Source organism: Bacillus songklensis, from assembly GCF_042649685.1.
Lineage (GTDB): Bacteria > Bacillota > Bacilli > Bacillales > Bacillaceae_H > Bacillus_BA > Bacillus_BA songklensis.
Window position 1 is genome coordinate 1 of the sequence record NZ_JBHRZT010000032.1, and the last position, 57,671, is coordinate 57,671.

41 protein-coding genes and 14 pseudogenes (1 of these 55 running past the window's edge) are annotated in these 57,671 nt (G+C 40.4%); 40 read left to right on the forward strand and 15 right to left on the reverse strand.

The annotated features are described in order from the left end of the window. Nucleotides 1–473: 473 nt before the first annotated feature. The 3 genes and pseudogenes from ACFOU2_RS07970 to ACFOU2_RS07980 all read left to right on the forward strand — a co-directional run. Nucleotides 474–698, forward strand: a pseudogene (locus ACFOU2_RS07970) (flavodoxin family protein); the annotation flags it as partial. A gap of 142 nt (nucleotides 699–840) precedes the next feature. Continuing rightward, entirely contained in the window at nucleotides 841–2,106 is a 1,266-nt protein-coding gene (gene egtB / locus ACFOU2_RS07975; protein ID WP_377913976.1) for an ergothioneine biosynthesis protein EgtB, read from the forward strand. Between the two features lie 421 nt (nucleotides 2,107–2,527). Next, entirely contained in the window at nucleotides 2,528–2,791 is a 264-nt protein-coding gene (locus tag ACFOU2_RS07980; RefSeq protein ID WP_377913978.1) for a hypothetical protein, read from the forward strand. A gap of 146 nt (nucleotides 2,792–2,937) precedes the next feature. On the opposite strand, the gene purF is transcribed toward ACFOU2_RS07980, so the two are convergent. Continuing rightward, nucleotides 2,938–4,317: an amidophosphoribosyltransferase gene (gene purF, locus ACFOU2_RS07985; RefSeq protein WP_377913980.1), complete on the reverse strand. Its 1,380-nt coding sequence runs from the start codon at nucleotides 4,315–4,317 to the stop codon at nucleotides 2,938–2,940. Between the two features lie 219 nt (nucleotides 4,318–4,536). Between purF and ACFOU2_RS07990 the strand changes: the two are divergent. The 10 genes and pseudogenes from ACFOU2_RS07990 to ACFOU2_RS08035 all read left to right on the forward strand — a co-directional run. After that, nucleotides 4,537–5,081 (forward strand): annotated as a pseudogene (locus ACFOU2_RS07990) (ATP-grasp domain-containing protein); the annotation flags it as partial. 332 nt (nucleotides 5,082–5,413) lie between these two features. Next, nucleotides 5,414–6,133, forward strand: a complete 720-nt coding sequence (gene purC / locus ACFOU2_RS07995; RefSeq protein WP_377913982.1) for a phosphoribosylaminoimidazolesuccinocarboxamide synthase — start codon at nucleotides 5,414–5,416, stop codon at nucleotides 6,131–6,133. Beyond that, nucleotides 6,126–6,392 (forward strand): phosphoribosylformylglycinamidine synthase subunit PurS, encoded by a 267-nt coding sequence (gene purS / locus ACFOU2_RS08000; protein ID WP_377913984.1) that lies wholly within the window; start codon nucleotides 6,126–6,128, stop codon nucleotides 6,390–6,392. The genes purC and purS overlap by 8 nt, the downstream gene beginning before the upstream one ends. A 1-nt stretch (nucleotide 6,393) precedes the next feature. Further along, a pseudogene (locus ACFOU2_RS08005) lies at nucleotides 6,394–6,573 on the forward strand (phosphoribosylformylglycinamidine synthase subunit PurQ); the annotation flags it as partial. Next, nucleotides 6,555–7,220, forward strand: a pseudogene (gene purM, locus ACFOU2_RS08010) (phosphoribosylformylglycinamidine cyclo-ligase); the annotation flags it as partial. The pseudogenes ACFOU2_RS08005 and purM, both read left to right, overlap by 19 nt. Then, nucleotides 7,217–7,795, forward strand: a complete 579-nt coding sequence (purN, locus tag ACFOU2_RS08015; RefSeq protein WP_377913986.1) for a phosphoribosylglycinamide formyltransferase — start codon at nucleotides 7,217–7,219, stop codon at nucleotides 7,793–7,795. The pseudogene purM and the gene purN, both read left to right, overlap by 4 nt. Beyond that, the gene (gene purH, locus ACFOU2_RS08020; RefSeq protein WP_377913988.1) at nucleotides 7,792–9,324 is read left to right on the forward strand and encodes a bifunctional phosphoribosylaminoimidazolecarboxamide formyltransferase/IMP cyclohydrolase; all 1,533 of its coding nucleotides are present in this window, start codon (nucleotides 7,792–7,794) and stop codon (nucleotides 9,322–9,324) included. The genes purN and purH overlap by 4 nt, the downstream gene beginning before the upstream one ends. Before the next feature lie 15 nt (nucleotides 9,325–9,339). After that, a complete protein-coding gene (purD, locus tag ACFOU2_RS08025) occupies nucleotides 9,340–10,602 on the forward strand; it encodes a phosphoribosylamine--glycine ligase (protein ID WP_377913990.1) in 1,263 nt (420 codons plus the stop codon). Between the two features lie 89 nt (nucleotides 10,603–10,691). Next, complete coding sequence (locus ACFOU2_RS08030) at nucleotides 10,692–12,197, forward strand: DHA2 family efflux MFS transporter permease subunit (RefSeq protein ID WP_377913993.1); 1,506 nt, start codon at nucleotides 10,692–10,694, stop codon at nucleotides 12,195–12,197. A gap of 547 nt (nucleotides 12,198–12,744) precedes the next feature. Continuing rightward, nucleotides 12,745–13,764: a LacI family DNA-binding transcriptional regulator gene (locus ACFOU2_RS08035; RefSeq protein ID WP_377913995.1), complete on the forward strand. Its 1,020-nt coding sequence runs from the start codon at nucleotides 12,745–12,747 to the stop codon at nucleotides 13,762–13,764. Between the two features lie 184 nt (nucleotides 13,765–13,948). On the opposite strand, the gene ACFOU2_RS25680 is transcribed toward ACFOU2_RS08035, so the two are convergent. Continuing rightward, nucleotides 13,949–14,299, reverse strand: coding sequence for an alpha-glucosidase C-terminal domain-containing protein (locus tag ACFOU2_RS25680; RefSeq protein WP_449237046.1), 351 nt, complete (start codon nucleotides 14,297–14,299; stop codon nucleotides 13,949–13,951). A gap of 3 nt (nucleotides 14,300–14,302) precedes the next feature. Then, a pseudogene (locus ACFOU2_RS25685) lies at nucleotides 14,303–14,866 on the reverse strand (alpha-amylase family glycosyl hydrolase); the annotation flags it as partial. Between the two features lie 728 nt (nucleotides 14,867–15,594). Between ACFOU2_RS25685 and ACFOU2_RS08050 the strand changes: the two are divergent. Next, nucleotides 15,595–16,785 (forward strand): MFS transporter, encoded by a 1,191-nt coding sequence (locus ACFOU2_RS08050; RefSeq protein WP_377913997.1) that lies wholly within the window; start codon nucleotides 15,595–15,597, stop codon nucleotides 16,783–16,785. Nucleotides 16,786–17,044: 259 nt separating this feature from the next. Here the strand turns inward: ACFOU2_RS08050 and ACFOU2_RS08055 are convergent, their stop codons facing one another. Next, nucleotides 17,045–17,557 carry a hypothetical protein gene (locus tag ACFOU2_RS08055; protein ID WP_377913999.1) on the reverse strand — a complete coding sequence of 171 codons (513 nt, stop codon included), beginning with the start codon at nucleotides 17,555–17,557 and terminating at the stop codon, nucleotides 17,045–17,047. A 963-nt stretch (nucleotides 17,558–18,520) separates the two neighbouring features. On the opposite strand from ACFOU2_RS08055, the gene ACFOU2_RS08060 reads away from it, so the two are divergent. The 8 genes and pseudogenes from ACFOU2_RS08060 to ACFOU2_RS08095 all read left to right on the forward strand — a co-directional run. Further along, nucleotides 18,521–21,067, forward strand: coding sequence for a glycoside hydrolase family 31 protein (locus ACFOU2_RS08060; protein ID WP_377914001.1), 2,547 nt, complete (start codon nucleotides 18,521–18,523; stop codon nucleotides 21,065–21,067). A 96-nt stretch (nucleotides 21,068–21,163) separates the two neighbouring features. Further along, nucleotides 21,164–22,981: a glycoside hydrolase family 66 protein gene (locus ACFOU2_RS08065; protein WP_377914003.1), complete on the forward strand. Its 1,818-nt coding sequence runs from the start codon at nucleotides 21,164–21,166 to the stop codon at nucleotides 22,979–22,981. Nucleotides 22,982–23,302: 321 nt separating this feature from the next. Further along, a pseudogene (locus ACFOU2_RS08070) lies at nucleotides 23,303–23,934 on the forward strand (VanW family protein). Between the two features lie 93 nt (nucleotides 23,935–24,027). Beyond that, complete coding sequence (locus ACFOU2_RS08075; RefSeq protein ID WP_377914005.1) at nucleotides 24,028–24,903, forward strand: peptidylprolyl isomerase; 876 nt, start codon at nucleotides 24,028–24,030, stop codon at nucleotides 24,901–24,903. Nucleotides 24,904–25,568: 665 nt separating this feature from the next. Beyond that, nucleotides 25,569–25,790: a transposase gene (locus ACFOU2_RS08080; RefSeq protein WP_377914007.1), complete on the forward strand. Its 222-nt coding sequence runs from the start codon at nucleotides 25,569–25,571 to the stop codon at nucleotides 25,788–25,790. Nucleotides 25,791–25,802: 12 nt separating this feature from the next. Then, nucleotides 25,803–26,447, forward strand: a complete 645-nt coding sequence (locus ACFOU2_RS08085) for a hypothetical protein (RefSeq protein WP_377914009.1) — start codon at nucleotides 25,803–25,805, stop codon at nucleotides 26,445–26,447. Nucleotides 26,448–26,719: 272 nt separating this feature from the next. After that, nucleotides 26,720–27,193 carry a hypothetical protein gene (locus ACFOU2_RS08090; RefSeq protein WP_377914011.1) on the forward strand — a complete coding sequence of 158 codons (474 nt, stop codon included), beginning with the start codon at nucleotides 26,720–26,722 and terminating at the stop codon, nucleotides 27,191–27,193. A 27-nt stretch (nucleotides 27,194–27,220) separates the two neighbouring features. Beyond that, nucleotides 27,221–27,418, forward strand: a pseudogene (locus ACFOU2_RS08095) (sensor histidine kinase KdpD); the annotation flags it as partial. Nucleotides 27,419–27,586: 168 nt separating this feature from the next. Here ACFOU2_RS08095 and corA read toward each other — a convergent pair. The 6 genes and pseudogenes from corA to ACFOU2_RS08125 all read right to left on the reverse strand — a co-directional run bounded on the left by corA (nucleotide 27,587) and on the right by ACFOU2_RS08125 (nucleotide 35,334). After that, nucleotides 27,587–28,546 carry a magnesium/cobalt transporter CorA gene (gene corA, locus ACFOU2_RS08100; RefSeq protein ID WP_377914013.1) on the reverse strand — a complete coding sequence of 320 codons (960 nt, stop codon included), beginning with the start codon at nucleotides 28,544–28,546 and terminating at the stop codon, nucleotides 27,587–27,589. Between the two features lie 1,072 nt (nucleotides 28,547–29,618). Next, nucleotides 29,619–30,143, reverse strand: a pseudogene (locus ACFOU2_RS08105) (type 1 glutamine amidotransferase domain-containing protein); the annotation flags it as partial. 144 nt (nucleotides 30,144–30,287) lie between these two features. Continuing rightward, nucleotides 30,288–32,096: a S9 family peptidase gene (locus tag ACFOU2_RS08110; RefSeq protein WP_377914015.1), complete on the reverse strand. Its 1,809-nt coding sequence runs from the start codon at nucleotides 32,094–32,096 to the stop codon at nucleotides 30,288–30,290. A gap of 466 nt (nucleotides 32,097–32,562) precedes the next feature. Beyond that, nucleotides 32,563–33,462, reverse strand: a complete 900-nt coding sequence (locus tag ACFOU2_RS08115) for a DUF6492 family protein (RefSeq protein ID WP_377914017.1) — start codon at nucleotides 33,460–33,462, stop codon at nucleotides 32,563–32,565. A 313-nt stretch (nucleotides 33,463–33,775) separates the two neighbouring features. Then, entirely contained in the window at nucleotides 33,776–34,087 is a 312-nt protein-coding gene (locus ACFOU2_RS08120) for a hypothetical protein (protein WP_377914019.1), read from the reverse strand. A 41-nt stretch (nucleotides 34,088–34,128) separates the two neighbouring features. Continuing rightward, on the reverse strand, nucleotides 34,129–35,334 hold the full coding sequence (locus ACFOU2_RS08125; RefSeq protein WP_377914278.1) for a nitrate/nitrite transporter: 1,206 nt from the start codon (nucleotides 35,332–35,334) through the stop codon (nucleotides 34,129–34,131). 412 nt (nucleotides 35,335–35,746) lie between these two features. Between ACFOU2_RS08125 and nirB (ACFOU2_RS08130) the strand changes: the two genes are divergently transcribed. Continuing rightward, nucleotides 35,747–38,107 carry a nitrite reductase large subunit NirB gene (nirB, locus tag ACFOU2_RS08130; RefSeq protein WP_377914021.1) on the forward strand — a complete coding sequence of 787 codons (2,361 nt, stop codon included), beginning with the start codon at nucleotides 35,747–35,749 and terminating at the stop codon, nucleotides 38,105–38,107. Between the two features lie 94 nt (nucleotides 38,108–38,201). Continuing rightward, nucleotides 38,202–40,343 (forward strand): assimilatory nitrate reductase catalytic subunit NasC, encoded by a 2,142-nt coding sequence (gene nasC, locus ACFOU2_RS08135; RefSeq protein ID WP_377914023.1) that lies wholly within the window; start codon nucleotides 38,202–38,204, stop codon nucleotides 40,341–40,343. Nucleotides 40,344–40,401: 58 nt separating this feature from the next. Here nasC and ACFOU2_RS08140 read toward each other — a convergent pair. Both ACFOU2_RS08140 and ACFOU2_RS08145 read right to left on the reverse strand, forming a co-directional pair. Further along, nucleotides 40,402–40,488: pseudogene (locus ACFOU2_RS08140) on the reverse strand (hypothetical protein); the annotation flags it as partial. Between the two features lie 98 nt (nucleotides 40,489–40,586). Next, nucleotides 40,587–40,676, reverse strand: a pseudogene (locus ACFOU2_RS08145) (DUF3311 domain-containing protein); the annotation flags it as partial. A gap of 306 nt (nucleotides 40,677–40,982) precedes the next feature. On the opposite strand from ACFOU2_RS08145, the gene nirB (ACFOU2_RS08150) reads away from it, so the two are divergent. The 10 genes and pseudogenes from nirB (ACFOU2_RS08150) to ACFOU2_RS08195 all read left to right on the forward strand — a co-directional run. Next, a complete protein-coding gene (nirB, locus tag ACFOU2_RS08150; RefSeq protein ID WP_377914025.1) occupies nucleotides 40,983–43,397 on the forward strand; it encodes a nitrite reductase large subunit NirB in 2,415 nt (804 codons plus the stop codon). A 42-nt stretch (nucleotides 43,398–43,439) separates the two neighbouring features. Beyond that, nucleotides 43,440–43,766, forward strand: coding sequence for a nitrite reductase small subunit NirD (nirD, locus tag ACFOU2_RS08155; RefSeq protein WP_377914027.1), 327 nt, complete (start codon nucleotides 43,440–43,442; stop codon nucleotides 43,764–43,766). A 208-nt stretch (nucleotides 43,767–43,974) separates the two neighbouring features. Beyond that, a pseudogene (gene cobA, locus ACFOU2_RS08160) lies at nucleotides 43,975–44,598 on the forward strand (uroporphyrinogen-III C-methyltransferase); the annotation flags it as partial. Nucleotides 44,599–44,746: 148 nt separating this feature from the next. Beyond that, a complete protein-coding gene (locus tag ACFOU2_RS08165; protein WP_377914029.1) occupies nucleotides 44,747–45,739 on the forward strand; it encodes a PAS domain S-box protein in 993 nt (330 codons plus the stop codon). Beyond that, nucleotides 45,717–46,364 carry a sensor histidine kinase gene (locus ACFOU2_RS08170; protein ID WP_377914031.1) on the forward strand — a complete coding sequence of 216 codons (648 nt, stop codon included), beginning with the start codon at nucleotides 45,717–45,719 and terminating at the stop codon, nucleotides 46,362–46,364. The genes ACFOU2_RS08165 and ACFOU2_RS08170 overlap by 23 nt, the downstream gene beginning before the upstream one ends. A 65-nt stretch (nucleotides 46,365–46,429) precedes the next feature. After that, nucleotides 46,430–46,534, forward strand: a pseudogene (locus ACFOU2_RS08175) (DNA-binding response regulator); the annotation flags it as partial. A gap of 15 nt (nucleotides 46,535–46,549) precedes the next feature. Next, nucleotides 46,550–47,002, forward strand: coding sequence for a GAF domain-containing protein (locus ACFOU2_RS08180; RefSeq protein WP_377914033.1), 453 nt, complete (start codon nucleotides 46,550–46,552; stop codon nucleotides 47,000–47,002). A gap of 15 nt (nucleotides 47,003–47,017) precedes the next feature. Then, a complete protein-coding gene (locus tag ACFOU2_RS08185; protein ID WP_377914035.1) occupies nucleotides 47,018–48,370 on the forward strand; it encodes a sensor histidine kinase in 1,353 nt (450 codons plus the stop codon). 85 nt (nucleotides 48,371–48,455) lie between these two features. Beyond that, nucleotides 48,456–48,641: pseudogene (locus ACFOU2_RS08190) on the forward strand (universal stress protein); the annotation flags it as partial. 43 nt (nucleotides 48,642–48,684) lie between these two features. Further along, nucleotides 48,685–49,029 (forward strand): annotated as a pseudogene (locus tag ACFOU2_RS08195) (hydroxylamine reductase); the annotation flags it as partial. Nucleotides 49,030–49,394: 365 nt separating this feature from the next. On the opposite strand, the gene ACFOU2_RS08200 reads toward ACFOU2_RS08195, so the two are convergent. After that, complete coding sequence (locus ACFOU2_RS08200) at nucleotides 49,395–49,661, reverse strand: GlsB/YeaQ/YmgE family stress response membrane protein (protein WP_377914037.1); 267 nt, start codon at nucleotides 49,659–49,661, stop codon at nucleotides 49,395–49,397. Between the two features lie 145 nt (nucleotides 49,662–49,806). On the opposite strand from ACFOU2_RS08200, the gene ACFOU2_RS08205 reads away from it, so the two are divergent. Continuing rightward, the gene (locus tag ACFOU2_RS08205; RefSeq protein ID WP_377914039.1) at nucleotides 49,807–49,986 is read left to right on the forward strand and encodes a gamma-type small acid-soluble spore protein; all 180 of its coding nucleotides are present in this window, start codon (nucleotides 49,807–49,809) and stop codon (nucleotides 49,984–49,986) included. Between the two features lie 325 nt (nucleotides 49,987–50,311). Here ACFOU2_RS08205 and ACFOU2_RS08210 read toward each other — a convergent pair whose 3' ends face one another. Beyond that, nucleotides 50,312–50,539 carry an aspartyl-phosphate phosphatase Spo0E family protein gene (locus tag ACFOU2_RS08210; protein ID WP_377914041.1) on the reverse strand — a complete coding sequence of 76 codons (228 nt, stop codon included), beginning with the start codon at nucleotides 50,537–50,539 and terminating at the stop codon, nucleotides 50,312–50,314. 293 nt (nucleotides 50,540–50,832) lie between these two features. Here ACFOU2_RS08210 and ACFOU2_RS08215 point away from each other — a divergent pair, with 293 nt between their 5' ends. The 3 genes from ACFOU2_RS08215 (at nucleotide 50,833) to pdxR (ending at nucleotide 53,206) form a co-directional block, all read left to right on the forward strand. After that, nucleotides 50,833–51,060, forward strand: coding sequence for a small, acid-soluble spore protein, alpha/beta type (locus ACFOU2_RS08215; protein WP_377914043.1), 228 nt, complete (start codon nucleotides 50,833–50,835; stop codon nucleotides 51,058–51,060). Nucleotides 51,061–51,478: 418 nt separating this feature from the next. After that, nucleotides 51,479–51,673: a hypothetical protein gene (locus ACFOU2_RS08220; RefSeq protein WP_377914045.1), complete on the forward strand. Its 195-nt coding sequence runs from the start codon at nucleotides 51,479–51,481 to the stop codon at nucleotides 51,671–51,673. A gap of 84 nt (nucleotides 51,674–51,757) precedes the next feature. Continuing rightward, a complete protein-coding gene (gene pdxR, locus ACFOU2_RS08225) occupies nucleotides 51,758–53,206 on the forward strand; it encodes a MocR-like pyridoxine biosynthesis transcription factor PdxR (RefSeq protein WP_377914047.1) in 1,449 nt (482 codons plus the stop codon). 151 nt (nucleotides 53,207–53,357) lie between these two features. On the opposite strand, the gene ACFOU2_RS08230 is transcribed toward pdxR, so the two are convergent. Then, nucleotides 53,358–54,233: a LysR family transcriptional regulator gene (locus tag ACFOU2_RS08230; protein WP_377914049.1), complete on the reverse strand. Its 876-nt coding sequence runs from the start codon at nucleotides 54,231–54,233 to the stop codon at nucleotides 53,358–53,360. 178 nt (nucleotides 54,234–54,411) lie between these two features. Between ACFOU2_RS08230 and ACFOU2_RS08235 the strand changes: the two genes are divergently transcribed. Next, entirely contained in the window at nucleotides 54,412–56,184 is a 1,773-nt protein-coding gene (locus tag ACFOU2_RS08235; RefSeq protein ID WP_377914051.1) for a thiamine pyrophosphate-requiring protein, read from the forward strand. Between the two features lie 83 nt (nucleotides 56,185–56,267). Beyond that, nucleotides 56,268–57,671 carry the 5' portion of an aldehyde dehydrogenase family protein gene (locus ACFOU2_RS08240; protein ID WP_377914280.1) on the forward strand. The gene runs 63 nt beyond the window's last position, so the window shows 1,404 of its 1,467 coding nt (coding positions 1–1,404); it begins with the start codon at nucleotides 56,268–56,270; its stop codon lies off the right edge, out of view.

The following is a 57,671-nucleotide window of genomic DNA, read 5'->3' on the forward strand; positions in this document are numbered from 1 at the left end:
GGCACCAATTAAGATAACGTCTGTTTTTTTCTGTCTGTCGCTCATTTTCCCCATCCTTATCCCCTAAGTTTGCAGAAAGGATGTAGGCGCTCCTGCTTAGATGCCACAAAAAGCCAGGCGCGACCTAGGAACACACCTTTTCTGTCTCAATTATAACTATATCATAGTCTATTATAATTATTTATAGATTAAAATATCTACTATTATCTGATAATTATAAACTATTTAAAGCTTGTAAAAAAGTGAGAAGTCCGTCCACAAGGCCCTAGGAACACACAAAAGCCAGGACCAAAACTTTAGCTTCTTGCAAGGGTTAAGGCTTTGGTTCGCCGTTACCAGTGAACCGACACCCTCTAATTTTCGCAATGAAAACTTCCCTACACTGGAAATTTTTTATTTTTATCAATATCAACAGTAGACTCTAATATAGCCATTTCGTAAAATTAAAATAGCCGATATTTTAGTGATTGGTACTGCTCAATGGTTTATCCCATATAGGATTCACCATTCTTCCGAATGTTGACCCGTATTAGGTGGGAGAAGCGGGACCAGGACCATCCTTTATTGAGGCGGAAGGAAATAAAAATGAGTTCACGATGCAGCATGCGCGTATTATGGCCTGTAATCTCATTCATTTTGCGCGCTTTTTGAAAGAGCATCCCGTTCTTGCAGAAGGCAATGTGGTAAAGAGTGACTAACAACTAAGTCTTGATGTTGGACAATCCTATAAAAAAACTTTTGTCAGCTTATAAGATTTATAACATGTTTTCCGTTGACCATGATTAAAATTGATAAAAAAGGTTTTAAATTTACTGAAATGCTAAGGAGAGGGAGAAATGTATGGCTAATAATAGTGTGAAAGATAGAATATCATCTCATTATAAGGCAATACGAGCATTCACTGAAGAGATTGTCCGACCATTAGAAATAGAGGATTTTATCATTCAAGCCACTGCGGATGTAAGCCCTCCAAAGTGGCATATGGCTCACACGACTTGGTTTTTTGAACGATTTATATTGAAAGAATTTAAAACAGATTACACAGAATTTAACCCCCATTTTGATTACCTTTTTAACTCTTATTATGAGACCATCGGACCTTTTCACCCTCGTCATAAAAGAGGTGTATTAACCAGACCGACTGTTGAAGAAGTGCATACATATCGAAAATATATTGATGAAAACATTTTTGAGTTGCTGGAGTATGTCGATGATAAAACGTTAAAAGAGATCAACGGCTTATTAGAAATAGGTTTACAGCACGAGCAACAGCATCAAGAATTACTTCTAACGGATATTAAATACAATTTTTCTCAAAATCCATTAACTCCTGTGTATGCAGCCTCTAAAGAAACTCCACAAGAAAATACTCCTTCGCTTTTTAAAGAATTTCAAGGAGGTTTAGTAGAAATTGGTCATCATGGCGAAGGTTTTTCCTTCGATAACGAGTGTCCTAGACATAAAGTTTGGCTAGAGCCATATAAGTTGGCTACCAGATCCGTAACGAATGGTGAATTTTTGGCCTTTATGGAAGATGGAGGTTATGAAGAACCGAAATATTGGCTATCGGACGGATGGGCAGCTGTAAAGAAATTTGGTTGGAACTCACCGCTATATTGGAGAAAGAAAAAGAAAGAATGGACTCAATTCACTCTCTCGGGAGAAAAATTGTTGAATCTTGATGAGCCTGTCTGTCATGTGAGTTTTTATGAAGCAGATGCCTATGCAAGATGGGCAGGAAAAAGGCTTCCAACAGAGCAAGAGTGGGAGCATGCAGCAGAGGGAATCATTCCAAAAGGTAATTTTGCTGAAAATCATTACTTACATCCGGTGTCTACTGTATTAGAGGAATCTGGACCGCTTTTTAAAATGTATGGAGATGTTTGGGAATGGACAAGAAGTTCCTATTCACCATACCCGGGCAGCAAACCGTTAGAAGGTGCACTGGGAGAATATAACGCTAAATTCATGTGTAATCAAGTGGTGCTAAGAGGAGGCTCATGTGCTACCCCTTCTTCCCATATTCGTGCTACGTACCGCAATTTCTTCCAGCCGGAAAAACGTTGGCAGTTCAGTGGAATACGTTTAGCGGAGGATTGGTCATGAAAACAACAAAAGCTAACATGAAAAGCAGTGGTTTTTTTAATGATTGTTTTAAAAAAGCTTTTTTTTAGTAGATAAAATAGACAAAGTCATCTTATGCTGGTTGAATAAATTTTATATCAAAATGTTGAGGGGCGGACTCAAAAGCCTTCAGGGAATGGCAATTATCTATTTTTCTGCGATGAACCGTCACTGAAATCCTGGATTTTTCATGACGGTTCATCGCAGGAGGGTATCATACTTTGGGACACCCTCTTCTATTTTATGAGGCGGTTTAATGTAAGAACGAAATGTGCAGAAACTCTTATGGAAATCAGTTAACGGTTTCAATCTTTTTAAAAATGATGGATATTATTGGTATAAAAATGAAATATTTCCACCACGTTAATGATAAAAGCAGAAAAATAAAAACGAGGTGTGAATGATGGATTTTGTTCTTCGACAGTTAACGAAACAAATTAATGATTTGAAACAAGCGCGCGATGATCTGGATGATTTAATCGATGATACATATGAACAAGTGGATCAAAGGTTAGTTCAAGATTTGGATGACCCGGCAGTTGAAGAATTAATAGATCGAATTCGGGAATGGAACTATAAACGGGATGAACTGGATGATTTGCTCGACAGGTTATACGAAAAGCTGGATCAATATGACGATCTTTATCCGGGAGCAAGCAGTATGTAAACCGTTTATCTTTATACAAGAAATAGAAAGACATAAAATGAGTGTCATAACTTCTCTCTGTTTTATCATATGCAGAGTCAGACGAACGATTTTTATGCTGAAAGTCTAACAGGGCGCGATCAATAGGAACGCGCCTTGTTAGTTACTCACTTCAGGTACAGGTTGGTCCGATAAGCCCCGCTGAAACAGGCTATACATCGATTGCTGGTTTCTGCAAGATTCACATCTACCGCTTCTAACAATCCTTCGGTGCTCAAAAAGGCCAATGTATCCGCTCCGATAGCCTCTCCCATTGCTCGTTCATGTTCGAGCCTGTTGGCAAATAACTCTTCTTTTGTCGGCATATCAATCCCATAAAAACAAGGATTTCGAACCATCGGTGAACTAATGCGTACATGGACTTCTTTGGCGCCAGCCTGCCGAATCAATTGGACAATTCGCTTGCTCGTTGTTCCCCTTACAATCGAATCATCGACAAGCACGACCCTTTTTCCTTCGAGAATTTCTTGAACGGTGCTCAATTTGAGGCGAACGGCCAATTCGCGCAGTTCTTGGGTAGGTTCAATGAATGAGCGGCCCACATATGGATTTTTGATCAGCCCCATCTCATAAGGGATTCCTGATTGTTGGGCGAAGCCAATAGCGGCCGGGACGCTCGATTCGGGAACGGCAACCACCACATCCGCTTGTGTCGGATGTTCCTTGGCCAAAATTTGGCCTAATTCTTTTCGAATCGATAAGACGCATCTTCCTTGAATGACACTATCAGGCCGGGCAAAATAAACAAATTCAAAAGAACAAAGGGATAGCTCACTCTTTGGAGCGAATCGTCCCGTTTGAATCCCATTTTCGTCAACAAGAAGCCATTCTCCCGGTTCTACATCCCGCCAAAACTTCGCATCAACCGCATTCAAGGCGCATGTTTCTGAAGCAGCGACGACAGCTTCACCGATTTTCCCAAGGGTGAGGGGACGTAAACCATGACGGTCCAGGGCAATCAGCATCTGTTTTCCCGTCATGATAAGTAAAGCGAACGAACCATCGATTTGCGTAAGAATATCAGGCGCGGCCTGTTCAAAACGGTTTTTGCTGGAACGGGCGATAAGGTGGGCGATGATCTCTGTATCGGTTGTTGTTTGGAATATGCTTCCCTGCTGCTGTAACACATTTCGTTCTATTCTTGCATTTACCAGATTGCCGTTATGGGCGACAGCCAAGTCTCCCCCACTATATTTAAAAACGAGGGGCTGTGCATTTTGCAATAAACTTTCACCGGAAGTTGAATATCGAACATGGCCAATTGCCATATTTCCGCACAGTCCATCGAGAATGTCACGTGAAAATACTTGGGTCACTAATCCCATTCCGCGGTGATGCTTAAATGTTTTACCATCGCTCACCACGATTCCTGCACTCTCCTGACCGCGATGCTGAAGAGCGTGAAGTACGTAGTATGTTAAATCGGCTGCTTTGGGGTGATTGAAAACTCCAAATACCCCGCATTTTTCCTTCATTTCTGAAGACATTCTTGTCCCCTCCCGTTTATACCATTTTCCCTATTTTCTGTTGAAGGATCATTTCTATCCTGGTATAACTTGCTGTGTACATAAATTCGTTGACGGTGTCGACATCCAAAAATTTTTCTGTTTTTGGAACTAAAAAATTGGGATGCAGGGTAATCTAAAACCATTAAACTACCTGGAAATCCATGGTCATTGTGACAGTTTTAAAGGAGGAGAACTCCCGTGAAAGTAATTAAACCAGGCTCAACCATCGGCATCTTAGGAGGAGGGCAGCTGGGAAGGATGATGGCGTTAGCTGGACGGAATATGGGGTACCGATTCATTACATTGGATCCAGGACCGGACTCCCCGTGTGGACAAGTCGCCGATCGCCAAATCATTGCTTCCTTTTCCAATCTGGAAGCAGCCAGGGAATTGGCCGGCTCCTCTGATGTCATCACTTAAGAATTTGAAAATGTAGATGCCGATGTAGCGTCCATTTTAGAAAGGACTTCCTTTGTTCCCCAGGGAAGCGGGCGGAATCCATCGCATTGAAGATTGCTGATGCCCTACATGCAGTCGGAGTAATTGCCATAGAGATGTTCCTCACGAATGACGGTCAAATTTTGGTTAATGAACTAGCTCCAAGACCTCATAACTCTGGACACTATACCATGGATGCATGCGTGACTTCTCAATTTGAACAGCATATTCGTGCAATATGTGGAATTCCGTTAGGAGATACTTCACTTTTGGCGTCTGTAGTAATGGTCAATGTTTTAGGTAAGCTTCGAAGGAGACAACATGATTGGCGTTCAGAAATGTCGGAACGCTTTATTTGATAGTAGCCGTATTTATGAAATTGAACAAGAACCGGGATATGACGTGATCATATTCACTCGTACTGCTTTCAAAACACTTCACATGGAAAAGAACCGGGTGCATGTTCGATGAACTCCTGCAGGCGTTATGTATATACACTATCTTTTTCCACATTATGAAGAGTGTTAAACAAAGATAATCCTGGCGATTGTTCCTGCTATCATGGGCATCTATAACACGTGGAGTGATTCTTATATGATTGGGTCCGGGATAAACGTAAGCCAAGGAGAGAAAAATAATGGAGAAGTTAGCACAGCTTTACGAAGGTAAAGCTAAAAAAGTGTACAAAACATCAGAACCTGGAATGGTTTGGATCGAATATAAGGATGATGCCACGGCCTTTAATGGAGAAAAAAAAGGACAGATCGCCGGAAAAGGAATGTTGAACAACGAGATTAGTGCCATTTTTCTCAGTTTATTGAAGGAAAAAGGGGTGGACAATCATTTCATTAAAAAAATCTCTTCGAGGGAACAAATCGTGCGACAAGTCGATATCATTCCGATTGAAGTGGTTGTTCGAAACATAGCGGCAGGTTCACTCGCCAAAAGGTTAGGGTGGGAAGAAGGAACGGAGCTTCCACAGGCGATAGTAGAATTCTATTACAAAAATGATGAGTTAGGTGACCCCTTCATCAACAATGATCACGTTGCAATTCTTGGACTTGCGACAGAATCGGAATTAGCGGACATTCATAAACAAGCTCTTCGAATCAATGAAATCTTGAAAGAATATCTTATGACCAGAAATCTGATCTTGGTTGATTTCAAATTGGAGTTCGGTCAAACACCAGAGGGTCAAATCATCTTAGCCGATGAAATTTCTCCGGATACTTGTCGGTTCTGGGATGCACATACAAAGGAAAAATTGGATAAAGATCGGTTCAGACGAGATTTAGGAAATGTAGAAGAAGCCTATCAGGAAATCTTACGCAGACTTGGGGGGAAAGTGGATGTTTAAAGCAACCGTATATGTGACATTAAGAGAAAGCGTTCTTGATCCGCAAGGAAGTGCCGTTCATGAATCGCTGCATGCTCTTGGATTTGACGAGGTTGGAGAAGTTCGAATAGGCAAATATATGGAACTTGAAATCAATGCTGATGATCAACCGAAGGCTGAAGAACGTGTCAAAGACATGTGCGAGAAACTGTTAGCCAACACGGTGATTGAAGACTATAGGTTTGATCTGAACAAGTATGAACGGAAGGGAGAGGAATAAGTTGAACTTTGCCGTTCTTGTATTTCCTGGTTCAAATTGTGATGTAGATATGTATAAAGCCGTTGTAGATACGATAGGGCAGCCTGTTGAGTATGTATGGCATCAAGAGTCTGATTTATCAAAATATAATGTCATCCTTGTTCCCGGAGGTTTTTCTTATGGGGATTATTTGCGGCCGGGTGTGCGCTAATTGGCGGGAAAACCGCCGAGATGCCGGGTATGTATCAAGACGGAGAATATGATATCGCCGGATTTACCGTAGGCATGGTGGACCGGAAGCATCTCATTGATGGCTCTGAGGTGAAAGAAGGCCACGTATTAATCGGATTAGCTTCCAGCGGTGTACATAGCAACGGGTTTTCCCTCGTTCGCAAAATTCTATTGGAGGACGCAAAACTCTCATTAGACAGCTATGTGGATGAATTAGGGGCTCAATTGGGCGAAGTGTTACTTGAACCAACCAAAATTTATGTCAAATCCGTCCTATCTATCCTAAAGGAGTTTACCGTCCATGGGCTGGTTCATGTCACAGGCGGGGGGTTCCATGATAATATTCCACGTGTTATTCCGGAAGGCCTGCAGGCCGAAGTGGAGGCTGGATCTTGGAACGTTCCCAAAATTTTCTCTTACATCCAACAAGTGGGGAATATTTCCGATTATGATATGTTCCGTACGTTTAACATGGGAATTGGCATGATTTTAGTTGTCAATCCAGAGGATTCTCGGGCGATTGTAGAACGCCTTCAAACGTTGGGTGAAGATGCCTGTGTGATCGGAACGGTGCAGAAAGGAACCGAAGGTGTCTTTATTAAGAGGGGGGAAGCATGAATATCGCCGTTTTTGCTTCTGGAACAGGTTCTAATTTTGCCGCGATTCTTCAGGCCATAAAAGCAGAGCAAATCAAGAATGTGGAAGTGGTTTTATTAGTCAGTGATTACCCTGAAGCTTTGGCGGTCCAAAAAGCGAAGGATGAACATATCCCGGTTTTTGCCTTTAAGGCAAAGGATTATCCTGACAAACAAGCTTATGAAAAAAGGATTCTTGAAAAATTAAAAGAAAGACGAGTGGATGTTATCGTATTGGCGGGGTATATGAGACTGATTGGCGATGTTTTGCTGCAGGCTTACGGCGGAAAAATCATCAATGTCCATCCTTCTTTGTTACCTGCCTTTAAAGGAAAAGATGCGATTGGCCAGGCTCTTGACTATGGGGTCAAAGTGACTGGCGTCACGGTTCATTTTGTTGATGAAGGAATGGATACCGGTCCGATTATTGCCCAACGGGTTGTCAAAATAGATAAGGATGAGACAAGAGAAACATTGATGAAAAAAATTCAGGAGCAGGAGCACAGGTTATTACCACAGGTGATACAGAGCCTGGCGAATAAGGAGACGGTTCAATGAAAAGAGCACTGATCAGCGTTTCAGATAAAACAGGGATTCTAGAATTGGCAAAAGAATTGACAGCGCTTGGTGTTGAAATTATATCGACAGGTGGTACGGCAAAATTACTCGCTGAGAATGGTGTCAACGTAACAGGAATTTCAGAGGTGACAGGTTTTCCGGAAATTTTAGATGGACGGGTGAAAACTCTTCATCCTAATATCCATAGTGGTCTTTTAGCGATCCGGGATAAGGAAGAACATCGAAAGCAAATGGAAGAATTGGGAATTCAGCCAATCGATTTAGTCGTGGTGAACTTATATCCATTTAGAGAAACAATCGCGAAGCCGGATGTCACGTATGAAGATGCCATTGAAAATATTGATATCGGCGGACCCACCATGCTGCGGTCTGCAGCCAAAAACCATGCCTTTGTTACCGTTGTGGTCGATGCCGAGGATTATCCTGTAATCTTGAATGAGATGAAAAATGGGGGCGTCACCCTGGAAACGAAGAGACGCTTAGCTGCGAAAGTGTTCCGTCACACGGCCGCTTATGATGCCCTGATCTCTGATTATTTAACCAAACAAACAGGCGAAGAATGGCCGGATCAATATACCGTTACATTTGAAAAGGCCCAAGACTTACGATATGGAGAAAATCCCCATCAAAGAGCAGCTTTCTATCGTCTGCCATTGGCTAAATCCGGAACACTGGCTACAGCCGAACAATTACACGGGAAAGAATTATCCTACAACAATATCAATGATGCAGATGCGGCCTTGCAATTGATAAAAGAATTCGATCAACCGGCTGTGGTTGCCGTAAAGCATACGAACCCATGCGGGGTAGGTAATGGGCAAACGATCTTCGATGCCTACCAAAAGGCTTATGAATCCGATCCGGTATCAATTTTTGGCGGTATTATCGCGGCAAATCGTAAAATTGATAAAGCAACGGCAGACAAGATGAAAGAAATATTCCTTGAAATCATTATGGCACCTGATTTTGATGAAGATGCGTTGGAAGTGTTAACCCAAAAGAAAAATCTTCGCTTACTTAAATTAGGCGAGTTAAAAATCGAGGCGGAACCGGAACTTCGACTTTCTTCTATTGCAGGGGGCGTTTTAGTTCAAGAAGAAGACGTAAAGCAAATTAGTTCAGCGGACCTTCGTGTCGTAACAGAAAGGCAGCCTACAAAAGAAGAAGTGGAACAGCTGATTTTTGCCTGGAAAGTAGTTAAACATGTAAAGTCGAATGCCATTGTTTTGACTAAAGACTTTCAAGCGATCGGGGTAGGGGCTGGTCAAATGAATCGGGTAGGGGCTGCCAAAATCGCCATCGAGCAAGCGGGAGACAAAGCAAAAGGGTCTTCCCTTGCTTCCGATGCGTTCTTCCCAATGTCGGATACGGTCGAGGAAGCAGCAAAAGCAGGCATCACGGCCATCATTCAGCCGGGTGGGTCCATTCGAGACGAGGAATCCATCCAAGCAGCAAATAAATATGGAATTGCTATGGTGTTTACAGGGATAAGACATTTTAAACACTAGGGAGGGAAGAGAAAAATGAAGGTGTTAGTTGTTGGTGGAGGCGGTCGCGAGCATGCCATTGTCTGGAAACTGTCTCAAAGTCCTAAGATCGATCGTATTTATTGCGCTCCTGGCAATCCGGGTATAGCAGAATTAGCGGAATGCGTATCTATTTCGATTTCAGATATCGAGAAATTAGCTGAGTTTGCAAAAAAAGAACAAATTGAACTTACGTTTGTAGGACCAGAAGAGCCTCTCTTACATGGCATTGTGAATCACTTTAAACAGCAAGGATTGACTATATTCGGTCCTACCAGGGAAGCGGCGCTGATTGAGGGCAGTAAAGCGTTCGCCAAGGAATTAATGATGAAATATCGTATCCCTACCGCTAAATATGCTTCTTTTACCAACTATGAGGAAGCGCTGGCCTATGTTCGTACGACAGGAGCACCAATCGTCATTAAAGCGGATGGTTTGGCCGCGGGAAAAGGTGTTGTTGTGGCTCAAACCGTAACAGAAGCTGAAGAAGCGCTTAAGACCATGATGGAAGAGGCAGCCTTTGGTTCGGCAGGGGCAAGGGTGGTCGTGGAGGAATTTTTGGAAGGGGAAGAGATGACCTTGCTCGCTTTTGTGGATGGAACTACCGTGAAGCCGATGGTTCCCGCCCAGGATCATAAGCCGGTATATAATGGCGACCAGGGGCCTAACACGGGTGGAATGGGAACCTATGCACCATTGCCTCAGGTTAATCCTTCCATGGTAGAGCGGATTGTTCGCGAAATTGTCGAGCCAACGGCAAAAGCCATGGTAGAAGAAGGCCGGTCTTTTGAAGGGATTCTCTATACCGGTTTGATGCTGACCAGGGAAGGTCCGAAGGTGATTGAATATAATGCTCGTTTTGGCGATCCGGAAACCCAAGTCGTTCTTCCCCTGTTGGAAACAGATCTGCTCGATATTTTTATCGCCGGTCTTTCAAAGGGATTAGAAAATATGGAGGTGAAATGGAAAGACAAGTCTGCCGTTTGTGTCGTTATGTCTTCCGCTGGTTACCCTGGGCCCTACGATAAAGGAAACGTGATTCAAGGGTTGGATCAAATATCTTATCCCACTATTGTATTCCATGCCGGAACAACAAAAAAAGATGGCGAGCTCATCTCCTATGGCGGTCGTGTCCTAGGTATCACTTCCATTGGTGATACGCTGCAAGAAGCGAGGGATTTAGCCTACGGGGCGATAGAGAAGATATCGTTTGAAGGTGCTCATTACAGAACGGACATCGGCTCCAAAGCTTTGCGTTAGAATGGATGGATCCATCAACACTTGATCAATTAGTACATGAGAATGGAGATTTTATTAAATGTAAAAAATATAGAGAGGTACGTTATTAAATGAATACTCAAAAAACATCCGACAGTCCGGTTCGTACGCGTCCTATTTTCGGTGTAATGCTTGCCGGAGCCTTGGTCGCATTTCTAAATCAAACGCTGATAAATATTGCATTGCCCCAAATGATGAAGCATTTTCATATTGAGGCTGCAACCGCAAACTGGTTAACGACCATTTTTATGCTGGTCAACGGGATCGTCATTCCGATTACCGCTTTCTTGATGGACCGATTCACGACAAGACAGTTGTATCTTACTTCAATGGGACTTTTCGCTGCAGGAACCTTAATTTGCGGGATAGCTCCGAACTTCTCGGTTATCTTGATTGGTCGAGTTGTGCAAGCTGCAGGAGCCGGGGTTCTGTTCCCTTTGATTACGAATGTCATTTTTACGTTATTTCCACCCGAACGCCGCGGTTTTGCCATGGGTATTTTCGGTGTTGCCATGAACTTTGCCCCGGCTGTAGGGCCAACGTTATCAGGATGGGTTGTCCAACACTATTCCTGGCGGGTGCTGTTCTTTATCATTTTCCCAATTGCTCTTATTGACTTTTTAGCAGCGATTTTTCTGGTCAAAAATGTGACGGAAACGGGCCGTCCAAAGCTCGATGTGATTGGTGTAATGTTGTCTACCATTGGATTTGGCGGAATTCTATACGGTTTTGCTACAGCAGGAACGAAAGGTTGGGATAGTGCTGAAGTCATCACTATGTTTATCATTGGCGGCATCAGTCTAATTTTATTTGTATGGCGTCAATTGGTTGTTGAACATCCAATATTGGAGTTTCGTATTTTTCGCTACCCGATCTTTACCTTAACCACTATAATCAACATCATTGTGACAATGGCCATGTTCTCAGGAATGATCTTGATGCCTATTTATATGCAGAATGTTCGTGGATTCTCACCGTTACAATCGGGATTAATGCTTTTGCCAGGCGGTATTGTAATGGGGATCATGTCCCCTATTACCGGAAGAATATTTGATAAATTCGGAGCCAAATGGCTTGTCATTATCGGTTTGGCTATAACGATCGTGACTACATTTGCGCTCACACGTCTAGAAATTGATACAACTTTCAGATATGTGGTAGTGGCGTATACACTTCGAATGTTTGGAATGTCATTAGTGATGATGCCGATCTTTACGGCAGGGTTAAACGAATTGGCACTTAGTTTAAACAAGTATGGAACAGCCATGGTAAACACATTAAGAATGATCGCAGGTGCTGTTGGGATGGCATTTTTTGTATCAATCATGACAAATAGGGGAGCGAAGCACGTAAAAGAAATCTTGATGCAACATCATATTCTTCCAACAGATAAGACACATATGCCAATGGCGGTAAATCAAGGAGCTGTAATGGGGATCAATGATGCGTTCATGGTAGCTACATGGTTAACGGTAGGCGCGTTTATGTTGTCGTTCTTCATTCGGCGGACTTCACCAAAAGAGGACACGATAACAAATCGTATTAAAAAATCTAATAAAGAGCCGGCGCTGCAGTAAAATAATGTAAATACATGGTAGGTATCATGCTCTTATAGATGACACATGGAATGCCGCATTTGGATAGTATTCGGCACATTTGGAGCGTGTAATAAAACTAATATTAATTTAAAACAATCAATCTCACCTCTACCTTGACAGGGGAGAGGTCGCTGGTTCGAACCCAGTCGGAATCATACTAGCAAAAAAACGCAATATGACGGCGTTTATAAACTAATATCTAACATAGCTCTTTGTGAAGTGTTGAGATAGTTTTAGCTGAAGTGTTGCGTTTTTTCCCGTTTCACGGCTTCTTTTGTACACGTTATCAATACGTGATGAAAGGGGCTTTTTTCGTGTGGCTTTAAAAGGTTTTATTAGAGGTTCATTGCAATTATCTTGAATTCTTTGCACCTGAACCTTACATCTTAGTAGATGTGCCAATTCATTAGGGGCTAATAGGAACGGCAACAGAGCAGAAAAGAAATTAACAACCTTAAAAATTGAATTTTAGCATTTTCAAAGGATGTAGTGTATCATGTAAGTAGAAGATTTGGAGTGAATGATCATGTCAGTAACAATAAAAGATGTCGCGAAACTCGCAAATGTAGCACCTTCAACAGTATCAAGGGTAATTGCAAACAGCCCGCGTATTAGCGAACGGACGAAAAAACGGGTAAGAGAGGCAATGGAGTATCTGGGATATCATCCGAATTTTAATGCCAGAAGCCTTGCAAACAAAAACACTCAGGCAATTGGTCTTGTGATGCCGAGTTCGGCCGATAAAGCATTTCAAAACCCGTTCTTCCCTGAAGTCATTAGAGGAATCAGCACAAAGGCACATGAAAAGAATTTTGCTATTTATATGTCAACAGGGCAGACCGAACAAGAAATCTATGACGGTGTCGTCGCAATGATTCATGGAAGACGTGTTGACGGTATCCTGCTTCTCTATTCGCGGGTTGGTGACAGGATTATATCCTTGCTGCAAGAGAAGAAGTTTCCGTTTTCAGTGATCGGCAAGCCGTCCAAGGGCGCGGAGCAGATTACTCATGTGGATAACGACAATTTCAAAGCTGGGATGGAAGCGACTGATTATCTCATCCAACTTGGCCATGAACGCATCGCCTTTGTCGGCGGAAGTTTAGACCTTGTTGTTACCATTGATCGGATGCTCGGTTATAAGAAGGCATTAGGAGATGCGGATATTCTATACCGGGATGATTACATCGTCCAAGAAGAATTTCTGAAGGAAGGCGGAAGAGAAGCAATCATGGGTCTCATGTCATTGCAAACTCCACCGACAGCACTTATAGTAACGGATGATTTAATGTCCTTCGGCATCATGGGCAGCATCGACGAAATGGGCCTTTCCGTCCCTGAGGATATTTCAATCGTCAGCTTTAACAATTTGATGCTGGGCGAATTTGCTAAACCGCCATTGACTTCAATAGATATCGATATTTTTAAACTCGGTTATCAAGCGGCTGGGTGTCTATTGGATCAAATTGAAAATTCGGACCAAGAGGCAAAACGGGTAATTGTCCCGCATAAATTGATTAAGCGGCAGACATGTCAACGTCTGTGAATTGCTTGAATCAAGACTAATTAAGAAACTAAAGCTTTTGGAGATGTTGACAAAATGGGGTGAGAGTAAAACTCTCACCCCGTTTTGTTGTAACTACCTATTTTCTATATAAGTTGAATGATTCTGGTGCAGAAAGCATTTGATAGAGATGTAGAGCCTACAAGGCCTGCGCTATTCCAGATTATCATGTAATAGTATCAGTATGTCCAAAATTTAGAGATTGATTGCAATTATCTTGAAGTTTTTGCACCAGAACAGAATAGAAAATCCCTCTGTTGAAAGGAGCAACAAAGGGACTTTCTACTATTACAGAACTTTGAGCGGGAATTGTTAATGTTATTTGCTTGTGAGCTTTCTTTATTTTTACTTTATTTGTTTCGTAAAGAACTTTCTTTACATCTACATCTTCAAGACTCACGCTTACAGGCTGTTCTGATAAGTTATGGAGAACAATATTTGATTGGTTCTCATAACTGCGCTCAAAAGCCAAAATATGTTCGTTATTTGTTTCGATAGGCTTGATGTCACCTTTCATTAAGACATCATTGGTTTGGCGAAGATGAGAAAGATTGCGGTAATGATTCAGTAAGGAATTTCGCTCTTCATTTTGTTCTTCAACGGATCCCCCGGCTTCATCGTATTTAGATTCAATCCAGGTTGTTTGCTCAGCTGTCTTGTGCGGTGCCCAGACAAGCGGTTCACGGATATGTTCATCAGGCTTGTCGCCTTTCATGCCGATTTCTTCTCCGTAATAAATGAACGGGTTACCGGCCAATGTCATCAAGATGGAGGCTGCAAGCTTTGCCTTTGCTGTATCTCCTTCGAATTCTGACATAATGCGTGTGTCATCATGATTGCGTAAAAATGCCGCATCCAGTGCACCCCGGCCTGAAATTTGCTCATAATACTCATTCATTTCGCTCTGAGCTCCTGCAATGTCAAGATTTTCACCGTGCAAGACCGATTCAACAATCTTTTCTGAGAGATCAAAGTTAAATAAGGAGTTCATTCCTTTATAGTAAGGAGCAACTGTTTCTTTCTCATCCCATACCTCTCCTACAAGATAAGCACTTGGGTTAACTTCACGGACCGCTTTTTCAAAATCTACCCACCATCTCTATTATGCTAACGTTTGCGCAACTAAACGACAATACGAATAAATACCCATTTGAAAAACGGGACTTTTTCGACCCTCATAAAGAAAGACCTTTATATCAAGGACTGAAGGGTAGAGAACAGTTTCATTTTATATTTGCCATAAAAAATTAATATTAAATTTTTACAATTTTTAAAATCGCAACTCTAAAATCCGGAAACAGTTAAATAAACTAAAACAGGCGGCCATATATATTAGCAGTTCCTTCTTATTGCGGCTGTACAATAACACTGTTTTAGCTGTTTTTGAACTTTAACAATCCCTCTTATTAACTGTTTGCTCATATTTTATAGAATGACCATTTGTAAAATATGACGAAAAAAGATAGAATAAAGCTTAGTATTTTATAAGAATTTGTGTAACCGTTTGTATCTATATAGATCGATTTAGAAAATTCGACCTGACCAAAGAACGGCCATGCCAAATTTTCTAGACCTAAGCGGCTGGCACCCCCCTTGCGGGGTTGGCGCCAACCGCATAGGTGAACCCTTGAGGGTGAATTCAAGTTGTCTGGATTACCGATTGTGATGCCTCTTGATTGAATGAAGATGTGTCGAGTTATTAAGTGGAATATATATATAAAGTCTGTCTTCACTGCTGAAAATGAAATTCGCTTTTTAGAATAATATAATCTTGTCTATTATTCGTTTACTTAATAAAGGGAGTGGAAAAAAATGAACAAGCAAAAAATGCAAGTAATATTTCTTTTGTTTGTCACCATGTTTGTACTAGGTGGCCTTGCTAACACAAAAGGGATTATTCTTGAGCAAGTAAAGGGAGACATCGGACTAAGCTTAAGCCAAATTGGTCTCGTCCTGTTTGTTTTCCAATGGGGTTTTGTTATTGCGAGTATGGTAACGGGATACCTAACCGATAAAAAAGGGCTTCGTTTTATGATGCTGGTAGGTGCCGTGAGCATGACAGCCGGTTTGCTTTTGACTGGTTTTGCAGGAAGTGCTTTATTCTTTTTAGGTTTTTATTCAATTGTTGGCCTTGGCATTGGCTCTATGACGGTTTCCATTAATGCCATCATTCCTGCTTTATATAAGGAAAGTGCCGGATCGATGTTTAATATTGCCAACGGCATTTTTGGCCTTGGAATGATTTTTATGCCAATCATTATGAATATGATGTTTGACCACAGTTTAACATGGCGTTACTTCTATATTGGACTGGCTGTGATTATTGCATTGACAATGGTGGTTATTGTTTTCTCTAGTTTGCCAAAACCTCCAGCGGAAGAATTGAACATTAAGGATTTTTTAGGAACGATTAAAAATAAAGAGTTTTTACTTATTGTTTTATTCTTGATGTTTTATGTGTCAACGGAAAACGCATTTATGAATTTCTTCCCAATTTATTATACATCTTTGGATATTGCTAATATGTCGTTAGAAGAAAAGCGTGAAATTGCAGCTTATGTGATTGCAAGTTTTTCTGTATTGTTTACAATTGGCCGTTTTGCAGGGGGATTTATAAATTATAGGTTAGGAGAGAAAAAGACGCTTGTGCTCTTTTCTATTCTTTCTGTTATCGCGCTAATTGCCAGTAAACTACTTGCAGCTCAATGGGTATACTTATTTATGTCTGTAGGATTGGCATTTTCTGTTTTGTTTCCAACGGCTACGGCTATTGGTACCAAAACGACAGACAAAGGTGGTTCTGCCTTGGGTTTTGTATATGTAGCAGCTGGTATTGGGGGAGCAATGGCAGGCTGGCTTGTTGGAATTCTTTCTGATATTTTAGGGCCTTCTGTTGGCTTCAATATCCCAATTATATTTGTTGTCATTATGCTCATTATTGCATTATTGATTAAAGGGGAAAAGCCGAAGGAAAAGGGATCGGATATAGGAGAGGTTGCGTAAAAGGCTCGGGTTTTCGAGTCTTTTTATTTCGCCTTTTATTCAAGGATGATATCGGCTTATGGAGTACTTATATTCCACCGTAAAACGAACAGGGGAGACAACTGTTCCGCGAAGGAGGGGAGGAAATTACAGCCAAAGCATATACAAATATGAATATTACCCGCTTTGGTGCAAACTTTTAGACTATGAAGCAAGTAATCTGTATCAATAATCTTATCAGCCGGGTGTCCGCTTTCCGTCAATTCTTCAATTTCAGGTCCTAAATAAAGATCTGTCTGCCAGTATCCATCCGGCAAATCAACCTCAATCGTATACGTACCTGGGCCATAAACCTTTGTGACATTATCGTAGCTAGTCTGACCCTCATATGGTTTGCCGTCTTCTTGAGGTACTGTTCCTTCAGGATGACATAGCTTGTAAAACTAATCTCGACCGGCTCCATGCCTTCAGGAACCTTAAACGTAGCTGTTTCATTGTTAATGCTGGAATTAAAAAATTGATCGAGCGGACGCTGAGGGTCAACATGTTCGTTCAATTCGATATTTTCTTTTACCGTGATGGACTCGCTCCACAACTCTCCCGTTCCCGGGTGGTTAGGACGCTGATAGGCTTTAAACATATAATTGCCAGCCAGAAGTCGATCTGGTGCATAAATCAGTTCCCGCGTTTCGCCAGTTGTTAACGCGTTAACAATTCCAGTGGAAACAACCTCACCATCTTTTGGATTGCCTTTTGCCGACCCAAAAACCTCATACGTCACTTCCCCCTTCATGGCTCTAGAATCCTCACCATTTTTTATCGTCGCAAAAATGCCATCGGAATTTACATTTTCTGTGATAAATGATAATGAGCTTCTATCCCATGCTGATGGCTCTTGTGCTCCGGGTTGTTTTTGTCCCTTTTGGAGATTAGCTTTTTCAGTTTGCTCATGCTTTGTTGATCAGCCAATGTTGTATGTGCAGGTTGCACAAATTGAATTGCCAGCAATGATGCAGTTATGATACCTGTAGAAATTTTGTTTCCCTTTTTCAGATTGCTCCCTCATTTCTATGATTTTAAGCAGATTGTAAGGATAATTTTCATGTTCATCATTCTATAATGGCAGTGGATAGAGCGCATTCTTAAGAATGAATGCCGCACTCCTTAATGCAGAGAGTGGAACCATTTGTTAACCAACTCCTCCATTTTTTGCGCAAACGTTTGCTCTAACCTACTTATGGATAAATTTAAAAGATTTTTTCATCGGAGTCAATTGTACAAAAAGAAGACAGGTTATCATTTGAAATGAGTTAAATCCTTTCAAAACATGGGATGTAATCGTTTTATTGAATGAAAAAGGAAAATAAAAAAACCAACTATTCTACTACTCAAAAATCAAAGGATCATCTTTTTTTAATTCACCTTCTTAGTATTCGTATTCAAAAGAAAAAAGGCTCTATGTTCTTTTGAATGTTTTTGTGCTGGAATCTATTTTTATGTTACAAAAACAGTTAAAAAGTCAGGATTTTTTAACTAGATAAGAATATAATATGCAATAAACTAGATAGAACGTTTCATTTTTACGTCTCGGTTGAAAGTGCTTTCGATAAAAAAGAAAGCGCTTTCATCTTTGTCCTATCAATGTCGATAGGTATTATTCCTTACCTTCTCCACTCCAGGAAATCTCGTTGACAGAGTATTTTCTCGTTCGGTATAGTTGCCCTGTGTTTATCAAAATTTTATACGAGGTGAAAACATGAACTTATCGAAAAAGTCATTACGAGTTTTAGCGAGTCTTTCACTTGCAGCCACTGTCGGTTTGACTACAACAGCTCCTAATGTTCTGGCAGCTGTTACTCAACCCGAGGCAGACACTCCTTTAGTGAAAGAAAATCTTCAAAAGCTTTCTGTTCAAGGATTTGAGGAGCTTCCAAATGGTGTCAAGTTAGACTTAGGAACAAATGAAGCCTATATCCGTCTATTTGACAAAGATCTAGTAAAAGTTTCGATAGTAAAAAAAGGTGAGAAAGAATTTGAATCAAGAGGAATTGCCAAAAAAGCGTCCGAATGGAAAACTCCGGCCTTTAGTGCAAACGTTAGCGCAGATACATACACGTTAAAAACAGATGAAATCACGGTTGAAATTAAAATGAAACCATTTGGTGTACGCTTCCTTGACAAGCAAGGAAATGTCATCAATGAGGATTATGTAAATCAAGATCAAACATCCGGCTATGAGAACGGAAAACCTTATGTATTCAAGAAAACAGATAAAAATGAAGCTTTCTACGGCTTCGGTGAGCAAGCTGGATTGGAGTTCAACAAACGCGGTGACAGCATCGGTATGTGGAATACAGATGCGTACTCCTATACGAAAGATACAAAATATGTATATACAACAATCCCATTCTTTATCGGTTTAAAAGATCAAAAAGCATATGGTATTTTCTTTGATAACACACACCGTTCATATTATGAAATGGCCAGCGAATCTGATGATTACTACTATTTCTATGCAAACGGCGGCAAGTTAACTTATTACTTTGCATATGGTCCTGAAATCAGCGATGTTGTTGACCGCTATACGGATTTAACAGGTAAAATGGAGGCTCCTCCAGAGTGGTCATTAGGTTTACACCAAAGTAAATGGGAATACACAGCAGATGAAATCGTAAATGTGGCTAAAACATACCGTGAAAAACAAATTCCATTAGACACAATGCATTTCGACATCGACTATATGGATGGCTACCGTGTATTTACATGGAACGAAAAATACAAAGACGCATTAAAACAATTAAAATCAATGCCTGGATTCCATGCGATTGCGATTAACGATCCGGCTGTGAAAAAAGATGAAAACTATCGCATGTATCAAGAAGGTACTAAGAATGACTACTGGGCGAAAAACGCAGACGGCACTCCGTTCATTGGTCCGGTATGGCCTGGGGATTCTGCTTTCCCAGACTTCTCTAAACAAGAAGTTCGCGATTGGTGGGCTAAAAACCATGATACGTTACTCAATGAAGGTATTGACGGTATCTGGAATGATATGAATGAACCTGCTGTATTTATCGACACCGACACCATGCATCATACAATGCCTTTAGATGCCTACTTCGGATCGGATGATAACAAAATCATGCATACTGAGTACCATAACTTATACGGCCATGATGAGGCAGATGCGACTCACCAAGCATTTAAAGAGCACAAACCTGGCACTCGTCCGTTTGTATTAACGCGTGACATGTATGCAGGTACACAGCGCTGGGCTGCATTATGGACAGGCGACACTGTATCGAACTGGGAACACTTGCAAATGTCACTACCTATGATCTCAAATGCGGGACTATCAGGTGTATCATTCGTTGGTACAGATATTGGCGGCTTTGCTAAGCGACCAGATGCAGAACTATTTGCTCGCTGGATTGAAGTAGGCGCATTCTATCCATTCTCTCGTATCCATTATGATAGCGATGCAAAATCTGAAATCAAGCAAGGGCAAGAACCCTGGGCATTCGGTCCAGAAGTTGAAAAAATCAGCAAGAAGTATATTGAAATGCGTTATCAATTACTTCCTTACTTATACAATGAGTTCAAGGAAGCAACAGACAGCGGTAAACCGGTCCAACAACCGCTTGTATATCAATTCCAAGATGATGAAAAAACGTATGACATCAACGACCAATACATGTTCGGTGATTCTATGATGCTTGCTCCGGTTGTAAAACAAGGTCAAACTTCACGTCAAGTTTACTTACCAAAAGATGTGAATTGGACAGATTACTGGACTGGCAAAGAATATACAGGTGGACAAACTCTTACTGTAGACGCACCGCTTGGTCACTTACCAATTTTCGTGAAAAAGGAATCAATTATTCCAACTCGTGAAGTACAACAATATACAAATGAAAAACCATTAACAAACCTTGTCTTAGATACGTATCTGGACGAAAAAGCTTCATATACATTCTATGAAGATGACGGTGCAACAGAAGATTACAAAAAAGGTGAATACAACTTAACGAAGTTCGATGTAACACGTAAACCAAACGCTATTACATTCAATCAAAAACAACAAATTCGCAGCTACCAAGATTCTAAGTTGCAGCAATATACGTTGAAATTAAATAACGTAGAAAAACCATCTAAAGTTCAAGCTGGTAACAACAAGTATCAAGGGGTTGGTTCACTGGCAGAAACTCAAGGTAAAACAAATACATTCTTCTACGACGCAAACACAAAAGTGCTTTATGTAAGCATTCCGGCAGATGAGAAGAAAGAAGTTCGAATTCGTTAAGTTAGACATGAAACAGTATAAAGAAGGGACTAGCATTGTTGCTAGTTCCTTCTTTTCAAATAAGCAAGTTGTTTCTCAGTAAGGAGTGAGATTTTTGTGTTATACAACAAGAAAATTCTATTATTATTGCTTTCTCTTTTGTTGTTGTTGATGACAGTAGTTATTGCAGAACGCTTCTCTCCTTCTTCCAAAGAGGAAACAACAGAAGAAGAGACAAAGGCTCCTCTCAAGCAGAAAAAAATTATTCAACATATAGAAACCGATAAAGCTTCCTATAAACCCGGTGAAATGGTCTATTTCACAACTCAATTACCAGATTCATATTCAACGGGAACCTTAAAAATCACATACTATCATTTAAATGATGTCATTTCTCAGCAAAAGTTGAAGATAACAAAAAATGAGGTACATTGGACATGGCAGCCACCAAAAGAAGATTTCAAAGGATATTTAGTTCGTGTACAGTTTGAATCTGAAACCGAACAAGACCGTCAAACCATTGCAGTAGACGTTTCAAGCGATTGGTCCAAATTCCCGCGATATGGATTTTTATCAAAGTTTCATGATATGTCCAACGAAGACATGGAGTCTGTTATTTCTGGGCTGAATCGTTATCACATTAATGGATTGCAATTTTATGATTGGCATTATAAACATCATCAACCTATTAAATTAGAAAACAATGAGCCTGCAGCCCATTGGGAGGACATTTCCAATCGCCCTACCTCGCTGCAGACGATTAAAACATATATCGATTTAGCCCACGAACGAAACATGAAAACGATGGCGTATAACCTCTTATACGGCGCTATTGCGGAAGCTGAAAAAGATGGCGTCAAAACAGAATGGCGTTTATTCAAAGATCGGCAGAAAAATGCTCACGACTACCATCCTTTACCTGATGAGTGGAAAAGTGACGTGTTTCTAGTCAATCCGGCTCATGCTGAATGGCAAACATATTTAATTAATCAACAAAAAAAAGTGTACGAGTCTCTTCCTTTTGACGGCTGGCATATTGATCAACTTGGTCCACGAGGAAATGTGTATGACTATAATGGGAATCCAGTAGCATTGGACGAGTCCTTCCAATCGTTTATAGCAAATGCAAAAACAAAGATGCCGGATAAACGTTTAGTCATGAATGCCGTAAACCAATATGGACAAAAACAACTTGGTGAATCTCCTGTTGATTTCTTATATACGGAAGTATGGGATTCATACAAATATTATAGCGATTTAAAACGTATCATTGATGAGAACAATCAATACTCAAAAGGAAAATATAACACGGTCTTAGCCGCTTATATGAATTATGAGTTTTCCAATCAGCCGGGAACATTTAACACACCTGGTGTTTTACTAGCGAACAGCGTGATCTTCGCTTCTGGGGGCGCTCACTTAGAGCTGGGTGAACACATGCTGTCAAAAGAATATTTTCCACATGAAAATTTAAAGATGAATAAATCTTTGCAAAGCAGGCTCTTACATTATTATGATTTTCTTGTCGCTTATGAAAACTTGCTTCGCGATAACCTACAAGAGGTGCCGATTACTGTTCGTTCGTCTGATTGGGTGCACTTCTCTTCTCAACCAGAGCAAGGAAAAATATGGAGTTTCGCGAAACAAAAAGCGAATAAAAAAGTCATTCACTTTATTAACTTCTTCGATGCCACAACGCTAGAGTGGCGTGATACAAACGCAAATCAAACAGAGCCTCAAGACCGTAAGCAGTTAACCGTTCAGCTTGAAGAGGATCGACCCATTAAAAAAGTTTGGGTGGCTTCGCCAGACAAGCATAACGGTGTTCCGATATCTCTTAACTTTAAACAGGAAAATAATAATGTCACCTTCACACTCCCTAGTCTTAAATACTGGGATATGGTCGTGATCGAGTATGAACAATTAATTAAATAGAAAAGGATTAAAGAATAGATGAAGAATGTGTGGGCAGTTGTAGGACTTAGTTTATTGTTAGTGGGATGTGGAAATGACAAAGTGAATGTGGATAAAGTTAAAGGAACGCAAATATCAAAAGAACAATCAGCAAAAGAGCAGGAAGAGGAAAAAGAAGAAATAAAGGTAGAGGATTTAGTTTATAAAATAAAGGATTCAAGAACAGACCAAGTAATAAAAGAATATCAGCCTCTACATTTTAAGAATAAAGAAGTGTATGAAAAAGAAATCAAACAGTTAGCTAGAGAAATGGCTAAGGAAATTGATATACCCGTGCAAAATATGAAGATAGATGCAAATGGAAACGTAATAGACGGGACAAAAAGAATTGTTTTAAAAGAAGAAGAGTTAGTGGAAAATTCAAAAAATTTAAAGACGGATCAGCTAGATGTAAATGCCCCAATCTATGAAACGGCACCAAATGTAACACCAGAAAGTGTAAAAGGAATCAATGAAGTTGTAATTGCTTCTTATTCAACGACATTTAACAAAAAATATACGGGAAGAAGCCGAAACATAGAGTTATCTGTTCAAGCGATAAATAATGTAGTACTGGGTTCCGGAGATTACTTTTCATATAACCAAACAGTAGGTCCTAGGACTGCTGAAAGAGGGCTCCTGAAATTGTAAATAGAGAGTTAATAATGGGAATAGGAGGAGGAATTTGCCAAACTTCTTCGACATTGTTTAATGCTGTGGACAAAATAGGTGTAACGATTGTTGCAAAAGTATCCCATTCGAAAGAAGTAGGATATGTCCCAAAAGGAAGAGACGCAACGGTGTCTTGGGGTGGGTCAGATTTTAAATTTATGAATAACAAGGGATATCCAATTATTATAAAAGCATACGAGGAAAAGAATCGAGGATTATTAAGGGTAGAAGTAAGGACGGCACAAAGGTATTTGCAATATTAAGGTCTGTTCAACTTTTGAAACGGAAAATTTCAAACTGAAATCATAGTGTTAGACATTGTCAAAAATTATTGAATACAGTGGGAGTGTTTTTGAATGAAAAAATGGTTAGTTTCCCTTGGAATGGCAGCTGGAGTTCTTTCTCTTTCTGCTTGTAATTCGGGTTCGGGTGCCAATTCAGATAGAATTGTTCAATCCAAAGCAGGTGAAATTACCAAGGAAGAGTTTTACAACGAATTAAAAACTCAGGCTGGTGACAAAGTTTTAAAACAAATGGTTGATACGATGCTTCTTGAAAAAGAATATAAAGTGACGGATAAAGAGATTGATGCGAAAATCAAGGATTATGAGAAGCAGTTCGGTGGTAAAGATGGCTTAAAGCAGGCTCTTGAGCAAAAAGGAATTAAAGATGAAAAAGTATTTAAAAAGCTTGTTAAACAAGAGCTGTTGGCTGAAAAAGCTGCAACAGACGGAGTTAAAGTTTCCGAAGAAGACGTGAAAAAAGAATTCGAGGATAAGTATAAAGTAGAAATTAAAGCGAGTCACATTCTTGTTAAGGACGAAAAAACGGCGAAAGAAGTGAAGTCAAGGCTTGATAAGGGTGAGGACTTTACTAAACTCGCTAAAGAATATTCAATCGACCCTGGTTCGAAAGTCAAAGGCGGCGACCTTGGGTACTTTATAAAAGGGAACATGGTTCCTGAATTCGATAACGTTGTATTTTCACTTGAAGTCAATAAAGTCAGTGACCCTGTGAAAACACAATACGGTTATCACATTATTAAAGTAACAGATAAGAAAACAAACAAGTTCGAAGACAAGAAAGATGGAATTGAAAAAGAACTGAAATTTAAAAAAGCCAAGCCAATTAACGAAGTGATTTCCAAGCTTCAAAAAGAAGCTGACATTAACATCAAAGATAAAGAGTTAGAAGATGCATTAAAAAATTCGCAAAACACTGGAATGGAATAAAATAAAAACCGTGCTCTGGCAGTGAACTCACCCCCGAATATTGGATAGGGAAAAAATCCACTATTCGGGAGGTTCTGCCATTCGCTAGGTTTCTAAATCTGAGAAACTAATAAAGCAGATAATGTATTCCCCTTTTTTTGATGTGTTTCTTCTATTATATATGTCGATTTTTGCAATGTTTCTTCATATGTTTAGAAATGGCCTATAAAAAAGGTAGAGTAAATTTATTTTTTTGCAATTTTATTTTTCTATCCAGGAGGATTTTTTTAAGATTGGTTTAGCCGTTTCATTGAGTGTGTTGCTTTTCCTTACCGGATTTGTTATTTCTGAATCTAACAAACGAGGGGAATGGAGGTTATCTTTCGTTAGTAAAGACGAAAATTTCCAATGTGGTTATTTTTAATATGCGAGCATTTTTCTAGTAGTTGATGTACCTCTTTATCTTTCCAGAACTGCTTAAAGCCAAGAATAGATGCTTTTGCTATCATAATTTTATCTAAATTAAATATGCAGACTTATGTCATAAGTAATCATATTTTGTAACGTTATGATATCTTTTGCAGAAACTATTTTTATTTTGTCTCCTCTTGTTCATAATGTTTATCAAATATTGAACTACTAAATATACTAATGACTGGAAAATTTCTGTGAGGGAGAAAAAAACAATGGTAATAGTAGTAGAGGCAGTAGATCAACAGGGAGATTTACAAAATTACATTCAGCGTGTCACAAAACTCATCGCTAAAGGAAAATCTACGCGTTTTTCTTGGTATAAAGGGTATAAACTTCACCTTTGTATGAGCACAGAGGGAGTGGTCTTGTCTTATGCATTCGTCTCTGCCAACCGATACGACAGCATCATTGCCCCGACCGTGTTATTGGCGTAGAAGGAGCTAGATTTGGATATCGCGTTTGTTCTCGGAGATGCAGCCTATGACAGTAAAGATGTGCGCAAAGCTGCAGGACGATTAGGCTCCTACATGATTACGCCCATTAACAAACGGAACGAGGCGAGAAAAGACGTGTACGCCCGTGTGATGCCAGCTTTTCTAGAAACAGCATTAGGAGACCTGCTTTTTGATCAGCGCAACAAGGTGGAGCGCCTTTTTCATATTCTGAAAGATAAAGGATTGGAGAACCCACGGATGTTTGGAATGTCATTAGTGATGATGCCAATCTTTACTGCAGGGTTAAACGAATTGGCACTTAGTTTAAACAAGTATGGAACAGCCATGGTAAACACATTAAGAATGATCGCAGGTGCTGTTGGGATGGCATTTTTTGTATCAATCATGACAAATAGGGGAGCGAAGCACGTAAAAGAAATCTTGATGCAACATCATATTCTTCCAACAGATAAGACACATATGCCAATGGCGGTAAATCAAGGAGCTGTAATGGGGATCAATGATGCGTTCATGGTAGCTACATGGTTAACGGTAGGCGCGTTTATGTTGTCGTTCTTCATTCGGCGGACTTCACCAAAAGAGGATACGATAACAAATCGTGTGAAAAAATCCAGCAAAGAACCGGTGCTGCAGTAAAGTAATGTAAATACATGGTAAATGCCATGATCTTATCATCACTACTTCGATATGTACCATTAGCCCATTTCATTCATATAATGCCAAAAGGGGATTTGAGCTAAGAAAAAATCATTTGCCTATAGATACTCGACAACGATTATTGATACCACCTTAGAGAAGCGCCCGGAAATGATCATTCATCTGTACCACGCCACCCTGCCGCGAAATCCGAAGCTCCTGCCAAATATAAGGGAGATTAACACATCCAATTAAACAGGGAGAGGATGTCTATGAAATTCACGGTACAGTATATACCACTGAGCAAGATCAAACCTGATTTACCGTCGAAAATGACGGAGCATATTAAGAAACTTCAAAGTTTGCTGTGGGACTGCATGTATATTTTGGTTGTCAAAAAAAATAGGAAAGACGGCAGCTTTACCATCGTGAGCGGACTCGAGCGATTCGAGTACCTTCGAAAACATACAAAAAATATATACGCACCTTGTATTGTCGATGACAGCACTTCCTCCGGAATTAAATCGTGGATTCAGCGTTTACGCAACAAGCAGCCTCTGGATGATTTTCCAATGATGCCGACAAGCTGGTCCATCGTTCGTTCCTTTTTAAAGCAAGAGCCCCGTTTTAGCAATTTATCCCGATCCCAACAAATAAAAGTGCTGCTTCTAGGGGTGCGATACAGGAAAACGGTGATTTTATCCATGAAAACGATGGTTAATCAAATTCTGAGAAATCATGATTAATTCGTTCCTGCAAGAGCGGTCATGTAATTACTGGAAAGACAACACAATAGGAAACCAGCAAAGGTCATCATTGAAATGGCAAAAAAGTATTATATTACTCAGATTTTATTAGGGCAATCGGCACGAACAAGATGGGAAGAGATACGTAGAGGCTCGATTGTAAATGCCATTATGAGAGAAACCTCAAATATTGATATCCATATTGTTGCAGACAGCAGAAAATAAAAGGGGTTCTAATCATCATGAAAGTAAAATTGAATGAAGTTCCATTAAGAGCGATTGTTAAATAATTAATGAGCTCACCCAAGCAGGTTAGAGATGAGTTCTTTGAGTTCGGGCAGACTTCACCTGTTGGTGAACCTGCCCTTTTCTGACTAATAGGTGATTCCTTTACTATTTGTAAATATTAAACCAGCCTTTACGCTTAAACCACCGAAGCATGCCTATAGCAACCGCAGCCATCAACCCTAATATTACGAAATAGCCATATCTCCATTGAAGTTCCGGCATATGTTCAAAGTTCATGCCATATACTCCCGAAATAAAGGTCAATGGAATAAAAATGGATGAAATAATGGTTAAAGTCGTCATAATAGCATTCATACGATTAGAGTTAAGGGAGAGATAATTGTCCCGCATATCTGATGTCATATCTCGATTAGATTCCACGATTTCGGTGAGTTTAAGCAGATGATCGTATACATCTGTAAAATAAGATTTTTGATCTTTGACAATGTTTAAACGTTCCGAATTTAATATCCGATAAAGTAAATCACGCATGGGGATAATAGTCCGCCTCAATTTCAGTAATTCTCCTCGAATAGTAAACACTTCGCCTATTAATGTTCTAATGGATTGATGATGTTCATTACTTGCAATTTGGTTCAGCCCATCTTCAATTTGATACAAACTAGGGAAGTATTCATCCACTAACGTATCTATTAGCATATAAGCAACATGTTTGGGTCCCTTGTCCCACAGAGGTTCATTAGAGATTAACTGTTGCCAAACGGTTTCAACACCTTTTAAGTGCTTAAAATGAAATGTAACAATATAATTTTCTCCTACAAACAAATCGAGTTCCTCAGAATCTAACGTTTTCTGATTCAAAGCATGAAGAACAAAAAAACTATATCCTTCATAGTAATCAAGCTTAGAACGCTGTAAGAAATGAAAGCAGTCTTCAATAGCCAGGGGATGAAAATGAAAATACTGTTCCAACATCGTGGCTTCCTGTTCAGTGGGAGCATCAAAATCGACCCAATACCAGTCAATGTTTGAATCGGATAATTGTTCAAGAGGCACATTATGTAATCGTTTTAATTCTTTTGTAATAGCTAAAGTTCGGATCATCCTTATCCTTCCTTACGAACCATAGGGGGTGATTAACTATAGGATGTCAAAATTTAACGATGCTATACTCATATTGAACACATAGAACAACATTTTAACTAATGATTAAACAGAAAAATGGCAAGTAATGTAATGATGATTAAGTCGTGTTGATGGATAACCTTATTTAACTTAAAGAGGATGACTCAAAAGGGATAAAAAGACATCCCTTTTGAGTCATCCTCCCGAAAGGCCCCGTCATGAAAATCCAGCAAAATCAGAGGATTCCGTGACGGGTCCTTTCAGTAACAATCAACTTTTGTCATTGATTGGAGACTTATGGGACAGCCTCTTCCGTTTGAATGCTTTTTATGCATGTTCTAATGTTATGCCTAGTTTTTGGGCTGCATAACGTGTTGTACTGGCTTCCATTTTTACTGCTCCTTTCATTTCTCTTCTATAATCTTAGATTGCTCTTGTTGTACGAAAGATATTTAAAAATAAAGCTCTCTAAGAATATTGAGTTGATTTCGAAGAGCTGGGAAACCTGTGGTAAAGGTTCTTCGTTATCTATCTTTTCCTTTCATGAATATATTGGTGTTAGCGGAAAGGGAATTACTATGAAAGTTAAAAAGCAGGAGAGGCTGCTGTTTTCAGGAAACAGAACATGATCTAATGAATTGCAAAATGAAAAATATTGTCTCGGAAATGAATGTTTAAAACAAAAAAGTGTATAGGTGCCATCTTGCTGAATGTTTTGATGAATTGAGGGAACGATTTATAATAAACTGTTTGTTTATTTGAGATGAATCTTCTATAAATTAAGAAGAGAACTCTGCATCCCTAACCCGACAGCTAACTTTATTGACAACGGAAAACTCCCGTGGCATTTATAAAAATGATGGGAGTTTTCATGGGACTGACTCAATAAGTGCAAACATAATGGCACACAATCTTCTCCTATGGTGAGTAAATATAAAAAATACATCATGATTATCCTTTGAACGCTGTGAAAAAGTGAAAAATATCGTACAAGCTGTTAAAAGCTTTGTCCACATTCTTGTATACATTAAAGCCCGTTTAGCTTGGAGTTTTAGGCAGGATGTTCAATCGCATCGATCAGCTTTTCTGCCGTGCTTTTGCTGGACTGAGGGTTTTGTCCGGTTACTAAGTTTCCATCACGTACCGAAAAGTCTGCCCATTTCTCTCCGGAAACGAAATCCGCTCCTCTTAAACGCAGTGTTGATTCAAGCAAAAACGGCATATGCTCGTCCAATTTCATTTCGCTTTCTTCTTCATCTGTAAAAGCTGTTACTTTTTTGCCTTTCACGAGCGGGGTTCCATCTTTGTAAGTAACATTGACGAGCCCGGCCGGTCCATGACAAACCGCGCCAATTACCTTGCCATCTTCAGCAAACTGCTGCAATACGTGCAGTAATATTTCATTATCCGGAAAATCAAACATCGTCCCATGGCCTCCCGGAAGGAAAATCGCATCAAATCCTGTTGCATCATCCTTGCTGAGTTTAGCCGTATTTTTCAGTTCTTCTTCCGCAGTGACCCACGCGGGATTTTTTTCATCAATACTGTTCGGGTCAAGAGGAACTTCTCCTCCTTGCTACATGATTTACGCATAAGGCTTCGCCCATTTCCCTTACGGGCCCTTGCCGAAGCCTTATACGAGAACCTTTGTTAACTCATTCAAGATGAGAGAACAGAAAGGCGCGAATAGAAGAAAGCCCGGTGACAGAGGTTAAAAAATTTAAGTGGGACTTATATATTTATATTGCTTTCCAATAATTTGTTCAAGAAAATCAGACACCGCGGTATATGCACTAATTTTATTTTTGAGTTTTACGAACGAATGGCCTTCATCTTCGAAGCGAATATACGTAATTGGATGATCTCGTTCCTTTAATTTATTCACAATTTGCTCGGATTCTTCAATGGAAACACGCGAATCGTTCGCTCCATGGAGAACCATCAGCGGGGAGGTGATTCTATTCGCATGATTCAAAGGATCAACTCTATCAAAAAATTCTCCGTCTCTTTCAATTGTTCCATATTCAATCTCCCTATGCTTCCTGCGCCAGGGGCTTGTTGTTTTGAGGAAGGTTCTAAAGCTTGAAAATCCAGCGATATCAATGGCGGCAGACCAATAATTTGGATAGTGGCTAATGGCAGCAAGAACCATAAACCCCCCGTAGCTGCCTCCCATAATCGCTATCTTTTCAGGATCTATATTCCTATTTTCCTTTAGCCATTCAACTAAATAGACCAGATCCTTCACGGGGTCCAGTCTTTTCCGGACATCATCAAGATGGGTGTACGTTTTTCCATAACCAGTACTGCCTCGAACATTTGGTGTACACACCGCATAGCCGAGATTTAGGAAATATTGCAGGACCGGGTGGTAAACAGCACGAATTTGGCTCTCTGGTCCACCGTGAATATAAACGATAACAGGAAGTTTCCCGGAAGTATGTTTCGGCTTATAGTAAAAGGCGGGAACTTGAAGGTTGTCAAAAGATCGAAAGGATATAAGATCCGGCTCAATTAATGTATGCTCCAGAACCGGTGAGCGGGAAAAGTATGTAAGCCGTTCTGCTTGAATGGTCTTAAGATCAAGCTCCCATATATCAGGCGGATGTGCCGGGCCATTCAATACATAGGCTAGTTTTTGATTATCGGGCGAAAATTTGAGGTCCGATATTACTCCCATGGGTGTTTCCCACGTATAAAGGTAACTTCGATTCAAATCTAAAAATCCCCCCCTGGAAATTCCCCCTTCGTTTATCGTAAAAGCTAACTTATTTTTATCCTTATTCATTGCCAGCCCTTCAAAATCCCACTCTCCCAGCTCCAGCCTTGTGAAATTTCTTGTAGATAAATGAATAAGAGCGAGTCCAAAGAATTCCCGGTCTTTATTTGATAATAAATAAATATGATCTCCATCCTTATTAAAATGGGCATCTTTAAAGCTTGCTTCCCCTGTATGTTCTGTTACCCAGTTCAGGTCTCCTGTTGAAAGATAAAGTACACCCAAATCATTATCAAGGGGGGAATTGGTCCTTTGAACCAATAGTGATTTCCCACCAGGGGACCATTTAACAGCCGAAAATATCCCATCCTGGGAATATACGAGGCGAACATCCAATGTCTCCAAATTTTGAATGTAGATATCAAAAAAGGCTGGATTACGGCGATTGCTGGACCAGGCAATCCATTTTCCATCAGGAGAGCTTCCGCCGTACCGATGAATATGTTCTGGAGAGTTTGTCAGTGCAATCAGTTCACCATCCTTCTTTAGTAAGTACAATTGCTGCTTTTCATTTCCAGCAACATCCATCCCAATAATCAGATTGGGTGTGCCGTTTACATATTTAATAAAGGTTATTCCTTCCTTTATAAAGGAAGTTTGGGCAGGCCGCCCTTCACCTTCATTAAGTTCCCATACCTGTGGTAAACCAGTATAATCGGCAATAAAGCTTAGCCTATGACCAATTGGAGCGTAAACTGGATTTTTTACAGTATGAACATGCAAATAAGGCTCTATGCTAATTGCATCCATAAAAATGCCACCCCATTCATTTAAGAGATCTAAAAGCGTTCTCGACAAAAAAGAGAACGAAAAGAGGGAATCAAAATGAAGGTTTAATGAATAAATTGGAGAATATTTTGTTTTTATGTGCAAGGATGAAAAAGAAGGAATCATTCCCTACATGCCATTATATTTAGATAGATTTAGTATCATGCTCTTGGAGTTCGTATAGTTTTACGGACACATCTTAGTTAAGTCCTTACAATGCAGTCCAAGGAAGGATGGATCCGCATGGAACGTAAAAATCCATAGATAATCATTTCTCCATCCTATCTAGAGATGATGGACCATATTGTAATGGAATGATTGGAAGAAATGAAAGAGGCCGCTTCCATTTGAGAAACTATGCTGTGAATGATTAATAGGACAATGTTTTTAAAGAATAAAGCATAGAGAGAGACCGAACCCCTGACCTCTATGCCGCCGGAGATAGAGATTATTGCGGATAGGGTCGATATTCGTCTAATAATATACTTGAGTTTTTTCTACTATGACTATGGAAAGACATTGTTTTATATTTTTTTGATAGTTCGTCCAAGTCAAACTTGTCTATATCATCTATTTCCCACTGTTTCATATATGAGTTTTTCCCATCAGCCAGGATAATAGAATGAGGAAAATCTTTTAATAAAAAATTCCCATAAGTTTCAAATTCAGAGAAACTAAAAATATCTGTCTTATCAATATGATCTAGGATTACTTGATACCATGGTTTATTGAACCTCTTCTCTATTTTTTCCTTTAATAACCTTACTTTAGGTGAATGAAAAAGCATGTGATGAGAGATTAAAGACACTGGAGCAACAGCTTTATGTCCAAGCAGTAATTTTAATAATTTAAATATTGGTCGATGAGTCCCTTTTACATCTGGGCAATACAAAACTTCTTTATTATCAAAAATAAAAACATGAGGTTGCAAGAAAACGGTATCTGAGTCCAGCACTAAATAATAATTGTTTGAACATAAATGATCTCCGCTTAGTTTAATAAATTGCTGAAAAAGCCAACCAGACCTATTTTTGGGTTCATCATAAGTGATACCTTCCCATTTCCAGCCAGGAGGGACAGTGTAATCGATATCATGCTTTGTTATAGGAAGGATTGTATCTTCATCGATAAATTTACAGGAGTGATGTAAACAAAATTCTCTTATCAATTTATTATTGGGAGATACAATGTATATTTCATCTATTGGATGAAGAATTTTACTTCGAGCAGAATTAACAACATAAGGAAGGACATCTAAGTCCTTTTCTAATACAGGAATAACTAGATCAAGAGGCGTAGGATTAAACTCAAATAAAGAGTGGTCCAATTGATATAATTCAGGTGCCATTTTTACACTTCCTTTACCGATTATTACTACTTATATTAATCATCAAGGAAAGAACTGGAACGGTATTTGACTATTATATGCCCCCTATATTCATACTTTGTAGTAGTTGGAGCCGATGTTTTTGGTGTAATGAAGCTAACCGACAAAACCTGTTCGATAAAACGGTGCAAGCAGACCATTTCCAGCACTCCAATCATCCTGGATTTTAGTAGAATTGTTTTGGCTCCGTCAGTGAAAACATAGTGCCCCTCGGCATCTATTAATGATAGGCCCATTTGCGGGTTATTGGTGGAGCGATGCATCTTATTTTCAATTAAGTAGGTAAGCTTTCTAATTCAATAACAGGGGAATCACTGAAAATGACGGCATGCTCAAGGACGTTTTGCAGCTCCCTTATGTTGCCCGGCCAGGTGTACTCCAAAAAGTAGGATCGGATACCTTCCGCGAGTGAAAGCGAATTCTTCCCGTACTTTTTGGCAAATTGCTTTAAAAAATAATCAGTAATCAGCGGAATATCTTCCTTTCGTTCACGGAGGGGGGGAATGTTAACCGTAACAACGTTAATCCTAAAAAACAGGTCCTCTCGAAAAAGCCCTTGTTGAAGATCAAAAACGAGTGTTTTCATGTTGGAGAAACATGAAAACACTCGTTTTTGTAGAGCATTCGTCAGACTTTAATGGAGGCTTCCTTTGATGACCACGTTTTCCGCCATGAAATTTGTGCAATCATCAACACAAAAAGCGCCGCAATTCCGATCACTGCATAAACGATAAAGCCTGTTGCATATGTTCCGGTAATTTGCTTAAGTGTTCCCAGTATATTTGGTACAAAAAATCCGCCAACTCCCCCGGCAGCTCCGACAATACCGGTAATCATCCCGATTTCTTGTTGGAATCGCCGTGGAACTAATTGAAACACAGCTCCATTTCCCATGCCAAGGCAAAGCATTCCGATAAATAATAAGGTTGTGACAATTGTTAAAGATGGAAGTTGGCTCACGCCAAACATGCTTAGTGCTACCCCGATAAACAAAAAGGTGAGTAAGCGAACGCCGCCGATTTTATCAGCTATGAATCCGCCAACTGGACGGAAAAAGCTTCCTGCTGCCACACATAGTGTAACAAAATCACCTGCCGTTACTTTTGATAAATCATATTGATCGACAAAAAAGATGCTTAAAAAACTTGATAAACCAACAAATCCGCCGAACGTTACACTATAAAGCAAACAGAAATACCATGTATCCTTTAGCTTAAATACATTGAAATATTCAATGATTGGTTTTGCTGGAGGCTGTGAAGGTGCATCTTTCGCAATAAGGACATAAATGATAAAAACCAACAAAAGAGGAATAAGAGCCAGTCCCATCACACCATGCCAGCCAATATTCTCTGCAAGACGCGGACCAAATAACGTAGCAAGCAAGGTTCCGCTGTTACCCGCACCTGCAATCCCCATCGCTAATCCTTGTAAATGCGGCGGATACCAACGACTCGCCATCGGTATGGCTGCCGCAAAACTTGCACCTGCTACACCGAGAAGAATCCCGATGAAGTAAAGTTCTGTTAATGTCTGTCCAAATAACCATCCCCATGCAAGCGGGACCATTGTGACTGTCATACCGCCGATTGCTGTTTTTCGAGGCCCAATCCGGTCAGTTAAGACACCAAGGATAAGACGGAAGAATGAACCGCTGAGAATAGGAACAGCAACAATGAACCCCTTTTGAGCGGGTGAAAGGCCGAAATCTTTTGTAATATATACCCCAAGAGCCCCCAATAAGACCCAGATCATAAAACTAACATCGAAGTACAAAAACGACGCGAGTAATGACGGGGCATGACCGCTTTTTTTTAGTTCAGATAATTTCATCATATTTTTCTCCTTCCGGGAAGTTAATTTCTGCTTGTTAGTTAGTGTACTATTGAACAAGTTTACTTTCTCTTTTTTTGTGAGGAAATCTAACATGTTTTTTTGTGAGGGATTGAAGGGTGTTAGAAGCTCTCGAGCCAAGGGGGATCTATACAGCTTTAAACAAGGTGTTTGTTGTGTGGTTCATAAAACCATTGGCTTCTTTCTTTTTTGATTGCGAAGGTGGATTTCAAAACAAAAAGATTTGTTAGGGAAATCAATTTTATGGATATAAGGACATCAAAAGGGATATTATGTAATTTCTATGTGAGAACATATAACATAGCTAGTTACCTGTTGTGAATTTTATGACACAATAAATGCTATGCACGATCTTAGCTACCATCTTTCATAACTTGCTGGGGGTTTTAGAATGTATAAACAAAAACTAGTATTAGTCGGGAACGGAATGGCAGGTGTGCGCTGCGTTGAGGAAATTTTAAAGAATGACGCGAATACTTTTGAAATGACTATTTTTGGAAGCGAACCGCATGTTAACTATAATCGGATGCTATTGTCGACTGTGCTGCAGGGCAGCACATCATTTGAAGATATTATAATGAATGACCGCGATTGGTACGATACACATCATATCCGACTGTTTACAGGGGAAACGGTTATAAACATCGATAAAGAGAAAAAGGTTTTAAAAACGGATAAAAACCGAGAAGTTTCGTATGACAAGCTCATTTTAGCGACCGGTTCCGTTCCGTTTCTTCTTCCGCTTCCCGGTATTGATAAAGAAGGGGTTATCGCATTTCGGACAATTGAAGATTGCCGGAAAATGATTGAAACATCGAAACAATATAAAAAAGCGGTCGTGATTGGCGGCGGATTATTAGGTCTAGAAGCGGCGAGAGGGCTGCTCAATCTTGGAATGGAAGTGAATGTTGTTCATATTGCGAGCTATTTAATGGAGAGGCAGCTCGATCCGACGGCATCCAAAATGCTGCAAAAGGAACTGGAAAATCAAGGTATGAACTTTCTTTTAGAAAAAGAGACACAAGAGATTATCGGAAGCAGTCGTGTAGAAGGTTTGCGTTTTAAGGACGGAACGGAAGTAGAAGCCGATTTGGTTGTTATGGCGGCAGGGGTTAGACCAAATGTCCAGTTAGCCAAGGAAAGCGGAATTGATATAAACCGTGCGATTCTCGTAAATGACTATTTGGAAACCAATACACCAAATATTTATGCGGTTGGAGAATGTGCAGAACATAGGGGAATGGTGTACGGGCTGGTAAAGCCGCTTTATGAGCAAGGGCAAGTATTGGCCAAACATATTTGCGGCATCGACTGTAAGGGTTACGAAGGGTCTGTTCTTTCTACACAGTTGAAAATATCGGGCGTTGATGTGTTTTCAGCCGGCCGATTTACTGGAGACGAAACGACAAAGACTATTACAATCCATAATGAACTAGATGGTGTTTATAAAAAGCTCGTCTTTCAAGAAAATAAAATGATTGGCGTTGTGTTGTTTGGAGACACAAGGGATGGCACAAGATTACTAGACATGATTCTTAAGCAAAAGGACCTATCCGATGTAGAAAAAGTCATCTTGCTCCAATCATCAAATGGGAGCGGTAATTCGATTGCTTCCATGGCACATGGCGAAATGATTTGTAACTGCAACGGCGTTTCAAAAGGAGCCATTATTAAGGCGGTCCAAAAGGAAGGATTAAAGACCGTTGAACAAGTGAAGAAGCGTACAAAAGCTTCAGGTTCTTGCGGCGGTTGCAAGCCATTAGTTGCGGAGCTTTTATCTTATATTCAAAGTGATGAGTCTGATGAAGTCATTGAACAAAAGTCCATGTGTTCCTGTACAGCATTAACAGAAGATGAAGTAGTATATGAGATGCAGCTGCGAAGCTTGACATCCGTACAGGAAGTGATGGATGGGCTTGGTTGGGGAAATAGGAAAGGCTGTTCAACATGTCGCCCTGCCTTACACTATTATTTAGGAATGATTTATCCGGAGTATGAGAGCAAACAAGAAACTCTTTTCATGAATGAACAGATGAATGCCGTTATGCAAAGTGACGGTACGTACTCTGTTATCCCGCAAATGTACGGCGGCGTAACAAATGCGGAGCAATTACGAAAAATTGCAGATGTTGCAAACAAGTACCATATATCAAATATTGCCGTCACGAGTGAACAAAGAATACATTTAATGAGTGTGAAAACAGAGAATCTTCCAGGTGTATGGGCTGATTTAAACATGCGGTTAAGTTCTGCGTACGGGAACACTGTTCAAAACGTCAAAACCTGTATCGGCGAACATGTTTGTCAATGCGATAAGAAACAATCTCTTAAGTTAGCTGTCAACCTGGAAAAGAGAACGGAATGTCTAATAACACCCTATCGTGTAAAAATGGGAGTATCTGCTTGTATGCATAATGGCGCAGGATCAACAACGAAAGATATAGGAGTTATAGGCATTGACAGAGGATGGGAAATCTATGTCGGCGGCAGCAGCGGGCGTAATGTACGGGCTGGGGAATTATTATGTGTGGCTGCTACGGATGAAGAAGCGATTGAGATCATCGTCGGCTTTATCCAATACTATCGTGAGACGGCCAATTACTTGGAGCGTACTTGGCAATGGATTGAACGGGTTGGCTTAATACATGTAAGAGAAGTGTTGTTTGATAAAGAACTCCGCCAGCAATTACTCGAGCACTTGGACGGGGATGTGTCTTTGCGTAAGAGCTTTTGGGAGAAACGTTACTCATAATGAACGTCCTCCACAAACGTGATGCAGTAAAACGAACATGTTTGTAGAGGGTGAAAACAGATTAAAGAAATAAGTGAGTAAAGGGTGAGGTAACTTGACTGAGTTATTATTAAAATATTTCCGTACGAAGCAACAGGAAGTGCAATCGGAGAAAGTTCATGATACACAATGCCCATATTGCAGCATGCAATGTAAGATGCAATTGATTGAACAATCAATTGTCTCAAGAAAAAAATATATGACGATTGGAAAGGATAATCCAACTTCCGAGGGCCGTTTATGTATTAAAGGCATGAACGCACATCAGCATGCATTGCACAGCGACCGGATTAAATATCCATTGCTAAAAGTGAATGGTGAATTTGTTCGCATTTCTTGGGAGCAAGCATTGAACCATATTAAAGAAAACTTTACGAAAATTCAGATGGAAGATGGGCTGAATGCCTTAGCCGTTTATGGCAGTGCGTCCATTACCAATGAAGAAGCATATTTACTGGGCAAGTTTGCACGAGTAGCCTTAAAAACAAAATATATTGATTACAATGGCCGTTTGTGTATGTCTGCAGCCGCTTCAGCAGCAAGCCAAACGTTCGGGATGGATAGAGGATTTACCAACAGCTTGTCGGAAATTCCGTCCACACGTTGTATCATTTTGGCGGGCACCAATATCGCTGAATGCCAGCCGACCATTATGCCGTACTTTGAGAAAGCGAAGGAAAACGGCGCTTATATTATTGCCATTGATCCCCGTGAAACGGCCACGACGAAAATGGCGGATTTACACTTAAAAGTTAAACCCGGAACGGATGCGGCTTTAGCGAATGGGTTGTTAAAAGTCATCGTGGAAGAAAACTATATTGATGAAGCCTTTATTCAGGAAAGAGCGAATGGCTTTGAGGAAGTGAAAGAGCATGTTTCTTCTTTAAATTTAGAAGAAATCGCACAAATGACCGGTGTTCCAGTCGAGCAAATTCGCAAAGCGGCTGTAATGTTCGGTCGGGAGGAAACGGGAATGATTTTTACAGCCAGAGGGGTAGAGCAACAAACCGACGGCTCGATTGCTGTCCGGAATTTCCTGAATATTCTTATTGCTACAGGTAAAATCGGAAAGCCTTATTCTGGTTACGGGGCGATCACAGGGCAGGGAAATGGCCAGGGGGCAAGAGAGCATGGCCAAAAGGCAGACCAGCTCCCGGGATATCGGGTGATTGAAAATGAAGAACACCGGGCATATATTGCGAGCGTGTGGGGAATCAGCAAAGATGCGTTACCAAGAAAAGGTGTATCAGCTTACGAAATGATCGAGAAAATCCACGACGGCGACATTACGGGCATGCTTTTGATGTGCTCCAATCCGGTTGTTTCCAACCCCAATGCTAATTTTGTCAAAGAGGCATTAAAAAAGTTAAAGTTTCTTGTGGCGGTCGATATGTTTGTCTCAGAAACTGCGAGATTAGCAGATTTAATTTTACCCACTTCATCTTATTTGGAGGATGAGGGGACGATGACCAACCTGGAAGGACGAGTTACGTTAAGGGAAGCGAGTTATCCATGCCCGGGAGAAGCAAAACATGATTGGCAGATTATTTGTGACATTGCACGCGTTCTTGGGAAAGGAGAGTACTTTTCCTTTTCATCTGCAGAAGAGATTTTTAATGAATTAAGGGTGGCAAGCCGCGGAGGAATTGCTGACTACTACGGCATTACGTATGACCGCTTGAGAAAGGAAGGCGGCATATTGTGGCCGTGTCCTGACCTTGCCCATAAAGGGACAAAACGGTTATTTGAAACATCTTTTGCACATCCTGATGGGAAGGCGTCTATGGTTGTTGTTTCAAATAACCCGACTGTTCCAAAAGAACAACCGAGTGAAGAGTTTCCGCTCTATTTAACGACAGGAAGGGTCATGTCACATTATTTAACAGGCGTACAAACAAGAAAAAGCCCGTCATTAGCGGCCAGAAATTTTGAATCATTCATGGAAATTCATCCGACAACAGCGTTGAAATACCATATTCCAGACCATTCGTTAGTGAAGATCGAATCTAGACGAGGAAGCATTGTTGTCAGAAGCAAATGGTCGGAAGCGATTCGTCACGACACGGTTTTTGTCCCCTTTCATTGGGATGGCTCCCAAAATGTCAATCGCCTCGTGTCAAAAGAATTGGACCCTACATGCAGAATGCCGGGGTTCAAAGTAAGCGCGGTTAAAGTGAGCCCTGTTGTTGAATTTTAAAAAACTCACATAAAAATTTAGACATGGATGCTCTTCATCCATGTCTAAATGCATTATTTGCGACTTTCCATAACTTTGGAAGGAAAAAGTAAGAGATAAGAAAAGCCAGGACGGAATACGGAATGGCAAAAAAGGCAAGGCTCCCCTCTGATTTTTGAATCCGGTAAATTCCCCATGTGCATAAAGGGTTAAAATAATCCATAAAAATAGCCAGAATTGAAGAAAAGGCAATCCTAAAATAATTGGATCAATTCGATTTACAAAAGGCAATGCGACTAGCTGAGAAACAAAAGGTAATAAAACTAATAAGAAAATTGCGAATTTTACTTTCACACCAAACCCTCCTGTTTGAAAAAAAATATTATTCAGATAATTTAAATGTTCAATATAATAACAATTTTGATAAAGGATTACAATATAAAAAAATTAAAAAATTCATTTAAATTGACTATTTAGTTCATGAAAACGGTTAACTTCCATCGCAGGGCAGAAACAGAAGGATGCTCTTTTCGAAGAACTTCAAAGCTCCGCAAAAGTATGTTAGAAAACCTAACATGAAGAGTCGTGTTTTTGGCCAGCTATGATATAGTTTAGGAAACTTATATAACTAAGGAAGTTTTCTAAGAGGAGGAACGTCAGGTGGAGAAGAAGAAGCTGGTTCTTGTGGGAAATGGAATGGCTGGTGTTAGGGCCATTGAAGAAATACTAAGCATATCAAAGGAAAAATTTGAGATTACTATTTTCGGAAGAGAACCGCATCCGAATTATAATAGAATTTTACTGTCAAAGGTGTTGCAAGGGGATACGAAAGTAATCGATATCACGCTAAATGACTGGGATTGGTATAAAGAAAACAACATTCAGTTATATACTGGAGAAACGGTCATCAAGGTTGATTCCGAGAAGAAAGTGGTCGTAACCGACTCAGGAAGGGTTGAGCCGTATGACGAATTGATCTTAGCCACAGGGTCTCTTCCCTTTATTCTTCCGATTCCAGGGGGGGATAAAAAAGGTGTAACGGCTTTTCGCGATATTAAAGATACGGACATTATGCTTGATGCTTCCAAAAAATATAAAAAAGCAGCTGTTATCGGGGGCGGATTGCTCGGATTAGAAGCAGCACGGGGCTTGTTAAATTTGGGAATGGACGTCTCTGCCATCCACCTTTCTCCATACTTAATGGAACGTCAATTAGATCAAACCGCCGGTAAACTATTGCAAAAAGAATTGGAAAACCAGGGAATGAAGTTCCTGTTGGAAAAACAAACCGAAGCGATCATCGGGGGCGACCGTGTAGAAGGCTTGAAGTTCAAAGACGGGACAGAACTTGAAGCAGATTTAGTCGTAATGGCTGTCGGCATCAGGCCAAATGTACAATTAGCGAAAGACAGCGGCCTTACGGTGAATCGCGGTATTGTCGTTAATGACTATTTACAAACGGATATTCCTCATATTTACGCTGTGGGTGAATGTGCCGAACATAATGGAATTGCTTACGGATTAGTAGCTCCATTGTATGAACAAGGAAAAGTATTGGCAAAAGCCATCTGTGGCATCGAAACAGCTCCTTATCAAGGATCGGTCGTATCGACTCAGTTGAAAGTATCCGGTGTAGAAGTATTCTCTGCCGGTGATTTTACAGAGGGAGACGACAAAAAGGCAATCAAAGTATTTGATGAGCAAGATGGAATCTATAAGAAAGTGGTTTTACGCGGCAATCAAATCGTCGGGGCCGTGTTGTTCGGTGACAGCAGTGATGGAAACCGCCTGTTTTCAATGATTCAAAAGAAAGCAGATATTTCCGACACGGCGAAGGTATCCATTCTACAACCGCTTGACCAGGAGGCAGGAGGCAGCTTAGTTGCCAGCATGGGCGCTGAGGAAATCATTTGCGGATGTAATGGTGTGTCAAAAGGCGCCATCGTGGATGCGATTCAGCAACAAGGCTGTTCTTCCGTTGATGAAATTAAAGCATGCACAAGCGCTTCCCGTTCTTGTGGAGGGTGTAAACCGCTTGTAGCGGAAGTATTGCAGCACACGCTTGGAGCAGAATTTGATGCCAGTGCTCAAAAAGAAGCGATTTGCGGTTGCACGACATTATCGAGAGATGAAGTAGTAGAAGAAATTAGAGTGAAAGGGTTGACCCATACAAAAGAAGTGATGAATGTCCTTGGATGGAGCACAGAGGAAGGCTGTTCCAAATGCCGCCCGGCCCTGAACTACTATTTAGGAATGGTCAATCCAACTAAATACGAGGATGAAAGAGAGTCTCGCTTCGTCAATGAACGGATGCACGCGAATATTCAAAAAGACGGAACTTACTCCGTTGTGCCGCGTATGTACGGCGGTGTGACCAACTCGCATGATTTACGGCGCATGGCAGACGTTGTTGATAAATATGAAATTCCGTTAGTAAAAGTAACAGGAGGGCAACGCATTGACTTATTCGGCGTCAAAAAAGAAGACTTGCCGAAAGTATGGGAAGAGTTAGACATGCCTTCTGGCTATGCTTACGGAAAATCGCTTCGTACGGTCAAAACATGCGTGGGTGAACAGTTCTGCCGTTTCGGAACTCAAGATTCCATGGGACTTGGTATCGCGTTGGAAAAGAAATTTGAAGGATTACAGACTCCTCATAAAGTGAAAATGGCGGTATCCGCTTGTCCGAGAAGCTGTGCAGAGTCCGGATTTAAAGACATCGGATTTATCGGAATTGACGGCGGCTGGGAAATTTATATCGGCGGAAACGGCGGAACGCATGTGCGTGGTGGAGATTTATTATACAAAGTGAAAACAGCAGAAGAAGTGATGGAGATTACAGGTGCGTACTTGCAATATTATCGCGAAACGGCCAATTATTTAGAACGTACATCTGCATGGGTGGAGCGTGTTGGCCTGGCACATATCCAATCTATACTGGACGATAAGGAAAAGCGCAAAGAGTTGAATGCTCGCATGGATGAAGCTTTATCCATATACAAAGATCCTTGGAAAGAGATTATCGAAAACAAAAAAACGAAAAAAGAATTGTTTGAGAATGTTGTCACGTCGTAATGGCGTTAGGACCATTATTTATTTAAAGGAGGAAGGCATCGCATGGTTAACAGGAGTATAACAAAAGTGTTGGTCGGTTCTGTTCATGAACTGCCGGAGCGGTTAGGGAAAACGGTTCGAGTCGGAGAGAAAGAAGTGGCCGTATTCAGATTGTCAAACGGAAGCATTCGTGCCATTGAAAACCGCTGTCCGCATAAAGGTGGAGTACTGACCGAAGGAATGGTGAGCGGCGAGTTTGTTTTCTGCCCGATGCATGATTGGAAAATTTGCCTGGATGATGGGAAGGTACAAGAACCGGATACAGGATGTGTCAAAACGTATCAAACAATAATAGAAGGAGAGGAAGTTTATCTTCTGATTGAAGAATAGAAAGTAAGGGGATATCCAAATGGTCCGAACAGCAGAGCATTTGGATATCCTCCTGCAGAGGAATTTTTGCGTTAACGGGTTGATTTTAACGGAAAATTCCTTTGCAGATTCATCATGATTCTATAGAATTTTCGGGCTTTTTGGGACAGGCCAGCTAGAACCGGATTGGTCTGACCGAGTAAGCATCAGCAAGGAGAGAAGACAAAGTATGGGGCGAAAAAAGGGAAAAGTCTATATTGTCGGTGCCGGTCCCGGCGATCCGGATTTAATTACGGTCAAGGCGACGAAATGCCTGGCACAAGCGGATGTGATTTTATATGATCGACTGGTCAACCCGGTGCTGCTGCAATACGGAAAGACAGAGTCCGATTTCATATATTGCGGTAAAGCACCTGGAAACCACTGTGTATCCCAGGATGCCATTCACCAGCTAATGGTAGAAAAAGCGTTGGCGGGCAAAACAGTCGTTCGCTTAAAAGGAGGGGATCCGTTTATTTTTGGGCGCGGCGGCGAAGAGGCTGAGGTACTGGTCCGACATGGAATCGAATTTGAGGTTGTTCCTGGTATTACGTCTGGAATTGCCGCTCCGGCTTATGCTGGAATCCCTGTTACCCATCGCGAAATGGGACGATCATTTGCCTTCGTCACCGGCCATTGTATAAGCGGAAAGCCGGATAACATACGATGGGACTATTTAGCTCACGGTGTGGATACGCTTGCTATTTACATGGGAATCAAACATCTTCCTTATATATGTAACCAACTGCGATCCTGTGGAAAGGACCCTTATACTCCTGTAGCCGTCATTGAACAAGGGACAACTGGTTATCAATGAACCGTAATAGGCACACTTATGTCCAATTTGCATCGTAATCAGGGAATTCCTCCCGCAGGATGGGGAAATTCCCCGATATGGAAAACACTATTGGTTTCTTACAATAAGAGACAGATAGTGTTTTTATTTATGAGGAGGAGCTAAGATGCGGGAAACAGTAACAATGAATCAAAAAACGGGACGGTCCATAAATGATGCGTTTGCTTCTGATTTTGCGAAATCGGTGTTTTTGACCGTTAGCGCCATCATTGTCTTGTCTTTCATCGGAACGAGAATGTTTACTCATATTGATTTGAACCTTTATGACTATATGGTCGGAACGATTGTCTTTATCGGAGGGTTCTTTTACCGGTTTATCGCATGGGGGGAGAGACCGCCAACTAAAATTTTCATTAAAAAAAGGCTGAAGCTTCTATTTCGAAAGTCTACCCCGAAAACATCGGTCGATCATCTTGCTGTATACAATTTTATTTGGAGCTGTTTAACGATTGCCTTTTATGCAGGAATAGGAAATGGTGTTATATTTAAATTGGTTCCAACATTTTTTCATAAGCAGGCTGGTGTTGTGAACGGAATCGTTTCCGCAATGGGCGGTCTAGGAGGCTTTTTCCCGCCATTAATTTTAACGACATTATTTAAGCTTACCGGCCATTATGCGATAGGTTTCATGGCATTGTCCGAGATAGCACTGGCAAGCCTCATTCTTGTCATTTGGATGTATTTTCAAGATAAGCTTGGGTTCTCCAGCCAGGTGATTAATAGTACAGTCGAAGGAATCATGGATACGGACAAAAAAGGAAACATTATATCGGTCAACCCGGCTTTTACGAAACTTACAGGATATCAAGGTGAAGAAGTCCTCGGGAAAACCCCAAACTTGCTAAAATCCGGTATCCAGGCGAATGCTTTTTATAACGACATGTGGACTTCCATTGAACAGAAAGGTTTTTGGCAAGGGGATATATGGAACCGCCGCAAGGATGGAAAGAACTATCTTGAATGGCTCACGATTAGCGCTATTAAAAATGAAGCAGGGGAAGTTGTCCCGTACGCGGGAATGTTCAGTGACATTACCGATCATAAAGCAAAAAGTGTAAATGCGAGGAGGGTTGGGGATGGAGACTTTGCCAGCAAATAATATAAGCTCCTATATTATTCAATCCCAAGAAGAGGAGATTAAACGGATTGCATTGGAACTTCATGAAGGCGTCGGCCAAACCCTTTACAGCGTTTTTACCGGGCTGCAATTGATCGAAACAGGAGTTGAGCAGCTCGCTGCGAAAGGCCATATTAGGGAAATGGCGCAATTGCTGGAAAAAACCATCCGGGAAATCAGGTTGTTATCCGTTGAATTACACCCTCCTACCCTCACGACGATCGGCTTGGTGCCTGCCGTAAAAAGCTACGCCAAATTATATACATCAACATATGGAATCGTGGTAGAGATTGATGCAATCGGAAATCAAAAAACGATTCCGAACCAAAGCAACATTGCTTTGTTTCGCGTATGCCAGGAATCGTTGGCCAATATTGCCAAGTATGCCGATACTTCCTATGCGAAAATAACCTTTACCTGGGAAGAAAACTGCGTAAAAATGGAGATAAGGGATTCAGGGAAAGGCTTTGACGTTGAAAAAGCATTGAATAAATCTTCCGGCCTGGCAGCTATGAAAGAAAGAATGAATTTGGCTGGAGGGAAATGCTTGATAACATCTAAACTAGGAGAAGGGACCTCGATTGAGATTTCCCTTCCCTTAACATAAGTTTAGCTCCCATTAAACGGGGGCTTTTCTCTACCTCCGCTTTTAAATGGGGGTTATTGCATATTGTCAAGGAAATAAAAGGAAATCTGATGGAGAAGCTTCAGATGAAAACAAGACCTGAGCTTGTGGCTTATGCTTTAAAAAAGGGGCTGCTTGGTTATGGGATGTAAAGGAAAAGAACAATTATGGATGAGTTGATAAAAAACCAACAGGTTGTTGAAGAGTGTGATAAACTGTTGCATCTTGTCTCCTGTGACTTTGTCGGGCTTGCTTTCCAAAATAAAGTGGGACCTGATGTAAGATGGCATTATGCTATAGGAAACCGTAATGATAAGTATCAAAGAATCGCCGTCCGGTACGGAAAAGGAATTGCTGGAAGAGTGATCTCAACCGGAAGATCGATAATCGTGGACGATTTCCCGAATCATATACAAGGAAAAGTGCTGGAATATCCGATCATGCTTGCTGAAAATCTTGTTTCAGCGTATGCTGTGCCTCTATTTTGTAATGGTATCCCAAGAGGTGTTTTATTAGTGGGACGAAGAGCAAAGTATCCGTTTATAGAAAAGAAACAGCTGTATGTGGACCAGTCTGCGAAAAATTTGGAAGGGATCGTAACGACTCTAATGAAGCTTTGAGCAGGAGGTATGTCGATGGACAGTTTTACGCAGCAGGATAAAGCGAATAGGCTTGCTCCTGATTCCACTGATGAAACCATTCTTGTAAATGAATCAGGTACCATCTCTTTTATAAATAAGAGGGCCGGCAAAAGGTTTGGGTATAAAAATAACTCTGCCGTCGGACTAAAGATTCAGGCCCTTCTCCCGAAACTCAACCTTGATGAGCTTGAAGAAGGAGTGATAGTTCAGCAGTATGGAACCCCTAGAAAAGGAAAGACTTTTCCGTTGTTTTTAAGAATGAATTCTTTTTTGCTCAATGGGGCAACTTTTTTTCTGCTTGTCTTTTATAATGTGAGAAATCATCCAAAGCTTCGGAAAGAACTATCACAGCCTTTAAAAGAATTGGTCGATCTAAAGTTTGCCCTTGATGCCTCATCGATTGTAGCGATTACGGATCAAAGAGGAATTATTAATTATGTAAATGACCAGTTTTGTCGAATTTCAAAGTATACAAGGGAAGAGCTAATAGGCCAGGATCATCGGATTGTGAATTCAGGCTTTCATTCAAAAGAATTCTTTAAAGAAATGTGGCGAACGATTTCTTCTGGTGAAGTGTGGAAGGGTGAAATAAAAAACAGGGCAAAGGATGGTATGTTTTACTGGGTGGATACGACCATTGTTCCTTTTTTAAACGAAAAGGGAAAACCATATCAATATCTTGCGATACGATATGAAATTACGGAGAGAAAACGAGTAGAAGAAGAATTACAGAGAATGATGACAAGAATCATTGACGTACAGGAAGAGGAGAGAAAGAGACTATCCAGGAACCTGCATGATGGAATAGGTCAAAATTTATACAGTCATCTTATCACCATTAGCCGCTTAAATGCCGAAATTGATCATCCATTGCTCGAACAAATGCAGCAGGAAGCAACCCAATTGATTGAAGAAGTTCGTGAAATATCCTGGGATCTTCGTCCATCCGTATTAGATGACCTTGGATTGGTGCCAGCCATCCGATCCTTTCTTTCCCGTTTTTCTGACTATTATAAGATCGACGTTTTCTTTGATTGTGTTTTGCAACGACGCCTCGGAATCAATGATGAAATTACGATTTATCGGATTATTCAAGAAGCTCTTACAAATATACGTAAATATGCAGAAACAGATGAAGCTGCTGTTACAATTAGAGAATTGGACAGTGTTGTCCGGGTCGTGATTGAAGACAAGGGAAAGGGTTTTGAATCGAAGAAAGTTTCCCGCGGTGTTGGTCTGTTCAGTATGGAGGAAAGGGCGCGTGCAGTTGGAGGAACTCTTCAAATCCATTCAGCCCCGGAAAAAGGTACAAAAATCACGTTAGAAATGCCGTTTCAAGGGACATGAAACGCATTTTAACGTTAAGAAGGTGTCCCATAAGTTCAAAAAAATGATGGGTTTTATGTTTTATGCAAAATGGGACCGTCAATCTGCACCTGAACACGATGTAGATTTAATTGTATGTGATGCCACAGAACTAAATGCAGTAGAACGTTTCCTTATCGGCAGTGTGTCTGAACACATATTGCGTTATGCAAAATGTGATGTACTGGTTGTTAGAACGCCTAAGGAAGAGGAACAAGAATTACAGCCTGTACAATCAGAATTAGCAAAATAAAATTGAAGGAAAAGCGATTGTTGTAACAGGACATAATTTATTTGCATTGGAACTTCCTGAAGCGAATATGGAATCTGACGAAACGTTACTTACAGGTTTTCATCATCAAACCGTCATCGGTCTAGCTCCTGAAATTATCCAAGCTGTAAAGGATAAAAAGATTAAACGTTTCTTTGTGATTGCCGGCTGTGACGCTCCAGGCAAAGGTGGAGAATATTATCGTTCATTGGCAACATCCTTGCCTCCTGAAACGGTTATTTTAACGACATCCTGCGGCAAATTCCGTTTCAATGATGTAGATTACGGAACCGTACCGGGGACAGACATCCCGCGTTACATTGACTTAGGTCAATGTAATAACTCGGTTTCGACTGTGAAAATTGCACTAATCAATCTATTAAAAATCTCTTCCGGTCAATTTAATATTACAATTTTGGGTGACGAGCCCTATCCAAACTATAACCGAATTCAGTTATCAACCGTCCTTCAAGGTGATACAACATTAAATGATATTATTATGAACGATTGGGATTGGTACAAAGAAAACGATATTCAGTTATATACAGGAGAAATAGCAATCAAAATCGATGTCGAAGAAAAGCGTGTCCTTTCAGATAAAGGACGTGTGTTGGAATATGATGAACTTAATATTGCCACTGGTTCAAGCAATGACCGTAAGCGACCTTGTTCCTCCTGATTAGAAAAACAAGATCGCTTACACTCGTTCCTCACTCTTAAATTTCTTTTTGTTTATTACGCATGATGATTACGGTTGCCACGCATTCTTCTCATAATAAAGCTTACAATCAAAGCTAAAAGGACGGCACCAATGATGGCTGGGATAAGCTCAAAGCCGCCAACTTCCGGTCCAAAGTCTCCAAGGATAGCTGTTCCTAACCATGCTCCAATAAAACCAGCGATAATATTTCCAATAATACCTCCTGGAATATCACGCCCTGTTAACAGGCTTGCTACCCAGCCAATAATGCCGCCAATAATTAAACTCCATATGAATGACATAAATGATTACCTCCTTTTAGATTATCTTCGTTTATTTGTTTTTACCCAAAAAGGAGGGAAGTTATTCGGGAGAAGATTTTTTTTCTCATAACCTCGTTTATGTCAAATCCTCTTGGACATATTAATCTTCGTGGAGGTGATAACAATGGTAACCAATCAACAGCCAAAGAAAACTGAAGCCGGAGCAAACGTCTATAAAGTAGAACAACAAGGCGGTGCATTTACACCTAATGACTTTGGAACAGAATTCGCAAGTGAGGAAACAGTAACGCAACGATTAAACGCTCAAGAAGCAGCTAAAAAGGGCCAAAATGCTGGTCAATAACAAAACTAACAAACAAAGGGTATTTTCAACGAGTATGGGAATACCCTTTTCAATAGGTAAACCGGGTATAAATATTATAGCCTTATTCCACTAAACCACCTCTATCTATATTTTCCATTCCAGATCAGTTGGAAGATAAGATGATAAAACGATAGATTAACAAGTAAAGTGAAAGGATAAAAAAATGAATAAGGAAACAGTGTAAGCGATCTTGTTATTCTAGAGAGAATGAATAAGATCGCTTATTGTTGTTAAAAACCTTCTTGAAGCTGTTTAGTTGACATAACACCCATTAGAAGAAGTTACTCGTACAAAAATCCTTTGATTACCGAGGAGTTTTTTTTGTTTTACAAAGTGCATACGAATGCAAACTACACGCATTAGGCCCCCGCATATACAAATTGATAAGTTTGTCGAGATCCTGACTGCACTTGATTGTTTTTTCATCTAAAAATCCGTAATTTATACCTAGATCCATCAATTCTTTTCTTTTGTTAACAATATAATCTGGTAAGTCTTCTATTTGATCTGCTGCAAAGAATGTGGTTGACATTGTTTCTTCTCACCTCATCGAAATTTTTCGGTCCCTAGGGCGTCCAGTAGGTCGATAATGAAGATAGAGACTATAAGAATATTATGAGTAAGATAAGACAAAATGAAAATAGTTATGACAAATGATGTCAAAACATTACAAAAATTTAAAAACAACGTACTATTTATGAAGATAAAGAAACCTCTTACTGTTACATTATGAAGGGTTTCCTCTTTACTATTCATCCAAAATTTTCAAGGTATCGGCCGTTTAGATAAAAGGAATCTTAAGGATGTACAAGGAGGTGAAGACAGATGTCAAACCGCAGTGGCGGCCGTAACCGCTTATTAGTACAAGGTGCAGAACTAGCAATTGAGCAATTAAAATATGAAATCGCGACTGAATTTGGTGTGCAGCTTGGAGCAGACCAAACAGCTCGTGCAAACGGTTCAGTAGGTGGCGAGATCACAAAGCGTCTTGTTGCGACAGCCCAATCTCAATTATCAGGGCAAGTACCTGGCGCAGCTGGTACGTCTCGCTAACGAATGTTTAAACATAACAAGTAAAATGAAATATTCCAATATGGCTTAGGCTACCTACTGACGTAGGTAGTCTTTAAGTTGTTATATGTATTGGAACAACATATATGGTTTCCTTATTCATACCTAAATATGTAAAGAATTTAGGAGTGAGTGATATTACATTGAATAGTGGAAATAAGTATGATTAGAAATCAAAAAATATGGAATTTGGGACACTTGGGATAATCTACAAGATGGCTATGAACAACAAAGGCGAGATTTTTTGCAACAGAATCTTTTACTTATAAAGTGGATGGGCAAAATATTGTGAAAGTGGATGGTCCTTTTTTTTCTATGTTCCTTATTATAGAAAGAAAAGGTAGTCCCTATCTACTACATTTTCTATTCAAACAGGCTGTTTTTAGAGAGGAGAAAGCCAATGAAATTTGCCTTTTTACTAGTCATTACGATTGGTGTTGTATCACTCCTGAGTACGATATTCGTTGCAAGAAACGTGGAGGCAAACTATGGTAAGTCTACTAAGCGGAATGTAACGAATTTATCCGCTATCTATATCGTACTTCTTTTAGGCCTTCTTATAGGAGTCACGTGGTATGCAATTGTCACCTTATAGAGGCCATTCAACGAAATTTTACTTTAATGATCCGCTTTACTATAATGATATAAATAAAGAAATGATGGTAGGGATGGAATTTAAATGGAATGGAAACCCGATCGTACGGATAAAAAACCTATTTACAAACAAATTGCAGACTATATTGAACGTGAGATTTCTTCGGGAGCATTCTCCCCAGGCAGTTTGTTGCCCTCGGAACGTGCTTTAGCAAAAGAGCTGCAAGTCAATCGCAGCACGGTAGTAGCCGCATATGAGGAACTGCAATCGCTTGGAATAGTAGAGAGGAAAAAAGGAAGCGGAACACGTGTAAGCACAGATATATGGGGGATATCACATAAACGTATCCCAAACTGGGACCGCTATGTAGAGGACGGTTCTTTTCTTCCTAATCTTCCTTTGGTTCAGCGAATTCGCATGGAAACTCAAAAGAAGGATCTGATTAATTTGGCTAGCGGTGAATTGTCGCCGGATTTGTTTCCAATCGATCAATTTCGTACTATCCTCTCAGATCAGCCATTTATGGGTCATCTTGGCTATGATCATCCACAAGGGAACGAGATCTTAAGGGAAACGATATCCTCACATATTAAAGAATACAAGAATATAGATACAAGTTCTTCTTCTATTCTTATTACGTCCGGTGCTCAACAAGCTCTCCATCTCATTGTTCAATGCTTGCTTAAGCCGGGAGATGCTGTTGCCATTGAGGATCCGTCTTATTGTTTTTCCCTTCCGATTTTCCAGTCTGCCGGGCTAAGAACCTTCCTTTTGCCTGTGGACGAACATGGAATAGATCCGGATGATCTTATATGTCTACACAAGAAGCATCGAATCCGAATGGTTTTTTTAAATCCAGATCATCAAAACCCTACGGGAACTTCCCTTCCTTTTACACGCCGTAAAAAAATTCTGGAATTATCATCTGAGTTTGGTATCCCGATTATAGAAGATGATCCTTATAGTTTAACTTCCTTCAATGGGGAAGTAAACTCAACTCTAAAATCGATGGATCATAACGGGAATATTCTATATATTAGCTCCTTATCGAAAATCGTAGCATCGGGGTTGCGAATCGGATGGATTATTGGCCCCCCGCAGGTGATTCAACGCCTGGCAGACGCAAAACAGCAAGTGGACTTTGGACACAGTATTTTTCCTCAATGGGTAGCCAATCAATTTTTGGAGTCAAAGCACTTTAACACACATATCCGTATGCTTCGAAAGCAGCTCAAGCAGCGAAGGGACCAAATAATCTCCAGTCTTGATGAATTTTTAAATGGCCAAATTGAATGTTTTATTCCAGAAGGCGGAATCCATATGTGGTGCAAGGTAAATGGTTCCATTAATGAATATCATTTACTTGAAGAATCCATGAAAAAGGGAGTGACCTTCGTTCCGGGAAATGTTTTTGGTTCAAAAAAGGGGTATGTACGCTTTACTTTTGGCAGAGGGGAAGCAAACTTGATTCAGGAAGGCATTTCAAGGTTTGCGGATGCATTAAAAAGCATTCAATCTAATCAACGATCATAAACGATGGGATAAAACGACCTTATAAAGTTGTATTTAACAAATGATTCATGATCTTTTCATGAATCATTTGTTATTTTAGGGTGGTCACAGGTCTTTTACCGCGGATTGAGAAACAACTGAAGAGAAGGTGCGGCTGAAAAACATTGTAAATCTATACTTTGTAATCTTCCAGCAAATGTTCAATAAACGTTTTTATCGTTGAAGGCATAAAGGTGTCTTTTCGATAGACAACGCCCACGTCTTTTTTGGGGAGTGGATCAATAATGGGGATTTGCCGAATTCGATCATCATCAATGTTTGCTAAATATGGCGTAGGTAAGATGGTGACTCCCTTATTAAGCAGCGTCATTTGCAGCAAGGATTGCATATCAGATAATTCGACAATCGGTTTTAATGTGAAACCGGACTCCCTGCAGTAGTTGTCGATGTCTTGTCTTATTAAATACTTTTTTTGTAACAAGAAAATGGGTATCGATTGCAAATTTTCTAGTTTTATAAAAGGAGCGTTCGCAAATTCGTGTTCGGCCGAAACAGCAAGAGAAAGTTCTGTGCAAAATAATCGTCTGCTTTCAAGTTGATTCTCTTTTATCGGTAAAAAAACAATGCCCATATCAAACTGATTATTTAAAATTTTTTCGATTGTTTCTTCGGTTGTTGTGTCAATAACGGACAATTCGATTCCCGGGTATCGTTCGTGAAATGATATGATGGAGGAAAGGAGCAAATAATTCCCCGAGCAGCCTATCGTTATTTTTCCTCGTTGTAAGTCCTTTAACTCATTAATTTCATTCCTTACTTGATTCAATTCAAAAAATATGCGCTGTGTGTGCTGAAACAGGATTTGCCCCGCTTGGGTAATGTAAACCTTTTTTCCAATACGCTGAAAAAGAGGGGTTCCCAAATTGCTTTCTAAAATGCGGATTTGTTGACTTAGCGTAGGCTGGCTGATATGCAATTTTTCAGCTGCTTTGGTGAAATGAAGTTCCTCGCAAACGGCTACAAAGTACTCTAGGAGACGTAATTCCATAACGCTCACCTCTATGATAGTTTTTAACTATGATTTCTATAGTTACAATAGTATTGTAAAATGGTTACCGTTCAACTTACAATATGTACATACTTAAATTCATGAATTTTAAGAAAATTACGAATATGTTTCGGGAAATTACTTAAAGAGTCCAGTTATCTAGAAAGGGGAGTTTACTTTGTTAAGTAAATATACAACGAGCACAGCATTTTTGGAAGCGCTTCAAGAAGCGGGTGTGTCCTATATTTTTGCTAATCTAGGAAGTGATCATCCTGCCATGATCGAAAGTTTGGCGGAAGCGCGTAAGAAAAACATCAAGCTTCCCGAAGTCATTATTTGTCCTCACGAAATGGTCGCTTTAAGTGCGGCAAATGGTTACGCCCAGGTTACCGGCAAACCACAAGCTGTAGTTGTCCATGTAGAATGTGGAACTCAAAATCTTGGCGGGGCCGTTCATAACGCCGCTAAGGGCAGAGTGCCTGTTCTTATATTTGCCGGTGCTTCCCCATATACGCAGGAAGGTGAACAGGCTGGCAGCCGCAACGAGTTCATCCATTGGATTCAAGATGTTTCCGATCAGCGCGGCATTGTTAGGGGATATACAAAGTACGATAATGAGATTCGAAGCGGTAAAAATGTAAAACAGATTGTTCACAGAGCCCTGCAGTTTGCCCAGAGTGCTCCGAAGGGACCGGTGTATCTCATGGGACCGCGGGAAGTGATGGAAGAAGAGACTGAACCTGTATCCATTAACACGGAGCTATGGCAACCAATAGCGCCGGCTGCACTTCCTCCCCAAGGGGTTCACGATATCGTTGAAGATTTAGTGAAAGCAGAAAAGCCGTTGATTATTACATCATATTTAGGACGAAATCCGGACGCGGTGAAGGGGCTTTTACAGTTAAGTGAGCGGTTGTCAATACCGGTAATTGAGTCTGTTCCCAATTATATGAACTTTCCTGCCGATCATCCTATGCATTGCGGCTATCAGTGGAACACGCCAGAACAAAACGAACTACTTGGTGCTGCCGATTTTGTGCTGGTTTTAGATAGTGATGTTCCATGGATTCCGTTGAAAAATAAGCCGTCAGAAGATTGCACCATTTACTACATTGACGCAGATCCTTTAAAACAACAAATGCCTTTATGGTATATTCCATCTAAGCGTTTCTTTGCAGCTGATTCGCATATCGCCCTCCAACAATTGAACGAATTTTTAAGGCACACGGCTCTTGACGAAAAGGCCATTGTCAAGCGCCGCGCTACTATTTCAAACATTCATTATGAACAAAGAGCGGAATGGCGCAAACATGAACAGTATCGAGAAGATAGGATTACGCCAGAGTATTTGACTGCTTGTGTGAGAGAGATCGTTGATGAAAACACGATCATCATGAACGAAGGAATTTCCAATTATGAAACCATTTACAAACACATTCAAGCGAAAAGGCCAGGTTCTATTATCGGAAGCGGTGGAGGCTCTTTAGGTTGGAATGGCGGCGCTGCGATTGGAGCCAAATTATCTTCAAAAGATAAAACAGTCATTAGTCTTACAGGTGATGGCTCCTATTTATTCAGCGTACCATCATCTGTTCACTGGGTGGCGCGTAAATATGACGCTCCATTCTTAACGATTATTTATAACAATCGGGGGTGGAAATCGCCAAAACTATCCACGTTAGGCGTTCATCCCAATGGAATTGCCAATGAGACAAATCAATTCTGGGTAGATTTTGATCCGCCTGCTGATCTAGCTAAGATTGCCGAAGCTGCTGGTGGTGCTTTTGCTCAAACAGTTAAAAAGCCAAGTGAGTTAAAAGAAGCATTACAGAACGCAATTCATGCCGTTAAGGAAGGTCGATCTGCTGTGCTGGATGTTTACCTTCCGGCGATTAATAGCGCCAATGAAAGCCGGTCTACTATGCTGGATGTTCAATTTTCTTCTATTTAAAATAGCGATTAAATAAATGAATATACCGACCATTAAAGTGGAAAAAAGTTGAAAATGCCAATAAGAAAGGAATGGTAACATTGATTACGGTTGCTCAAATATTTAGAGATGTCAATAAACAATTTATTAATGGTGTATGGAAAGAGGGGAGTTCCAAGAAAACAGCTGCCATTGTAGACCCGTTTGACAATAGTGTGTTTACAGAAGTTGCATTAGCAAGCAAAACAGATGTTGATGAGGCTTACCGTACTGCTAAGGAAGCTCAAAAACAGTGGGAAGCAACACCGAAAGAAGAAAAAGTAAGAGTTATCGAAAATGCGATGAGTATTTTAGAACAGTATAAGACAGAAGTTATTGATTTATTGATTCGTGAATCAGGGAGCTCTACACTCAAGGCAAATATCGAAGTACAAGCAGCTTTAGGAATTATGAATGAAGCCAAAACATTTCCTTATCGAATGGAACCTGTAAGGGTACCATCTCCTATACCGGGGAAAGAAAATCACATTTACCGTAAGGCTGCCGGTGTAGTAGGGATCATTGCACCGTTCAATTTCCCATTCCATTTATCGATGCGTTCGATTGCACCTGCCATTGCTGCCGGTAATGCGGTGGTACATAAACCAGATTTACAAACTGCTATTTCAGGGGGAGCTATTATTGCCAAAATCTTTGAATTAGCGGGGCTCCCCAAAGGTGTTTTAAACGTGTTAATCACGAAGTCAGCTGAAATCGGAGACAGTTTTATTGAACATCCGATTCCACGGGTGATTTCATTTACAGGATCCACCCCCGCAGGTCGCAAGGTTGGTTCTTTAGCCGGTAAAAACTTAAAGCGGGCGGCCCTTGAATTAGGTGGAAACAATCCGTTTATTGTGTTAAAAGATGCAAATTTGAAACAGGCCGTCGATGCTGCGGCTTTTGGAGGCTTTTTACATCAGGGGCAAATTTGTATGAGTATTAATCGTATTCTAGTGCATAGAAGCATTCATGATGAATTCGTTGACATGTTAGTATCTAAGTTATCAAATCTTCCTTACGGCGATCCCAAAAAGCCGGAGGTTATTATCGGGCCTATTATTAATGAAGGGCATATTCAAGAAATCTTAAGTTTAGTAGAAACTGCCAAGAAAGAAGGAGCGACCGTCGCCTTGGAAGGGAAACGGGTAGGCAATGTTCTAACACCATTTGTGCTGACTAACGTGACCAACAATTCGACCATTGCACAAAGGGAAATATTTGGGCCGGCTGTTTCTGTTATTGCGTATGACTCTGAAGAGGAAGCTCTTGAATTAGCCAACGATACAGAATTCGGCTTAAGTTCAGCCGTGTTTACAAGTGACCTTGAGAAAGGATTAGAATTTGCCCAAAAGATAGAAAGTGGAATGACCCATGTGAACGATCAAACGGTGAATGATGAACCGGAAGTTCCGTTTGGAGGGGAAAAAAGCTCGGGTCTTGGACGCTACAATGGGGAATGGGCATTG

Coding starts and splice junctions, on each gene's coding strand:
- nirD (WP_377914027.1), top strand. CDS start 43,440: ATGGTTAACAGGAGTATAACAAAAGTGTTGGTCGGTTCTGTTCATGAA.
- purC (WP_377913982.1), top strand. CDS start 5,414: ATGGAGAAGTTAGCACAGCTTTACGAAGGTAAAGCTAAAAAAGTGTAC.
- ACFOU2_RS08215 (WP_377914043.1), top strand. CDS start 50,833: ATGTCAAACCGCAGTGGCGGCCGTAACCGCTTATTAGTACAAGGTGCA.
- ACFOU2_RS08115 (WP_377914017.1), bottom strand. CDS start 33,462: ATGGCACCTGAATTATATCAATTGGACCACTCTTTATTTGAGTTTAAT.
- ACFOU2_RS08060 (WP_377914001.1), top strand. CDS start 18,521: ATGAACTTATCGAAAAAGTCATTACGAGTTTTAGCGAGTCTTTCACTT.
- ACFOU2_RS08055 (WP_377913999.1), bottom strand. CDS start 17,557: ATGAAGGGGGAAGTGACGTATGAGGTTTTTGGGTCGGCAAAAGGCAAT.
- ACFOU2_RS08220 (WP_377914045.1), top strand. CDS start 51,479: ATGAAATTTGCCTTTTTACTAGTCATTACGATTGGTGTTGTATCACTC.
- nirB (WP_377914021.1), top strand. CDS start 35,747: ATGTATAAACAAAAACTAGTATTAGTCGGGAACGGAATGGCAGGTGTG.
- ACFOU2_RS08185 (WP_377914035.1), top strand. CDS start 47,018: ATGGACAGTTTTACGCAGCAGGATAAAGCGAATAGGCTTGCTCCTGAT.
- purS (WP_377913984.1), top strand. CDS start 6,126: ATGTTTAAAGCAACCGTATATGTGACATTAAGAGAAAGCGTTCTTGAT.
- ACFOU2_RS08210 (WP_377914041.1), bottom strand. CDS start 50,539: ATGTCAACCACATTCTTTGCAGCAGATCAAATAGAAGACTTACCAGAT.
- ACFOU2_RS08170 (WP_377914031.1), top strand. CDS start 45,717: ATGGAGACTTTGCCAGCAAATAATATAAGCTCCTATATTATTCAATCC.
- ACFOU2_RS08110 (WP_377914015.1), bottom strand. CDS start 32,096: ATGGATGCAATTAGCATAGAGCCTTATTTGCATGTTCATACTGTAAAA.
- ACFOU2_RS08035 (WP_377913995.1), top strand. CDS start 12,745: ATGTCAGTAACAATAAAAGATGTCGCGAAACTCGCAAATGTAGCACCT.
- ACFOU2_RS08165 (WP_377914029.1), top strand. CDS start 44,747: ATGCGGGAAACAGTAACAATGAATCAAAAAACGGGACGGTCCATAAAT.
- ACFOU2_RS08075 (WP_377914005.1), top strand. CDS start 24,028: ATGAAAAAATGGTTAGTTTCCCTTGGAATGGCAGCTGGAGTTCTTTCT.
- purF (WP_377913980.1), bottom strand. CDS start 4,317: ATGTCTTCAGAAATGAAGGAAAAATGCGGGGTATTTGGAGTTTTCAAT.
- ACFOU2_RS08030 (WP_377913993.1), top strand. CDS start 10,692: ATGAATACTCAAAAAACATCCGACAGTCCGGTTCGTACGCGTCCTATT.
- pdxR (WP_377914047.1), top strand. CDS start 51,758: ATGGAATGGAAACCCGATCGTACGGATAAAAAACCTATTTACAAACAA.
- ACFOU2_RS25680 (WP_449237046.1), bottom strand. CDS start 14,299: ATGAAAGGTGACATCAAGCCTATCGAAACAAATAACGAACATATTTTG.
- purH (WP_377913988.1), top strand. CDS start 7,792: ATGAAAAGAGCACTGATCAGCGTTTCAGATAAAACAGGGATTCTAGAA.
- purN (WP_377913986.1), top strand. CDS start 7,217: ATGAATATCGCCGTTTTTGCTTCTGGAACAGGTTCTAATTTTGCCGCG.
- corA (WP_377914013.1), bottom strand. CDS start 28,546: ATGATCCGAACTTTAGCTATTACAAAAGAATTAAAACGATTACATAAT.
- purD (WP_377913990.1), top strand. CDS start 9,340: ATGAAGGTGTTAGTTGTTGGTGGAGGCGGTCGCGAGCATGCCATTGTC.
- ACFOU2_RS08205 (WP_377914039.1), top strand. CDS start 49,807: ATGGTAACCAATCAACAGCCAAAGAAAACTGAAGCCGGAGCAAACGTC.
- ACFOU2_RS08125 (WP_377914278.1), bottom strand. CDS start 35,334: ATGAAATTATCTGAACTAAAAAAAAGCGGTCATGCCCCGTCATTACTC.
- ACFOU2_RS08230 (WP_377914049.1), bottom strand. CDS start 54,233: ATGGAATTACGTCTCCTAGAGTACTTTGTAGCCGTTTGCGAGGAACTT.
- egtB (WP_377913976.1), top strand. CDS start 841: ATGGCTAATAATAGTGTGAAAGATAGAATATCATCTCATTATAAGGCA.
- ACFOU2_RS08080 (WP_377914007.1), top strand. CDS start 25,569: ATGGTAATAGTAGTAGAGGCAGTAGATCAACAGGGAGATTTACAAAAT.
- ACFOU2_RS08090 (WP_377914011.1), top strand. CDS start 26,720: ATGAAATTCACGGTACAGTATATACCACTGAGCAAGATCAAACCTGAT.
- ACFOU2_RS07980 (WP_377913978.1), top strand. CDS start 2,528: ATGGATTTTGTTCTTCGACAGTTAACGAAACAAATTAATGATTTGAAA.
- ACFOU2_RS08180 (WP_377914033.1), top strand. CDS start 46,550: ATGGATGAGTTGATAAAAAACCAACAGGTTGTTGAAGAGTGTGATAAA.
- ACFOU2_RS08200 (WP_377914037.1), bottom strand. CDS start 49,661: ATGTCATTCATATGGAGTTTAATTATTGGCGGCATTATTGGCTGGGTA.
- ACFOU2_RS08120 (WP_377914019.1), bottom strand. CDS start 34,087: ATGAAAACACTCGTTTTTGATCTTCAACAAGGGCTTTTTCGAGAGGAC.
- ACFOU2_RS08050 (WP_377913997.1), top strand. CDS start 15,595: ATGAACAAGCAAAAAATGCAAGTAATATTTCTTTTGTTTGTCACCATG.